The organism is Lysobacter helvus (genome assembly GCF_018406645.1).
Classification (GTDB): Bacteria; Pseudomonadota; Gammaproteobacteria; order Xanthomonadales; family Xanthomonadaceae; genus Noviluteimonas; species Noviluteimonas caseinilytica.
Genome location: NZ_AP024546.1, coordinates 1,955,707 through 2,013,377, shown reverse-complemented (window position 1 = coordinate 2,013,377; position 57,671 = coordinate 1,955,707). Strand labels below are relative to the sequence as shown.

42 protein-coding genes and 1 riboswitch (1 of these 43 running past the window's edge) are annotated in these 57,671 nt (G+C 68.5%); of the genes, 21 read left to right on the top strand and 21 right to left on the bottom strand.

What is annotated here, in order from left to right; all coding sequences use genetic code 11:
• The 3 genes from LYSHEL_RS09750 to LYSHEL_RS09740 form a co-directional block, all read left to right on the top strand.
• Positions 1 to 1,109 carry the 3' portion of a PAS domain-containing hybrid sensor histidine kinase/response regulator gene (locus LYSHEL_RS09750; protein WP_213433857.1) on the top strand. The gene continues 586 nt to the left of window position 1, outside the view, so only the last 1,109 of its 1,695 coding nucleotides appear in the window; its start codon lies beyond the left edge, outside the window; its stop codon occupies positions 1,107 to 1,109.
• Between the two features lie 216 nt (positions 1,110 to 1,325).
• Complete coding sequence (locus tag LYSHEL_RS09745; protein ID WP_213433856.1) at positions 1,326 to 1,637, top strand: hypothetical protein; 312 nt, start codon at positions 1,326 to 1,328, stop codon at positions 1,635 to 1,637.
• Between the two features lie 93 nt (positions 1,638 to 1,730).
• Entirely contained in the window at positions 1,731 to 3,368 is a 1,638-nt protein-coding gene (locus LYSHEL_RS09740) for a POT-type proton-dependent oligopeptide transporter (protein WP_213433855.1), read from the top strand.
• A gap of 43 nt (positions 3,369 to 3,411) precedes the next feature.
• Here the strand turns inward: LYSHEL_RS09740 and LYSHEL_RS09735 are convergent, their stop codons facing one another.
• From LYSHEL_RS09735 to gcvP, 11 genes are all read right to left on the bottom strand, one after another.
• Complete coding sequence (locus tag LYSHEL_RS09735) at positions 3,412 to 4,929, bottom strand: arylsulfatase (RefSeq protein ID WP_213433854.1); 1,518 nt, start codon at positions 4,927 to 4,929, stop codon at positions 3,412 to 3,414.
• 162 nt (positions 4,930 to 5,091) lie between these two features.
• Positions 5,092 to 13,941 (bottom strand): autotransporter-associated beta strand repeat-containing protein, encoded by an 8,850-nt coding sequence (locus tag LYSHEL_RS09730; RefSeq protein ID WP_213433853.1) that lies wholly within the window; start codon positions 13,939 to 13,941, stop codon positions 5,092 to 5,094.
• 134 nt (positions 13,942 to 14,075) lie between these two features.
• Positions 14,076 to 14,975 (bottom strand): dTDP-4-dehydrorhamnose reductase, encoded by a 900-nt coding sequence (rfbD, locus tag LYSHEL_RS09725; protein WP_213433852.1) that lies wholly within the window; start codon positions 14,973 to 14,975, stop codon positions 14,076 to 14,078.
• Positions 14,972 to 15,541, bottom strand: coding sequence for a dTDP-4-dehydrorhamnose 3,5-epimerase (rfbC, locus tag LYSHEL_RS09720; protein WP_213433851.1), 570 nt, complete (start codon positions 15,539 to 15,541; stop codon positions 14,972 to 14,974). The genes rfbD and rfbC overlap by 4 nt, the downstream gene beginning before the upstream one ends.
• 10 nt (positions 15,542 to 15,551) lie before the next feature.
• A complete protein-coding gene (gene rfbA, locus LYSHEL_RS09715; RefSeq protein ID WP_213433850.1) occupies positions 15,552 to 16,445 on the bottom strand; it encodes a glucose-1-phosphate thymidylyltransferase RfbA in 894 nt (297 codons plus the stop codon).
• Positions 16,442 to 17,497 (bottom strand): dTDP-glucose 4,6-dehydratase, encoded by a 1,056-nt coding sequence (gene rfbB, locus LYSHEL_RS09710; protein WP_213433849.1) that lies wholly within the window; start codon positions 17,495 to 17,497, stop codon positions 16,442 to 16,444. Before rfbB ends, rfbA begins: the two co-directional genes overlap by 4 nt.
• Before the next feature lie 114 nt (positions 17,498 to 17,611).
• Positions 17,612 to 18,121, bottom strand: a complete 510-nt coding sequence (ssb, locus tag LYSHEL_RS09705) for a single-stranded DNA-binding protein (protein ID WP_213433848.1) — start codon at positions 18,119 to 18,121, stop codon at positions 17,612 to 17,614.
• A 141-nt stretch (positions 18,122 to 18,262) separates the two neighbouring features.
• Positions 18,263 to 23,818, bottom strand: coding sequence for an autotransporter-associated beta strand repeat-containing protein (locus tag LYSHEL_RS09700; protein ID WP_213433847.1), 5,556 nt, complete (start codon positions 23,816 to 23,818; stop codon positions 18,263 to 18,265).
• A 183-nt stretch (positions 23,819 to 24,001) separates the two neighbouring features.
• Complete coding sequence (locus LYSHEL_RS09695) at positions 24,002 to 24,622, bottom strand: response regulator transcription factor (protein WP_213433846.1); 621 nt, start codon at positions 24,620 to 24,622, stop codon at positions 24,002 to 24,004.
• 290 nt (positions 24,623 to 24,912) lie between these two features.
• The gene (locus LYSHEL_RS09690) at positions 24,913 to 25,233 is read right to left on the bottom strand and encodes a PilZ domain-containing protein (protein ID WP_213433845.1); all 321 of its coding nucleotides are present in this window, start codon (positions 25,231 to 25,233) and stop codon (positions 24,913 to 24,915) included.
• A gap of 144 nt (positions 25,234 to 25,377) precedes the next feature.
• Positions 25,378 to 28,266 (bottom strand): aminomethyl-transferring glycine dehydrogenase, encoded by a 2,889-nt coding sequence (gene gcvP / locus LYSHEL_RS09685; protein ID WP_407075140.1) that lies wholly within the window; start codon positions 28,264 to 28,266, stop codon positions 25,378 to 25,380.
• Positions 28,267 to 28,397: 131 nt separating this feature from the next.
• Positions 28,398 to 28,483: riboswitch (glycine riboswitch) on the bottom strand.
• A 186-nt stretch (positions 28,484 to 28,669) separates the two neighbouring features.
• On the opposite strand from gcvP, the gene LYSHEL_RS09680 reads away from it, so the two are divergent.
• Positions 28,670 to 29,599, top strand: coding sequence for a polyprenyl synthetase family protein (locus LYSHEL_RS09680; RefSeq protein ID WP_213437758.1), 930 nt, complete (start codon positions 28,670 to 28,672; stop codon positions 29,597 to 29,599).
• 92 nt (positions 29,600 to 29,691) lie between these two features.
• Here LYSHEL_RS09680 and LYSHEL_RS09675 read toward each other — a convergent pair whose 3' ends face one another.
• The 4 genes from LYSHEL_RS09675 to LYSHEL_RS09660 all read right to left on the bottom strand — a co-directional run bounded on the left by LYSHEL_RS09675 (position 29,692) and on the right by LYSHEL_RS09660 (position 35,877).
• Positions 29,692 to 30,474, bottom strand: coding sequence for a dienelactone hydrolase family protein (locus LYSHEL_RS09675; RefSeq protein ID WP_213433843.1), 783 nt, complete (start codon positions 30,472 to 30,474; stop codon positions 29,692 to 29,694).
• A gap of 72 nt (positions 30,475 to 30,546) precedes the next feature.
• Entirely contained in the window at positions 30,547 to 31,953 is a 1,407-nt protein-coding gene (murD, locus tag LYSHEL_RS09670) for a UDP-N-acetylmuramoyl-L-alanine--D-glutamate ligase (protein ID WP_213433842.1), read from the bottom strand.
• Positions 31,934 to 33,295 (bottom strand): UDP-N-acetyl-alpha-D-muramoyl-L-alanyl-L-glutamate epimerase, encoded by a 1,362-nt coding sequence (gene murL, locus LYSHEL_RS09665; protein WP_213433841.1) that lies wholly within the window; start codon positions 33,293 to 33,295, stop codon positions 31,934 to 31,936. Before murL ends, murD begins: the two co-directional genes overlap by 20 nt.
• Positions 33,292 to 35,877, bottom strand: coding sequence for a bifunctional aspartate kinase/diaminopimelate decarboxylase (locus tag LYSHEL_RS09660; RefSeq protein WP_213433840.1), 2,586 nt, complete (start codon positions 35,875 to 35,877; stop codon positions 33,292 to 33,294). The genes murL and LYSHEL_RS09660 overlap by 4 nt, the downstream gene beginning before the upstream one ends.
• 137 nt (positions 35,878 to 36,014) lie before the next feature.
• Between LYSHEL_RS09660 and LYSHEL_RS09655 the strand changes: the two genes are divergently transcribed.
• Complete coding sequence (locus LYSHEL_RS09655) at positions 36,015 to 36,902, top strand: PhzF family phenazine biosynthesis protein (RefSeq protein ID WP_213433839.1); 888 nt, start codon at positions 36,015 to 36,017, stop codon at positions 36,900 to 36,902.
• 118 nt (positions 36,903 to 37,020) lie between these two features.
• Here LYSHEL_RS09655 and LYSHEL_RS09650 read toward each other — a convergent pair whose 3' ends face one another.
• Positions 37,021 to 37,911 (bottom strand): glycine zipper 2TM domain-containing protein, encoded by an 891-nt coding sequence (locus tag LYSHEL_RS09650; protein WP_213433838.1) that lies wholly within the window; start codon positions 37,909 to 37,911, stop codon positions 37,021 to 37,023.
• Between the two features lie 145 nt (positions 37,912 to 38,056).
• Positions 38,057 to 38,491 carry an OsmC family protein gene (locus LYSHEL_RS09645; protein ID WP_213433837.1) on the bottom strand — a complete coding sequence of 145 codons (435 nt, stop codon included), beginning with the start codon at positions 38,489 to 38,491 and terminating at the stop codon, positions 38,057 to 38,059.
• Positions 38,492 to 38,744: 253 nt separating this feature from the next.
• Between LYSHEL_RS09645 and fusA the strand changes: the two genes are divergently transcribed.
• The 6 genes from fusA (at position 38,745) to LYSHEL_RS09615 (ending at position 43,875) form a co-directional block, all read left to right on the top strand.
• Positions 38,745 to 40,826: an elongation factor G gene (gene fusA, locus LYSHEL_RS09640; RefSeq protein ID WP_213433836.1), complete on the top strand. Its 2,082-nt coding sequence runs from the start codon at positions 38,745 to 38,747 to the stop codon at positions 40,824 to 40,826.
• Positions 40,827 to 40,979: 153 nt separating this feature from the next.
• Positions 40,980 to 41,360 carry an HU family DNA-binding protein gene (locus tag LYSHEL_RS09635; RefSeq protein WP_213437756.1) on the top strand — a complete coding sequence of 127 codons (381 nt, stop codon included), beginning with the start codon at positions 40,980 to 40,982 and terminating at the stop codon, positions 41,358 to 41,360.
• A gap of 84 nt (positions 41,361 to 41,444) precedes the next feature.
• Positions 41,445 to 41,822 carry a thioredoxin family protein gene (locus LYSHEL_RS09630; protein WP_213433835.1) on the top strand — a complete coding sequence of 126 codons (378 nt, stop codon included), beginning with the start codon at positions 41,445 to 41,447 and terminating at the stop codon, positions 41,820 to 41,822.
• Between the two features lie 55 nt (positions 41,823 to 41,877).
• Positions 41,878 to 42,441, top strand: a complete 564-nt coding sequence (locus tag LYSHEL_RS09625; RefSeq protein ID WP_213433834.1) for a DUF1439 domain-containing protein — start codon at positions 41,878 to 41,880, stop codon at positions 42,439 to 42,441.
• 19 nt (positions 42,442 to 42,460) lie between these two features.
• The gene (locus tag LYSHEL_RS09620) at positions 42,461 to 43,150 is read left to right on the top strand and encodes a nuclear transport factor 2 family protein (RefSeq protein WP_213433833.1); all 690 of its coding nucleotides are present in this window, start codon (positions 42,461 to 42,463) and stop codon (positions 43,148 to 43,150) included.
• Entirely contained in the window at positions 43,147 to 43,875 is a 729-nt protein-coding gene (locus tag LYSHEL_RS09615; RefSeq protein ID WP_213433832.1) for a hypothetical protein, read from the top strand. Before LYSHEL_RS09620 ends, LYSHEL_RS09615 begins: the two co-directional genes overlap by 4 nt.
• Here the strand turns inward: LYSHEL_RS09615 and LYSHEL_RS09610 are convergent.
• Positions 43,872 to 46,133, bottom strand: a complete 2,262-nt coding sequence (locus LYSHEL_RS09610) for a DUF5916 domain-containing protein (RefSeq protein ID WP_213433831.1) — start codon at positions 46,131 to 46,133, stop codon at positions 43,872 to 43,874. The genes LYSHEL_RS09615 and LYSHEL_RS09610 overlap by 4 nt on opposite strands.
• Before the next feature lie 184 nt (positions 46,134 to 46,317).
• On the bottom strand, positions 46,318 to 46,788 hold the full coding sequence (locus LYSHEL_RS09605; protein ID WP_213433830.1) for an SET domain-containing protein: 471 nt from the start codon (positions 46,786 to 46,788) through the stop codon (positions 46,318 to 46,320).
• Between the two features lie 125 nt (positions 46,789 to 46,913).
• Here LYSHEL_RS09605 and LYSHEL_RS09600 point away from each other — a divergent pair, with 125 nt between their 5' ends.
• The 10 genes from LYSHEL_RS09600 to LYSHEL_RS09555 all read left to right on the top strand — a co-directional run bounded on the left by LYSHEL_RS09600 (position 46,914) and on the right by LYSHEL_RS09555 (position 56,524).
• On the top strand, positions 46,914 to 47,489 hold the full coding sequence (locus LYSHEL_RS09600; RefSeq protein ID WP_213433829.1) for a cytochrome C: 576 nt from the start codon (positions 46,914 to 46,916) through the stop codon (positions 47,487 to 47,489).
• A gap of 114 nt (positions 47,490 to 47,603) precedes the next feature.
• Positions 47,604 to 48,053 (top strand): SUF system Fe-S cluster assembly regulator, encoded by a 450-nt coding sequence (locus LYSHEL_RS09595; RefSeq protein ID WP_213433828.1) that lies wholly within the window; start codon positions 47,604 to 47,606, stop codon positions 48,051 to 48,053.
• Positions 48,054 to 48,063: 10 nt separating this feature from the next.
• The gene (gene sufB, locus LYSHEL_RS09590; protein ID WP_213433827.1) at positions 48,064 to 49,509 is read left to right on the top strand and encodes a Fe-S cluster assembly protein SufB; all 1,446 of its coding nucleotides are present in this window, start codon (positions 48,064 to 48,066) and stop codon (positions 49,507 to 49,509) included.
• An 18-nt stretch (positions 49,510 to 49,527) separates the two neighbouring features.
• Positions 49,528 to 50,295 carry a Fe-S cluster assembly ATPase SufC gene (sufC, locus tag LYSHEL_RS09585; protein WP_213433826.1) on the top strand — a complete coding sequence of 256 codons (768 nt, stop codon included), beginning with the start codon at positions 49,528 to 49,530 and terminating at the stop codon, positions 50,293 to 50,295.
• Positions 50,292 to 51,521 (top strand): Fe-S cluster assembly protein SufD, encoded by a 1,230-nt coding sequence (gene sufD, locus LYSHEL_RS09580; RefSeq protein WP_213433825.1) that lies wholly within the window; start codon positions 50,292 to 50,294, stop codon positions 51,519 to 51,521. Before sufC ends, sufD begins: the two co-directional genes overlap by 4 nt.
• A complete protein-coding gene (locus tag LYSHEL_RS09575) occupies positions 51,521 to 52,759 on the top strand; it encodes a cysteine desulfurase (RefSeq protein WP_213433824.1) in 1,239 nt (412 codons plus the stop codon). Before sufD ends, LYSHEL_RS09575 begins: the two co-directional genes overlap by 1 nt.
• Positions 52,760 to 52,793: 34 nt before the next feature.
• Positions 52,794 to 53,318 carry a GNAT family N-acetyltransferase gene (locus LYSHEL_RS09570; RefSeq protein ID WP_213433823.1) on the top strand — a complete coding sequence of 175 codons (525 nt, stop codon included), beginning with the start codon at positions 52,794 to 52,796 and terminating at the stop codon, positions 53,316 to 53,318.
• Positions 53,315 to 53,638 (top strand): Rieske (2Fe-2S) protein, encoded by a 324-nt coding sequence (locus LYSHEL_RS09565; protein WP_213433822.1) that lies wholly within the window; start codon positions 53,315 to 53,317, stop codon positions 53,636 to 53,638. Before LYSHEL_RS09570 ends, LYSHEL_RS09565 begins: the two co-directional genes overlap by 4 nt.
• A gap of 99 nt (positions 53,639 to 53,737) precedes the next feature.
• Positions 53,738 to 55,870 carry a TonB-dependent receptor gene (locus LYSHEL_RS09560; protein WP_213433821.1) on the top strand — a complete coding sequence of 711 codons (2,133 nt, stop codon included), beginning with the start codon at positions 53,738 to 53,740 and terminating at the stop codon, positions 55,868 to 55,870.
• 387 nt (positions 55,871 to 56,257) lie between these two features.
• Positions 56,258 to 56,524, top strand: a complete 267-nt coding sequence (locus tag LYSHEL_RS09555) for a PepSY-associated TM helix domain-containing protein (RefSeq protein ID WP_213433820.1) — start codon at positions 56,258 to 56,260, stop codon at positions 56,522 to 56,524.
• Positions 56,525 to 56,530: 6 nt separating this feature from the next.
• Here LYSHEL_RS09555 and LYSHEL_RS09550 read toward each other — a convergent pair whose 3' ends face one another.
• A complete protein-coding gene (locus LYSHEL_RS09550; protein ID WP_213433819.1) occupies positions 56,531 to 57,130 on the bottom strand; it encodes a HutD/Ves family protein in 600 nt (199 codons plus the stop codon).
• A 125-nt stretch (positions 57,131 to 57,255) separates the two neighbouring features.
• Entirely contained in the window at positions 57,256 to 57,588 is a 333-nt protein-coding gene (locus LYSHEL_RS09545) for a ComEA family DNA-binding protein (RefSeq protein ID WP_213433818.1), read from the bottom strand.
• Positions 57,589 to 57,671 lie beyond the last annotated feature (83 nt).

Below are 57,671 nucleotides of genomic sequence, written 5' to 3'. Positions count from 1 at the left end.
GCCACGAGATCCGCACGCCGATGAACGCGATCATCGGCATGTCGCACCTGCTGCGCGACGCAGGGCTGCCGGCGCGCGAACAAGGCTGGGCCGACCGCATCCACCAGTCGGGGCAATTCCTGCTGCGCGTGATCAACGACATCCTCGACGTGTCGAAGATGGACGCCGGCATGTTGCGCATCGAGCACGTGCCCTTCGCGCTCGGCGAAGTGCTCGACATGGTGAGTGCGATGACCACGCCGCGCGCGACCGCGAAAGGCCTGGCTGTGCGCGTGGACGTCGGCGACGACGTGCCGCCGCACCTGGTCGGCGATCCGGTGCGCGTCGGGCAGATCCTGATCAACTACGTCGGCAACGCGATCAAGTTCACCGACGCCGGGGAAGTCGCGCTCGCCGTGCAGGTGCTGGCGCGCGACGGCGATCGCGTGCGCTTGCGATTGCGCGTGCGCGACACCGGCATCGGCATCGCGGCGAAGGAACAGCAGGTGTTGTTCCAGGCGTTCCGGCAAGCCGATGCATCGACGACGCGGCGCTTCGGCGGCACGGGCCTGGGATTGGCGATCGCGCAGCGCCTCGCGGCGTTGATGGGCGGCGACGTCGGCGTGGAGAGTGCCCCGGGGAAAGGTGCGACGTTCTGGGTGGACCTCGGCTTCGGCGTCACCGATGCCGCGGCCGTGCACCGCACGCACGACGCACCGGGCGCTGCGACGCCCGCGGAACTCGCCGCCCTCCGCGGCCGCCGCGTGCTGCTGGCGGAAGACAACGCGTTCAACCAGGACGTCGCGCGCGTGCAACTGGAAATGCTGGGCGTGGACGTGGACATCGTCGACGACGGCGAACAGGCGGTCGCGCGCGCCCTCGCCGGCGATTACGCGCTGGTGCTGATGGACATGCAGATGCCCGTGCTCGACGGCTTGCAGGCGACCGAAGCGATCCGGCGGCGCATCGATGCGCGCCGGCTGCCGATCATCGCGATGACCGCGAACGTGCTGGAGCACGATCGCAAGCGCTGCGAAGTCGCGGGAATGGATGACTTCATCGGCAAGCCGTTCGAGCCGGTGGCGTTGCGCACCATGCTGTTGAAATGGTTGCCACCCGTCGTTGCCTGAAGCGATGTTGCAACGCGCAAGAACGCAACCAACCTGCGTACGCGGACACCGCATCGCAGGTGCCAATGGGGGAGACACCCGAGGTTTGCACCGCCCGTCGGCATTCCATTAGTTGGGTCACCAACGTCACTGTCAATGCGGCGTTGGCACGCGCATGGTCAGGCTTCGGTCCCAGGCGACTCCCCCGCGTCGCTGCCGAGCTTCAGGAGACACGTCATGCGATTTGCACAAATTGCCGTACTGTCCCTCGCAGTCCTGGCGGTCGGATCGACCGTCGCGCAGGAGTTGAGCACCATCGAAGTCCGCGCCGAGGAATCGGACCGCACGCTCACGATGGCGTGCGTCAATCCCGAGAAGCCGAGCCTCAAGGACGTGGAGCAGGTGCTGGCCATCGCCGACCCGGCCCAGACGCCCGCGCTGCGCACCAAGCTGATGGCAGCGGCCGCCGAAGCGTGCGCGCAGAAGCAGCCGAAGATCCTCGTGCAGCGTGGCGCCAACGGCGCGCTGGTCTGGAAGCCCCTGAGCTGAGCGACACCGCGTGGCGGCCCCGCGCTGCGGGGCCGTCGATGCGAGGGCTGCGCCTGAATTAAGATCGCCGGGACTTCCCGCAGGAACTTCCGGATGAACCCGACGCCGACGGACACCACCGCCGACACCGTGATCGCGCCTGCGCGCTTGCCGCGCCAGGTGCCCTACATCATCGGCAACGAAGCCTGCGAGCGCTTCTCGTTCTACGGGATGCGCAACATCCTGGTGCAGTTCCTCGTGTCGAGCGTGATCCTGGCCTACGTGCCGGCCGGCGATCGCGAGGGCGCCGCGAAGGACATCTTCCACAGCTTCGTCATCGGTGTGTACTTCTTCCCGCTGCTGGGCGGTTGGCTGTCGGATCGCTTCTTCGGCAAGTACAACACCGTCTTCTGGTTCTCGCTGGTGTACTGCGCCGGGCATGCGTGCCTGGCGCTGTTCGAATCCGATCGCACGGGTTTCTACACGGGCTTGTTCCTGATCGCGTTGGGGTCCGGCGGCATCAAGCCGCTGGTGGTGTCGTTCGTGGGCGATCAGTTCACCACGTCCAACAAGCACCTGGCGAAGGTCGTCTTCGACGCGTTCTACTGGACGATCAACTTCGGGTCGTTCTTCGCGTCGCTGCTGATGCCCTTGTTCCTGCGCAGTTACGGGCCGGCGGTGGCGTTCGGCATCCCGGGCGTGCTGATGCTGGTCGCGACGGTCATTTTCTGGTCGGGCCGCAGGCAATACGTGCGCGTGCCGCCTGCGACGAACGATCCGCATTCCTTCCTCAACGTGGCGCGCACGGCGTTGACGTCCACGCAGGGCGAAGGGCGGCCCGGCCTGTACGTCGCGGCGTTCGGCGGCGCGCTCGCGGTGGCGATGTTGATGTGCTGGGCGATCGGGCCCGCGTTCTGGCCGGAGGATTTCGGCTTCGTCATCACCGCGTGCCTGGCGCTGGGCGTGCTGATCGCGTGCGGCGGGTTTGGCACGTCGCTGCAGCTGGAACGCGCACGCGGCCGCCATCCCGACGCCACCGTGGACAGCGTGCGCGCCGTGCTGCGCATCCTGATCGTGTTCGCGCTCACCACGCCGTTCTGGTCGCTGTTCGACCAGAAGGCCTCCACCTGGGTGCTGCAGGGCAAGGACATGGTCGTGCCGCACGACCAGTGGTGGTGGCCGAGCTTCCTGGTGAAGGAAGCCTCGCAGATGCAGGCGCTCAATCCCGCGCTCGTGATGCTGATCATCCCGTTCAACAACCTCGTGCTGTATCCCGCGCTGCGGCGCATGGGCTTCGAACCCACGGCGCTGCGCCGCATGGGCACGGGCATCGTGTTCGCAGGCGTGGCGTGGATCGCCGCCGGCGTGCTGCAGCTGTGGATGGATGGCGGGCAGCAGGTGTCGCTGGCGTGGCAGATCGCGCCGTACCTGCTGCTGACGTTCGGCGAAGTGCTGGTGTCGGCGACCGCGCTGGAGTTCGCCTACAGCCAGGCCACGCAGTCGATGAAGGGCGTGATCATGGCGTTCTGGTACCTCACCAGCACGTTTGGCAGCCTGTGGGTGCTGCTGACCAATGCCGGCGTGCGCAACGACACGGTGACGGCGCACATCGCCACGACCGGGTTGAGCGAGAACGCGTTCCTGATGTTCTTCTTCGCCGCGTTCGCGTTCGCGGCGGCGATCGGGTTCGCGTGGTACGCGCGCAGGTATCCGATGCAGGACAACTACCTGCGGGAAGGGGCTGCGGCCTGAGCAGAAGCCCCGCATCGCGGGGCTCCCGAGGACCGGGATCGGATCACGCCCCGCCGGACGAGGCCTGCGTCATCTTCTCGATCACCTGGTCGAGGCTGAAGCTGGCCGCCTTCTGCCGCGGCGGGAACTCCTTGAACGTCGCCAGGAACTCCCCGACGATCGACTGCGCCGGCACCAGCAGGTAGATGTGCCGGAACATCCAGTCGTAGAACGTGTTCGACGTGATCTGCGCGCGTTCGTACGGATCCATCCGCATGTTGAAGATGTACGGCGTGCGCAGCACCACGAACGGCTCCTGCCAGATCTTCAGCGTGCCGGTGACCCGCTGTTCCATGAAGAGCATCTTCCAGTTGTCGTAGCGCACCGCGGCGACGTCGCCTTCGTCCGTGAAATAGATGAAACCGGGGCGCGGGCTCTTCTTTACCTTGCCCGTCAGGTACGGCAGCAGGTTGTAGCCATCCAGGTGCACCTTGAAGGTCTTGCTGCCGATCTTCAGGCCCTTCTTGAGCTTGTCCTTGATGTCGGCGTCGCCCGCCATCGCCACGATGGTGGGGAACCAATCCAGGTGGCTGACGATTTCATTGGATTCGCTGCCGGCCGCGATCTTGCCGGGATAACGCACCATCAGCGGGACGCGATACGCGCCTTCCCAGCTCGAGTTCTTCTCGTTGCGGAAGGGCGTGGTGCCGGCATCCGGCCACGTGTTCATGTGCGGCCCGTTGTCGGTGCTGTACTGCACGAACGTGTTGTCCGCGATGCCGAGCTCGTCGAGCAAATCGAGCATCGCGCCGATGCACTTGTCGTGGTCGATCATCACGTCGTGGTACTCGGACTGCCATTGGCCGGACTGCCCGCGGCTCTCCGGCTTCACGTGCGTCCAAGCGTGCATGTGCGACGTGTTGAACCACACGAAGAACGGCTCGCCCGCGTCGTGCGCGGCCTGGATGAACGTCTTGGCCGCGGCCATGAAGTCGTCGTCGATCGTTTCCATCCGCTTCTTCGTGAGCGGGCCGGTGTTCTCGATCTTCTGCCCGCCCTTGCCGTCGGCCCAGCAATGCAGCACGCCGCGCGGTCCGTACTTCTTCTTGAATTCGGGGTAGTTCTTTTCGCTCGGATAGTCGACTTCCTCGGGCTCTTCCTCTGCGTTCAAGTGGTAGAGGTTTCCGAAGAATTCGTCGAACCCGTGCATGGTCGGCAGGTGTTCGTCGCGATCCCCCAAGTGGTTCTTGCCGAACTGGCCGGTGCGATAGCCCATCGGCTTGAGTGCTTCGGCGACGGTGATGTCGTCGGCCTTGAGCCCCAGCTCCGCCCCCGGCAACCCCACCTTCGTCAGGCCGGTGCGCAGGCCGCATTGGCCCGTGAGAAAAGACGCGCGACCGGCCGTGCAGCTCTGCTCGGCGTACGCATCGGTGAAGATCATGCCTTCCCTGGCGATGCGGTCGATGTTGGGGGTGCGGTACCCCATCATCCCCTTCGTGTAGCAACTCAGGTTCGACTGACCGATATCGTCGCCCCACATCACGAGGATGTTCGGCTGCTTCGTCTTGGTGGCCACGTGCATGCTCCTCGAAGATCGACCGCGGAATGCAGGGATCGAGCGGCGAAGCATGTCGTGGCGCGCACGTGGCGGGAAGCCGAGAACTACTGGAACGCGATTACGTAAATCTACTGCGGCGCGCGACGTACGGACGCTGGTGGCAAGCTCATCCGCGCGCGCGCGGATTCACCATTGCACGCGCGCCCCGAGCGTTGCCTGGCCGCGATCCATGTCGGTGCCTTGCAAGGCGTGGCCCCACGCGACGCTGCCGAACCACGAGAGCTTCGCGCTCGTGCGCACTTCCACGCCGAGGTCGAGCGTGGCCGCAAGGCCGCTTGCGTGGTTCGGGAACTGGCGGGCCGAACCGCCCTGCGCCATCACCGACAACGCATCGGCATTCTCGCCGAAGGTGTCTTCCAGCCCTGCGACCACCCACGGCTGCCAGTGCGTGCCGCCGGTGGTGTCGAAGCCGCGCTCGACGCGCATTTCGGCGCGCGCGGTGCCGACGACGTCGTCGGCGATCACCAGGACCTTGTCGCTTGCATCCACCAGGTCGCGCCAGTGCAGCCCGATCGCGCCCAGCGTCAGTTGCGGATCGAAGCGCCAGCCCGACGCCGTCGTGAAGGCGCGTCCCGTGCGCACGTGCAGGCCGACGCTCTCGCCGACGACATCCTGCGAGAACCCATCGGGCGCGTGCACCGTGCCTTCGTTGAGCTGGCCGATCGCGGTGGCATCGACATGCCAGCCGCCGTTGGGGTCGTACGACCCATAGGCACCGAAGGCGTGCGTTTCGGTGCGCACGTTCGCGCCGGCGACGGCGGGGATCGGTGAAGAGTTCTCGCCGGTCGTCCAGTAGTCGCCGCGTTGCAGGCCGATGAACACGCCACCGCGGAAATCGTCGTTCGCCGATTCGTGCCCGAAGATGTCGGCGCCCATGAACAGGGACAGGCTGTCGCCGCTGAAGGCCGCGCCGGGATTCGCGCCCAGTTCCACTTCGTCGGCGGACACCGCGGCCCATGCACCGTGGCAGTCGTCGAACTGCAGGGTCCCCTGCGCCGGCTGCTTGTCCTTGTCGTGGCCGCAACGATCCTCGCGCGTCGCTCCCATGTGCCCGAACGCGAGTTGTCCTGCGCTGCGCGCGGCGAGCAACGTCGTCGCAGGCAGCACCGCATAGCCCGGCACTTCCGGCAGCAGGCCGAGGTCTTCTTCCCCGAACGCTTCCGTGCGCAGGTACCAGTCGCCATCCGCCGCGTCCTGCGCGAAGCCCCAGTTCAACACGCTGCCCGGCAGGCGCACGAATCCGCCCCCGGTGCGCGCGGTGGTGAACGTGCCCTCGCCCGCCACGTCGTGCGGACTGTCGATCACCTTGATCGTGGTGGGCTGCGTGACGCTGGTGCCGTCGCTGTCGAAGGCGATGCGCGTCGTGCCGTGCACGTCGCCGCTGACATCCAGGCCGCCCGCGGTGCCGTTGCCGGGCGACACGACGAGTTGCAGCAACGCATCGCCGCTGCCGGTGTAGTCGCCGGCGATGGCGAGTCGTCCGCCTTCGACGCGCACGATGCCCGCGTTGTCCACGTCGCCGTCGACCTGCGCGCCGGGCAGGCCGCGCAGCATCGACGTTGCATCGATCGCGAGCACGCCGCCCGACAGCGGCAGCGCTTGCGCCAGCGAGAGGACGGAACCGGATTGCAGCGAGACGCGCTCGAACGCCGTCATCGGCGCGAGCGCGGCGCCGTCGACGTCCATCGCGTCGAAGGCCAGGACGTCGTCGCCCGCGCCGCCGTCGAGCGCGGTGATGCCGCCGAGATTGCCGCCGCGGAACGTCACCGCATCGTTGCCGTCGCCGAACGCCAGCGCGCCGAGCACGGTGCCTGCGGAATCGAAGGTGTCGTCGCCCGCAGTCCCGAGGAACGTGCCGTCGATGCGCAGCGTGTCGTTTGTCGCCAGCAGCGTGTGGTGGCTGACGAGCGTGCTGCCTGCGTCCACGGCGAGCGTGCCGCCGAGGATCTGCGTGTCGTCGAAGCCTTCGTCGCTGGACAGGCGCAGTTCGCCATCGCCGTGTTTCACCAGCGACTCGAAGTGCACCGTGGGGCCCAGCACATCGGTGCCCGCGGCGACCTGCGCTTCGATCGTGTCGGTGCCATCGCCGCCGTCGATCGCCTGCGCCAGTGCTTGCGTGTCGGCGCTGTCGTGCAGCAGCAGGCGATCGTCACCGGCGCCGAGGTCGACCAGGCCGTCGCCTTCCACGTGCCCGCCGACATCCATGACGTCGGCACCCGCGGTGCCGGCGACCTGCCCATCCACGCGCAGCGTCGTGCCTTGCGCGATCGTGAGCTGCGCAACGTCCACCAATGCGGCCGGTGCAGCGACATGCAGTGTGCCGCCCTGCACGTTCACGACGGCGAACGCGGACGGCACGGCGCCATCGATGTCGAGCTGGCCGGCGCCGGTTTTCAGCAAAGCGTCGAAGTTTTCCGCACTGCCGAGCGTTGCGCTCGTCGCGATGTCCGTCTGCAACGTATCGGCGCCCGCGCCGCCATCGACGAGGCCCGTGACGACCGAGGCATCTTCGACGACGAACAGGTCGTCGCCATCGCCCAGCGACAACGTGCCGCCGCCGGTATCGAGGCGGCCGGCGACGTCGAGCAGGTCGTCGCCATCGCCGAGGTCGCCGCTGACGAACGCCTGTCCACCGGCGCCGACGAACACCTGGTTGCGCCCCGTGCCCGTCAACAGCGCGGGCGTGACGTCGCCGTCGGAGAGCAGGCCGTCCACGCGCAGCGTCGTGCCGTCGCCGAGCGCCATCGTCGGTGTATCGAGCGCGCCGTCGATGTCCAGCGTGCCGCCCTGCACGACGGTGCCGTTGTCGAACGCGCCGGTCCCGCTGAGCGTCGCCACGCCTGCGCCGTCCTTGCGCAGGCGTTCGAAGTTGATGGTGTCGCCGGCATCGAAGGCGAGCGCCGTCGCCGAGTCCAGCACCACGGTATCCCCGCTGCCGTGCGATCCACCGCTGACGATCGCGTGCAATGCGGCGCCGTCGTGCAGCGTCAGCGTGTCCTCGCCGGCACAGAGGTCGATCGTGCCCGCGCCTTCGACGGTGCCCGCGACGTCCATCGCATCGTCGCCATCGCTGCACCCGTACGCGCCATCGACATGGAGCGTGGCGCCCGCCCCGACATGCGTCGCGAGCGCACCACCGGGCGTGCCGACGATCTGCCCGGCCGGCCCGATCGCGAGCGTGCCGCCGAGGACATCGACGTCGGTGAAATCCGACATCGCCGGTCCATCGACGTGCAGCGTGCCGACGTTGGTCTTCGACAGCGACTGGAAGCGCGCCACGCCACCGAGCGTCGCGCTGGTGGCGATGTCGGTGACGAGCGTGTTGCTGCCCGTCCCACCATCGACGGCGGTCGTCAAGCCGCTGAAGTCCGCGCCATCCTGGATCGTCAGCGTGTCGTTGCCCGCGCCAAGGTTGAACGCGCCGCTGCCGGAGACGATGCCGGCGATCGTGGCCGTGTCGTCGCCCGCGGTGCCGGTGATGTTGCCGCCCGCATGCAAGGTGGCGCCGCTGGCGACGACGAGATCCTGCATCTGCAGGCTGGCGGTGCCGGCGATATCGAGCACGCCGCCGTTGACCGCGACGGAGTCGAACGTGGCCGGGCCGGCGATCTGCATGGTGCCTGCGCCGGATTTCCCGAGCGACTCGAAGCCGGCGACGCCGCCGAACGGCACGAGGTTGCCCGTCGACACATCCACATCGAGCATGTCGTTGCCGGCGCCCGCGTCGAGGTTGCCGATCACTTGCGTCGTGTCGTGCGTGCGGAACACGTCGTCGCCCGCGCCCAGCGCAAACGTGCCGGCGCCGGTGTTCAACGTGCCTGCGAGGTCGAAGACATCGTCGCCGTCGCCGAGATCGCCCGACGCAGCCAGGGTTGCGCCCGCACCGACGAGGATCGTGTTCGTGCCCGACGAGCCGGTGATCGTGGTGGGCGACACGCTGCCATTCACCTGCAACGTCGTGTCGTCCGCCAGCGACAGCGACGGCGTCGCGAGCGTGCCGTCGACGACCAGCGCGCCGCCGAGGACGCGCGTGCCGCCGGTGAAGGCGAGGTTGTTCGTGAGCGTCGCCGCGCCGGCGCCCTGCTTGTCGAGGAATTCGAAGTTCGTGGTATGCGCGCCATCGAACGCCATCGCGGCATTCGCGTCGAGCACGATCCGGTCGCCGACGGCGTGCGGGCCGCCATCGATCGAGTCGGTGAGGACGGAGCCATCGGAGAGCGTGAGCACGTCGTCGCCTGCGCCGAGCGCGATGGGGCCGGTGCCGCTGACCGTGCCTGAAACGCGGAACGTATCGTTGCCGGCCGTGCCGTTGTACGCGCCCGCGACGTCGAGCGTCGCGCCTGCGGCGACGGTCGTGTCGCGCGCGGCGATGCTGCCGCCCGAGGTGACGGCGAGCAGGCCGCCGTTGACCTGCACGGTGTTGAAGCTCGCAGGCCCGTTCACCTGCATCGTGCCGGCCCCGGATTTGCCCAGCGATTCGAAACCGGCGAGACCACCGAACGGCACGACGAACCCGGTGTCCACCGTCACGTCGAGCAGATCGTTGCCCGCGCCCGCGTCGATGTTGCCGTTGACCGCCGTGGTGTCGTACGTGCGGAAGATGTCGTCGCCCGCGCCGAGCGAGAACACGCCGGCATCGACATTGAGCGTGCCCGCCAGGTCCAGCGTGTCCGCGCCATCGCCGAGGTCGCCGGTGGCGTGCAGCGTCGAACCGGCGGCGACGACGATCGTGTTGGCCCCCGCGCTGCCGGTGATCGCCGTCGCCAGGCCACCGCTTGCGCCCACGCTGCCCTGCACATCGAGCACCGTGCCGTCGCCCAGGCCAAGCGTCTGCGTCGTCAGCGCGCCCTGCACGGCGAGCGTGCCGCCGTTGACCTGCGTGGACGCGAACGTGTTGGCGCCCTGCAACGTGGCGACGCCGGTGTTGTCCTTCAGCAGCGTTTCGAAATTGATCGCGCGCCCGGGCGTGAGCGTTAGGGCGCCGCTGTTCGCCAGGTGCAGCGTGTCGGCGCCGGTCTGCGGTCCGCCATCGAACACGCCGGTGTAACCCGACAGGTCCACGTCGCCGAGCGTCAGCGCATCGTTGCCGTTGCCGAAGGTCATGTTGCCGGCGCCGCTGATGACGCCGGACAGCGTCGCGACGTCCGCGCCGTCGCCGAGATCCAGGCCACCCGCGCCCACGTCGAGCGTGCCAGACGACAGCACGGTGTCGTTGCCGTCGCCGAGCGATCCGCTGGTGCGCAACGTGCCGGTGCTGCCGACGCGCAACGTGCTGTTCGTGCCGGCCACGTTCGACAACAGCGCGGTGGTTCCTGCATTCGACTGGAACGTGCCATCCACGTCGAGCGTCGCGTTGCCCATCAGCAACGTGTCGCCGCGCAGGCCGCCATCCACGTCGAGCGTCCCGCCCGTCACGGCAACGCTGCCGACGGCGTTCGTCGCCGCCGACAGCGTCGTCGTGCCCACCCCGACCTGCGCCAGCGTGCCCGCACCGGTGATCGGCTGCGTCACGCTGTAAGCGTTGTTGCGCGCGAAAGCGAGCGTGGCGCCGCCCGCAACGGTGACGGCGCCGTTGCCGAGCGTGCCCGTCGCGCCATTCATGCCGACTTGCAACGTGCCCGCATCGATCTGCGTCGCGCCTGCGTAGGTGTTGTTGGCCGTCAACGCGAGCGTGCCGGTGCCGAGTTTCTGCAAGCCGCTCGCGCCTGCGCCGGACAGCGTGCCGCGCAGTTCCGCATCGATCGCCGCGCTGCCATCCGCCACATCGACCGCGCGCAACGCCCCCGCGAACGCGATCGGATTGAGGAACGCCACGGTGCTGTCCGACGTCGCGTGGCCGAACAGCAGGCTCTGCCCGCCGGGGACGAAGCCCCCGGTATTCCACGTCACGCCCGCGCCGGCGCCGCCCAGGTTCACGCTGCGATTGCCGCCGAACGCTGCGAAACCGCCCGCGCCCGTCCAGCGCACGCCGTGCACGAATACATCGTCGCCGCGCAGCGCGACGCCGACCGTGCCGTTGTCGCTGAAGGATTTCGCGACCGTGGTGAGCCCGCGACTGAAGTCGCCGCTCGCCGCGGTGAGGCCGAGCACGCCGCCGTTGAACATCAGCAGGCTGCTCATCGGCGTCGACACGACATACGTCGGGTGCGAACCGGCCGTGGACGTCACGCCGAACCCGCCGGTGATCGCACCGGCGCTGCCGGCGACGAGCAGGCCGCCGCCGAGCGTCGTGTTGCCGGTGTATGCAGGCGCCGCCGCGTTGATGGTCCACGTGCCGAGACTCGACTTCGTCAGGCCGGTCGCGTTGCGGTTCTCGTTGTTGGCGCCGGAGAAATCCGCGAGCGCGGCGGAGAACACGTTCGCGCCGGTGTTCGTACCACCCAGCGTCCACGTCGCGCTGCCGCTGCCCGATGCACCGGTCGGCGCCATCGCGGCGGTCGAGGTGAACGCGACCGCGCCGGTGCCGCTGGATTCCAGGCCGGACGTGTTGTTCAACTGGATCGCGCGGTTGGTGCTGCCGCCGGTGCCGATGTAACGAAGCGTGCCCCCGCCCGCGAGCAGGTTGGCCGCCGCATTGGTGCTGCTGCCGATGCTCGATGCGATGCCACCGTTCTGCAGGCTCGTCACTTCCAGCACGCCGGCGTTGAACGCGGTGACGCCCGTGTACGTGCTGGCGCCGTTGGCCAGGCGCCAGGTGTTGGTGTCGAGCTTGGTGATGCCCAGCACGCCGCCGCCGGTATTCGTGACGACGCCGGTGAGCTGGTTCGACAACGCGGCGCTGCTCGTGCCGCGCAAGGTGAGCGTGTGCGCGCCGGCGGCGGCCGTCGCGCCGTTGAGCGACCACGCACCGGTGCCGTTGGCGGACAACGTGGCGTTCGACGTGCCCAGCGTGAAGCTGCGGTCGCTGGATTCACCCGCGCCGGTGTAGGTCAGTGCGCCGGAGTTGAAGACGAGGTTGCCCGCCGCGTTGCTCGCCGCACCCAGGTTGCCGGCGACGCCACCGTTGCCGATGCTTGCGACCACGACCGTGTCGCCCGTGATCGTGGTGACGCCGGTGTACGTGTTGGCGCCGGAGACCGTCACTTGTCCGCCGCCCTGGTAGAGCACGCCGCCGCCGCTGCTCAGCACGCCGCTCAGGCGCGCGGTGCCGCCCGCGCCGATGTTGATCGTGCGCACGGCGCCGTTGAGGTTGATCGGATTGCGGACATCGATCTCGGCATCGCCTGCATTGGTGGCGGCGAGGTTCAACCAGCTGCCGGTCGGCACGAAGTTGCCCGCGCCCCACGTCACGGTCGCGCCCGCGCCGCCGAGGTTGACGAAGCGATTGCTGCCCGCGGCGGAGAAGCCCCCGTTGCCCGTCCATTGCACCTGGTTGGCGCCGGTACCGAGGGCGCGCGTGAAGTCGCCGCTCGTGGCGGTGAGCGCAAGCGTGTCGCCCGTGGCGTTCGCGGGCCCTGCGATGTTGATGCCACCCGCGGCCGATGCGGCGTTGGCGTTGTTGAGCAGCACGTTCGCGTAGTTGCCGGCGCCCTGCAGCACCAGGCTGCCGGTGTACGTATTCGCCGCGGACAACTCGAGCAATCCGCTCGTCGCACCGCTCACGCTGCCGCCGATGCGGAGGTTGCCGGCGCCGGAGACCACGCCGGAGATCTTCGCGCGCGCGTTCGTGCCGCCGACGATGCCGTTGTAGACCGCGAGGTCGTAGTTGGTCCCCGCCGTCGGCAGGACGAGCGCGTTCTGGAAATCCAGCGTGCCGCCGCCGAGCGTGCTGTTGCCGGTGCCCAGCATCAACTGGTTGCCGGTGGCGACGAAATTCGGCGTCACGCCCCAGGTCAACGCGGCACCGGCCCCGCCGAGGTTCACGACCTGCGTGCCCGCGTTGACCGAGGCAAAGCCGCCGCTGCCGAGCCACTGCACCTGGTTGGCGCCGGTGCCGGGCGCGCGCGCGAAGTTCGACGTCGACGACGTGAGACCCGCGACCGCGCTCCACGCGCCCGATGCCGTGCCGTTGAACTGCAGGTTGCTGTTGGGCGAAAGCGCGCTGGCGTTGTTGAGCGCGAGCGCGCCGCTGGTCACCTGCGTCGCGCCGGTATACGTGTTCGCGCCGCTGAAAATGGTGCCGCCGGTGACGGTCGCGGACAGGACGTTGGCGCCCGTGTTCGACCATGCGCCGGTCTGCGTGATGCCGGCGATGGACACCGTGGTGTTCGCGGTCAGCGTCGGCGTGCCGCTCCACGTGCCGTTGCCGCCGAGGAAGATCGTGCCGCCGTTGGCCGTCAGGTTGTTGGCGTAGGTCGTCGAAAGGAAGTTGATGCCCGCGTTCGGCGACACGACGAGGTTGGCCGCGGCGGTGCCTGCCAGGCCGAGCGCCTGCGCGTTGTTCAACGCCAGCGTGCCCTGCTGCACCTGCGTCACGCCGGTGTACGTGTTCGCGGCGTTGAGCTGCAAGGTGCCCGTGCCGCTTTTCGCCATGCCGGCCGTGCCGGCGATGACGGACGTGATGTTCGACGTGGTGGCGGTGCTGATCGTGGGCGTCGTGCCGCCCAGCGTCAGCACGCCGCCGGTGATCGTGTAGACCGTGGTGTTGAACGTGAGGTTGCGTGCCGTGACGCCGCCCGCCGCGATCGTGACCGTGCCCGCCGCGCCGCCGAACACGGCGTCATTCGGGATCGCGTTGTTCCAGCCGATGTTCGCGCCGGCGGTGGCCGCGGTGTCCCAATTAGTCGTGCCGTTTTGCCACGTGCCGTTACCGCCGTCCGCATTCGCGGTGGAATCGGTGCCGTCCCAGAAGATGCTTTGCGCCTGCGCACTCGCGAACGGGCCGAGGCACAACGCACTCGCGAGGAGCCAGCGCTGCAACGTCGGCGTGGTCGCCTTGCGTGCGCTGCCGCCGCGCCGTTTGCGCGACGCCAGTTCCGACACGACCACCCACGCACCGACTTCGTCGGACCACACGACCTGGAAGACACGATTCATGCACCGCCCCTGTTCCGCACGACGAACGACGTGCGCGAGGCGAATCTACGCGGCGGAATCTTCTTGCGGTGGGTGGGATATCCACGCGTGGACGAGGCGCGTTTTTGTCACGCAGGCATCGGGGCAACGCACGTTCAGTCGCGCAGCAGGTCCAGCGTGGTGGCGAGCGCGTCTTCCCATTCGGGCAATGCGATGCCGAAGTCGCGGCGGATCGCGGTGGTGTCGAGCACGGAGTACGCGGGGCGCGCGGCCGGCGTCGGGTATTCGCTGCTCGGGATCGCCACGACGCGCGGCGCTTTCGGCAGCACGCCACGCGCGACCGCGCCGGCGAAGATCGCTTCGGCGAATCCGTGCCAGCTCGTCTGCCCCGTGGTGGTGAGGTGCCAGAGGCCGGAACGCGTCACCGGGCGGCGCAGGATTTCCACCGTCACTTCGGCCAGCAACCACGCGGGCGTCGGCGAACCGACCTGGTCGGCCACCACGCGCAACTCGTCGCGCTCGGCGCCCACGCGCAGCATCGTGCGCAGGAAGTTGTGGCCATGCACGTCGTACACCCACGCCGTGCGGAAGATCATGTGGCGCGCGCCGCTGCGCTCCACCGCTTCTTCGCCCGCACGCTTGCTGCGGCCGTAGACGCCGAGCGGCGCGGTGGGATCGTCTTCGCGCAACGGCTGCGTGGCCGTGCCGTCGAACACGTAGTCCGTGGAGTAATGCACCAGCAACGCGTCGCGCGCGGCGCAGGCCGCCGCGATCCGTGCAGGGGCTTCGGCGTTGATGCGCTGCGCGAGGTCGGGTTCGCTCTCGGCCTTGTCGACCGCGGTGTGCGCGGTGGCATTGACGACGATGTCGGGCGCGTGGCGCTCGATCATCGGCGCGATCGCGTCGAGGTCGGTGAGGTCGAGCGGATCGCACGTGCCGCCGTCGGGCAGCGTGCCCGTGAGCGTGGTGCATTTCACGTCGCCGATGGGCGACAGCATCGCGCGCAGGCGCGTGCCCAGTTGTCCGTCGCCGCCAAGCAGCAGGACTTTCTTCATGGCACCGCGTTCGGCGCGAAGACCGGCAGGCGTTCGGCCGGCACGTCGGCGAGGAACGGCGCGGCGGCGTCCTTCTCCGACAGCGCGGGATGGCCGATCGGCCAATCGATCGCGAGTGCCGCATCGTTCCAGCGGATGCCGGCATCGGCGGCCTTGTCGTAGCCGGCGGTGCACAGGTAACTGAAGAGCGCCGTGTCGGACAGCACCGCGAAGCCGTGCGCGAAGCCTTCCGGCACCCAGAAGTGGCGCTTGTTCTCCGCGCTCAGCACTACCGCGGTGGATTGGCCGAACGTGGGCGAGCCGCGGCGGATGTCGACCGCCACGTCGTACACCTCGCCCTGCAGCACGCTGACCAGCTTGCCCTGCGGATTGGGCCACTGGTAATGCAGGCCGCGCAGCACGCCGCGCGTGGACGAGGAGACGTTGCTCTGCACGAACTTGGCCGGCAGGCCGAGCGCGCCGAATCGATCGGCGTTCCAGGCTTCATAGAAGAAGCCGCGCGCATCGCCCCACACCGCGGGTTCGATGATCACGCACCCCGGCAACCCCGTCTCGATCACTTTCATGCGACCGCCTTCATTCGACGCGTCCGTGGTCCAGCAGGCTCAGCAGGTATTGGCCATAGCCGTTCTTCGCCAGCGGGCGCGCCAGCGCTTCGAGCTGCGCGCGGTCGATCCACTGGTTGAAGAACGCGATCTCTTCCGGGCAGCACACGCGCAGGCCCTGGCGCTTCTCGATGGTCTCGATGTACGTGGAGGCCTCGACGAGCGATTCGTGCGTGCCGGTGTCGAGCCAGGCGTAACCGCGACCCAGTTTTTCGAGGTGCAGGTCGCCCTGCTCGAGGTAGCAGCGATTGAGGTCGGTGATCTCGAGTTCGCCGCGCGGCGACGGCTTGAGTTGCGCGGCGTAGTCGCTGGCCTTGCCGTCGTAGAAGTACAGACCGGTGACCGCGTAGTTGGAACGCGGCTGCGCCGGTTTTTCCTCCAGGCCCACGACGCGGCCGCTGGCGTCGAATTCCGCGACGCCGTAGCGCTCCGGATCGCGCACCCAGTACCCGAACACCGTGGCGCCGCTGTCGCGCGCATCGGCGCGCTGCAGCAGATCGGTGAGGCCGTGGCCGTAGAAGATGTTGTCGCCGAGCACGAGGCAGCTGGGCGCGCCCGCGAGGAACTCGCGGCCGATCAGGTAAGCCTGCGCGAGGCCATCGGGGCTCGGCTGCACGGCGTATTCGATCTTCATGCCCCACTGCGAGCCATCGCCCAGCAGGTTCTTGAACAACGCCTGCTCGTGCGGCGTGTTGATGATCAGCACTTCGCGGATCCCGGCGAGCATCAGCACGCTCAGCGGGTAATAGATCATCGGCTTGTCGTAGACGGGCAGCAGCTGCTTGCTGATCGCCTTGGTGATCGGATACAGGCGCGTGCCCGATCCGCCGGCGAGGACGATGCCCTTGCGGCCGACCTGGCTCATGCCGCCGTCCCGATGCGCTCGAGGCGATAGCTGCCGTCGGTCACGCGCTGCACCCAGTCCTGGTGCGCGAGGTACCAGTCGACGGTGTCGGCGATGCCTTGTTCGAACGTGTGCGCGGGCGCCCAGCCGAGTTCGGACTTGAGCTTGCTCGCATCGATCGCGTAACGGCGATCGTGGCCCGGGCGGTCGGCGACGTAGGTGATCTGCGATTCGCGCTTGCCGCCATCCGCGCGTGGGCGGCGTTCGTCGAGCAACGCGCAGATGGTGCGCACGACTTCGATGTTCTGGCGTTCGGCGTCGCCGCCGACGTTGTAGGTTTCGCCCACGCGGCCGCGTTCGAGCACGGCGCGGATCGCGCTGCAGTGGTCGCCCACGTACAGCCAGTCGCGCACGTTCTTGCCGTCGCCGTAGATCGGCAGCGGTTCGCCGGCCAGCGCGCGCGCGATGATCAGCGGGATCAGCTTTTCGGGGAACTGGTAGGGGCCGTAGTTGTTGGAGCAGTTGGTCGTGAGGACCGGCAGGCCGTAGGTGTGGTGGAACGCGCGCACGAGGTGGTCGGACGCGGCCTTGGACGCCGAGTACGGCGAGTTGGGCGCGTACGCGGTGGTCTCGGTGAACTTGCCGGTGTCGCCGAGCGAGCCGTAGACCTCGTCGGTGGACACGTGCAGGAAGCGGAACGCATCGCGCGCCGGGCCTTCCAGCGATTTCCAGTAGTCGCGCGCGGATTCGAGCAATGCCAGCGTACCGACCACGTTGGTCTGCACGAACGTGCCCGGGCCGTCGATGGAGCGGTCGACGTGGCTTTCGGCCGCGAAGTTCACCACTGCGTCGACGTTGTGTTCGCGCAGCAGGCGATCGACCAGCGTGCGGTCGCCGATGTCGCCGGCGACGAACACGTGGTTCGGGTTGCCGTCGAGCGAGGCGAGCGTGTCGCGGTTGCCGGCGTAGGTGAGCGCATCGAGGTTGACCACCTTGATGCCGCGCTGCACCGCGTCCAGTACGAAGTTGCCGCCGATGAATCCGGCGCCGCCGGTCACCAACCAGGTCGTCACATCAGCCTCCAGTGCCATTCGTGATCGCCGCCCCTGATCGGCGATGGAAAACCGCGCGTCCGCGCGGCAATGCGTGTTGCCGGACTCGCGCGGCGCCCGGGGGCGCCGCGAAAATCAGAACGGGATGTCGTCGTCCGCGAAGTCGTCGCCGAAGTCGCGCGAAGCCGGGGCGGCCGATTCGCGGCGCGGTGCGCCGGCGTCCTGGCGCTGCGGGGGGGCCTGGCGCGCGGGGCGATCGCCGCCGCCGCTGCGTTCGGCGCGCGCACCGCCACCGCCGCCGCCTTCACCGCGGCCGCCGAGCATCTGCATTTCGTCGGCGATGATGTCCGTGAAGAATTTCTTGACGCCGTCCTGGCCGGTGAACTCGTCGTAGCTGATGCGGCCTTCGACGTACACCTGCGAACCCTTGCGCAGGTATTCGCCGGCGATCTCGCCGAGCTTCCCGAAGAACTTCACGCGGTGCCACTCGGTCTTTTCCGTCGCCTCGCCGCCGTCGCGACCCTTGCGGACCGTCGTGGTGGCCAGGCTGACCGACGTGATGGCCATGCCGCCCTGGGTGTACTTGGTCTCGGGATCGTTGCCGAGATTGCCGACCAGGATCACCTTGTTGATGCCACGTGCCATGGGATGCGAATCCTCGAATGCGGGTGGGGCGCGACCGTCGCGGGACGGGCGGGCCAGGCGGCACATGTTACCAGCGGCCCACCGTTCCGCCTGCCGACGGGTTCGGCGAAACGGCACATCCGTTGCACCCCGCCCCGCCCCTCACCAGCGCCAGCGCACCCCGGCCGTGGCCTGTCGCTGCGCGGCGTCCGTGCCCGCGAGCGCTTCGACGAACGACAGCGAGGCGAAGCCCTGCAGGCCGGGGGCGAAGGTCGCCTCGAGGCCGATGTCGAAGGCCGCGCGCAGGCCCGCCGCGGGGCCCGGCAGCGCGAAGTCGCCATCGGGCGCGCGCACCTGCAGCGGTTCGCGCGATTCGCCCGCGGTGTCGGCCAGCGCGAGGCTGGCCCACGGGCGCACCGGCCGGCCGCCGCGCGCTTCGAACGGCCGCTCGGTCCGCAGGGCGATGCGCATGGCGCCGAGGACGTCGTCGGTCATCAGCACGTCGCGGCCGCCGGCGTCGTAGCGATCGCGCCAATGCTGCGCGGACAGGCCGAGTTCGACCTGCGGTTCGAACACCCACGCGCCCGCGTGCCGGCGCTGGCCGCCCTGCACGCGCAGCGCGAGCCCGTTGCCGAGGACGGTGTCGGCGTGGCCGTCGTCGGTGTGCACGTGCGTGCGCGGCCGGTGCGCCGCGAGCGTGGCGTCGAGGAAGCGGCCGTCGGACCAGGCGCGGCTGGCGTAGGCGCCGAGCAGCGGCGTCGTGGTGCGCAGGCGCGCGGTGCCGGCGATGGCGCGTTCGGTCGAGGCTTCGCCCGTGGTGTGGTGGTGGCCGCGCAGCACGCCGCCGACGAACCCCGCGCGGAACACGGTGCCCGGGCGCGCCGGGAAGTCGCGGTCCACTCCGGCGAGCAGGCCGTGCCCGGTGCCGGCGTGCGCGATGCCGGGGTTGGCGCCGACGGTGCGCTCGTTCGTGTATGCGGCCATCCATGCGCCGCGGCAGGCGCCGCGCAAGGCGTCCCGAGCGGATGGCGCGTCCTCCGATCGTTCGCAGGCAGGGGCTTCGCCGCGGACGGCGGCGAGGCGGTCGAAGACCAGGCGCTGGGCGTCGTCGAGGGCGGCGGTGGCCACGCTCGGTGCGATCGCGAAGGCCGGGAGCTCCGGTAGCACGCGCGCGTCTTCGCGGGATTCGAGGAACCATGCGTGGGCGTCGGGGGCATGGGCGAGCGTCCAGGCGAAAGGGCTGCCCTGCAGGCGCACGATGTCGTCGGCGACGAACGCAGCCGCGTCCGTCGCGCGCGCTGCGTCGATCACGCGGATCGATTGCGGCGCGTTGCCGGGCGTGCCGTCGGAGGTGAAGCGCACGTGCGTCGTGCCGGTGACGTCGCCTGCGATCGCGAGGCCGCCGGACGTTCCGTCGCCGGGCGCAACCGCGACTTCGAGCGTGGCGCCCTCGCGTGCGCGCCACTGGCCCTCGATGGTGAGGCGTGAAGCGTCGGTGCGGACGAGGCCGGCGATGTCGACGTCGCCTGTGATGCGCGCGTTGGAGGTCGCGATGAGCGTCGACGTGCGGTCGATATCGAGCGTGGTGGAATCGAGCGCGGAGGACAGCGTCAATTGCGTGGCGTCTTCCAGGTGCAAGCGTTCGAAGCCCGGGGTGCGCATGAGGTCGGTGTCCGCAAACGTCACGCCCGCGAACGCGAGGCGATCGTCGCCGGCGCCGCCGTCGATCGCACCGGCGAGTGTCGCGGCGCCTGCGATGTGCAACGTGTCGTCGCCGTCGCCCAGGTGGCCGTCCACGCGGAATGTTGCGCGTTCGCCGAGGACGACGCGACTCGCGGTGCCCGCATCGGCGACGAGCGTGGTGAGGCCGCCGTCCACGGCTTCGACGAGGCCGGCGATGTGCAATGCGCCGTCGCCCATCGCGATGCGCGGCGTCGCGAGCGACGCAGCGACGTGCAACGTGCCGCGTTCGATCCGCACATCGCGCGCTTGCGATCCCGCGCCCTGCAGCACGCTGGTCCCGTTGCCGCGCTGCACGAGCGCGCCGTCGCCTTCGACGCGCCCGACATGCAACACGTCGCTGCGATCGAAAACCAGCGTGCCCGCGTTGCGGATCGTGGCGTTGCCGACGGAACCCGTCGCGCCTCCGTTTCCGAGTTGCAGCACGCCGTCTTCGAGATGGACGCGCGCGAGCAGGCTGTCGCCGGCGAGCGTCCAGTGGCCTGCGCCGGATTTCACGAGCGACAACGTGCCCGTGGTGTCGAGCGTGCCGCCAACGCGATTGGCGTCGGTGTTGCTGCCGGTGAGCGTCAGCGTGGACGGGAGACCGGTGGAATTGGTCGCGCCGTCCAGGATGAATGCACCGCTGCCCGACGCATCGAGCGTCGCGCCGCGCGCGCCGATCGTGAAGCCGCGATCGGAGGTGTCGCCCGATCCGAGATAGCGCAACGTCGCGCCATCGATCAGCAGCGCGTCCGCTTCGGAAGCACCGAGGCCGAGGTTGCCTGCCTGGCCGGCGGCGGCGAGCGACGCGATTTCGACCGTTCCGCCGAGCAGCTCGGTGCGCCCCGCGTAGTCATTGGTCCCGGTGAGGCGCAGCGTGCCGTCGCCCGTCTTGCGCAGCCCACCGGCGCCGCTGCCCGAGAGCACGCCGGACACGATCGCATCCAGCGCATGCGTGCCATCGGCGACGTCGATCGTGCGGACGGCGCCGTTGAGGTCGATCGCGTTTCGGAAGTCGAGCGTGGCGTCGGACGTGGCGTGCGAGAGGCGCAACCGTCGGTCGTTCCCGACGAAGCCCCCCGTCGCCCATCGCAACGCAACGCCACCGCCGAGATCGACGATGCGCGTATCGTCGTACGCCGCGAACCCGCCGTCCCCGCTCGCCAGCCACGCGAGGTTGTTGCGGCCCGCCGTCGTGCCGAGCCCGCGGAACAGATCGCCCGACGCCGCGGTGAGCCCCAGCACGCCGCCATCGAAGCGAATGCCGGTGCCTGCGGCGTCGACCTCTCCCAAGCCACCTGCGAGCGCCGCTGCATGATCGAGCCGCAGCACGCCGCCGGCCAGTTCGGTGTCGCCCGTGTACGTGTTCGCCGCACCCAGTCCCCAGACCCCCGCGCCGTCCTTCGCGAGCGCGATGTTGCGCGACGTGTTGGCGATCGCGCTGCCGAACACGTTGTGGTCCATGTTGGTCCCGCCGAGGCGGAAGTACGGATTCACCGATGCGTTGAGGTTGACGCTCCCCATCCACCGCAACGCACCCGTGCCACTGGATTCGAGCGCGATGCCTTCCGATCGCCCGGTGCCCGGCGTGTCGCCGGTGGCGGAACTGAAGTTGCGGTTCGTCGTTTCGCCCGCGCCCACGTAACGCAGCACGCCGCGGCTGAAGATCTGCAGTTGCGATGCGTTGTTGGACGCGTTGATGCCGAGGCTTCCGGCTTCGTTGGCCTGCCCCAGTCGCATGACTTCGAGCACGCCGGTGCCGACGACATTGGCCGCGCTGCTGCCGCCGATGCTCGTGCGCCCCGTGTACGTGTTGGCGGTGCCCGACAGGCGCCACGTGCCGTTGCCGTGCTTGACGATCGACAGGAGGCCACCGCCGTCGGCCAGCGTGCCGGCGAATTCGTTGATCGCCTGGCTCGTGCCGCCCAGGCGCAGCGTGCGCGATCCGGACGTCACGCTGGGCGCACCGTTCCACACCAGCGCGCCGCTGCCGTTGGCGACGAGTTCGCCATTCCCGGCGAGCGTGAAGTCGCGATCGGTCGCATCGCCCGCGCCGAGGTACACCAGCGCGGGAAAAGACGTTCCGCCGCCGCCGAACACGAGGTTGGCTGCATCGCGACTCGATGCACCCAGCGCGCTCGCGATCCCGCCATCGTTGATGCGATCCACCGCGACGCGCGTGGCATCGGCCGCGCCGGTGCCGATGTGCGTGCGGCCGGTGTAGGTGTTCGCCGCACCCAGGAACGCCTCGCCGAAGCCCGAGAACGCGACGCTCCCGTTTTCGATCACGGCGCGCAGTTGCACCGCGCGACCCGGCACGCCGCCGCCCAGCGAGGGCGCGGAGAGCGTGATGCGGCGTTCGCCGCCGGCGAGGTCCAGGCCGTTGCGGAAGTCGACGCTGGCGTTGTTCGTCGTGGCGATGAAGCCGAGCGTCTCGCCATCGGGCACGAAACCGCCGCTGTTCCAGCGCAGCGTGTCGCCTGCACCGCCGATGTCCACCGTGCGCACGCCGCCCGCCGCGCCGAACGCCCCGCTGCCGTTGAAACGCACCTGGTGCGCGCCACTGCCGAGTCCGCGGCGGAAATCGCCGCTTGCGCCCGTCAGCACCAACGTCCCGCCGTCGAACACCAGTGCGCTCGTGCCACCCGTCACGCCGATGCCGCCGGGCAATGCGTGCGCGTGCCCAAGTTGCACGGACGCGCCGAACACGTTGTCGTTGCGCGCGTCGATGACCGTGTCGCCGAGGTAGTGGTTCGCCGTCGACAGCGTCAACGTGTCTTCGCGCACGCGCAGTCCGCCGTTGCCGGTGAGCGCGCCCGCCAACGTGCCACCGCCGAAGATCGTGCGTTGCGCATCGCCCAGGTCGATCGCGTTGGTGAAGGTGACGCCCGGACCGATCAGCAGCGACGCGCCGTCCTGCACGAAGCCGTCGCGCCCCCACGCCAGCGGCGCGTTGCCCTGCAGCGTCACGGTGATGGTGCTGCCGAATGCGCGGAACCCGCCGCTCCCGGTCCAGTGCACCTGCCCTGCCCCGGTGCCGAGGTCGCGCGCGAACGTGCCGCCGTGTCGGAAGGCGAGCGCCGGCAGGCTGTCGGGATTCGCACCATTGAAGACCAGCGCGCTGTTCGACGACAGCGCGCCAGCGTTCGCGATCCCGAGGGTGCCCGACGTCAGCGTCGTAGCGCCGCTGTAGGTGTTGGCGCCGGACAACGTGGGCCCGAAACCTTCGTTCGCGCGCACGTCGAGCGACAACGCGTGCGCGCCGGTGTCGGCGAGCGCGCCGGACCAGGTTTGCGAACCGAAGATCCATTCGATCGTCGTCGCTGCGGTGAGGACCGGCGATCCGGTGAACGTGCCGGCGCTGTTCGCACCGAAGCGCACCCTGCCGCCGGTCAGCGTGTAGTGGTTCGCGTAGATTGCGTTGGTGCCGAAGCGCAGGTCCGCGCCGTCGTCGAGGACCAGGTTGGCGGCGCCGCGATCACTGCCGAGTGCGTTGACGTGCGAGAGCACGAGCCGCGCGCCATCGCCCACGCGGACGACGCCTGCGCCGATGCCCGCGTTGTTGCCCGAGACGGTAAAGCTGATGGTCGCATTCGCTGATGCACCGCGGAGGTGGAACCCGCCGGTGAGCGGACCGCTCGCGGTGACGTGCGCGCCATCGGACAGCACGACGTCGCGACTCCCCGCCATCGTGAGCAACCCGGTGCCGCCGAGCGTGTAGTTGCCGGTGCCCGTGAAGCGCAATCCGCCTGCAACGACGTCGGATCCGAGCGTGATCGTGCCTGGCACGGCGAATACGGCGGTGTCGAACGCGCCGTTGTCCCACGCGCGCAACGCGCCGCCGTCATGCCAGTGGGCGAGCGTCGTATTCCACGTACCGGTGCCGGGCGTGCCGGCGGCGGCGCCATTGCCGTCGAAATCGAGATCGACCGCGTGCGCGGTGCCGGCGAGTGCGAGGAGCGGCGCGCTCCAGGCGATGCGGGTGCAAGGGTCCATGGCGTGGGTTCCGGGGGAGGAACCACACAGCTTGGGAATCGCGCCGCGCCACGCCATGCGATCGGCGCTTGCCGGGAGGCGTCATTCGAAGGAAGGGGGAAATGCAGCGATTGCACGCGCCTTGGCACGTGCATGCATCGGTGGGCGGCGTCCCGCCCGGGCTGCGCGCTTTCGCGCGCGTCGTCAGATCGTTTGCGTTTCGCGGGCGAGTTCGATGAGATCGCGGATGTTGCGCGCGCCCAGCTTGCGCAGGATCTTCATCTTGTACGCGCTGACCGTCTTGTTGCTCAGGCGCATGTGGTCGCCGATCTCGCGGTTGGACTGCCCGGCCACCAGGCACCGGAACACTTCGAACTCGCGTTCGGTCAGGCGGCTCACCGGCTTGCCGTCGGAATTGCTGTCGCCCGCAAGCGCCAGCAGTTCCTGGTTGAAGTAGGACTTGCCGCGCGCGACCACCAGCGCTGCCATCACCACTTCGTTGAGCGCGTCGGTCTTGTGCACGAAGCCGTTGGCGCCGGCACGCAGTGCGCGCAGGCCGCTTTCGTGCGCCTCGCCGCCGGAGATCACCAGGATCCCGAATTGCGCACCGCCGGCGCGCAGGCGCGAGATGACTTCCACGCCGCCCAGCACGGGCACGCCAAGGTCGATCACCAGCAGGTCGGGGGAGAGGTTGCGTGCGGCGGCCAGGGCGGCGCCGCCGTTGTCGTGGACCGCGACGACTTCGAACTGGTCATGCGAGTCGAGCAGGCTGCGCAGCGACGCGGCGACCATCGGGTGGTCGTCGACGATGATCACTTTGTACATGGAAGGTCCTTGTCGGGAGGATGCATGCGAACCGATCGACGCGCGTCGGTCCATTGCACCAGGGGGCAAATGTCGTGTGGTTTCCGGCGACGCGTCGCGCACCAGGACTGCGACGACGCCGGTTGCGGCGAACGCGAACGTTCGCCGGTGCGGAATTAGATGGGAACGCGCGTGCGGTCGGAACCGTCCGAAGCCGCGTTTTTCCACGGCAAGAACATTCGTGCCGCGATCAACGCAGATTCGTCAGGGCGACACGGGGAAAAACGCAGGGCCGCGCATGCGGCCGGCGATCAGTGCACGGCGCCCGCGGCATCGAGCAGGCGGGCGATCGCATCGTCCTGCTGCGGGGCGAAACGCAAACCGATGTGGTTGGTGGCGAACCACGCCACTTGCGTATCGAGCGCGATCGCTTCGCTGTCGGGGACGTCGAAGCACATGCGCAGCATCGCGCCGCGCACCGGGGTCCAGCCGCCGTCGAGATCCACGCGCGCGCCGCCCACGGACAGGTCAAGGATGTAGCCTTCATGGGCCTGTCCGTCCCGCGCGACGGTCACCGCGCAGAGCACGTTGTGGCGTTCATGGCGGCGCACTTCGAGGGCAGCGGTCTCCATGCCCCGGATCGTACAGACGGCCCCGTAAGGGCCGTGTACGTTCGTGCAATCCCGGCCCGGAGCGGACCGGCGGTTGGGTTCGGCCGAGCAACGGTGCTGTAACGGGCCTTGCGTTGCGCAGTGCAGCAACGCCAGGCCGGATCGTCACTCCGCGTAGGCTTCCATCGGCGGGCAGGCGCACACCAGGTTGCGGTCGCCGTAGACGTTGTCCACGCGCGCCACCGGCGGCCAGTACTTGCCCGCGACCAGCGACTTGAGCGGATACACGGCCATCTCGCGCGAGTACGGATGCGTCCACTCGCCCACCACTTCGTGCGCGGTGTGCGGCGCGTTGCGCAGCGGGTTGTCCTCGCGGTCCAGCGTGCCCGCTTCCACCGCGCGGATTTCGTCGCGGATCGCGATCATCGCGTCGCAGAAGCGATCGAGTTCTTCCTTCGATTCGCTTTCGGTCGGCTCGATCATCAGCGTGCCGGCCACCGGGAACGACATGGTCGGCGCATGGAAGCCGAAGTCGATCAGGCGCTTGGCCACGTCTTCCACGCCGAGGCCGCTGCCGTCCTTGAGGGGGCGCAGGTCGAGGATGCATTCGTGCGCGACCAGGCCTTCGTGGCCCGCGTACAGCACCGGGTAATGCGTCTCGAGGCGGCGCGCGATGTAGTTGGCGTTGAGGATCGCCATCTGCGACGCGCGGCGCAGGCCGTCGCCGCCCATCATGCGGATGTACATCCACGTGATCGGCAGGATGCTCGCGCTGCCGTACGGCGCGGCGCTCACGGCGCCTTCGTTGCGTGCCAGGCCGCCGGTGCGGTGGCCCGGCAGGAACGGCGCGAGGTGCGACTTGACGCCGATCGGGCCCACGCCCGGGCCGCCGCCGCCGTGCGGAATGCAGAACGTCTTGTGCAGGTTGAGGTGCGAGACGTCGCCGCCGAACTGTCCCGGCGCGCACAGGCCCACCATCGCGTTCATGTTGGCGCCGTCGATGTACACCTGGCCCCCGTGCGAATGCACGATGTCGCAGATCTCGCGCACGCCTTCCTCGAACACGCCATGCGTGGACGGGTACGTGATCATGATCGCGGCGAGCTTGTCGGCGTGCTGCGCGGCCTTGGCGCGCAGGTCGCCGAGGTCGACGTTGCCGCGCGCATCGCACGCGGTGACGACCACGCGCATGCCGGCCATGTTGGCCGTCGCGGGATTGGTGCCGTGCGCCGACGACGGGATGAGGCAGACGTCGCGATGGCCTTCGCCGCGGCTGGCGTGGTACGCGCGGATCGCGAGCAGGCCCGCGTATTCGCCCTGCGAGCCGGCATTGGGCTGCAGCGACACGGCGTCGTAACCGGTGGCTTCGCACAGCATCGCTTCGAGCTCGCGCGTCATCTGCGCGTAGCCCTGCGACTGCGCGACCGGCGCGAAGGGATGCAGCGCGCCGAACTCCGGCCACGTCACCGGGATCATCTCGCTGGCGGCGTTGAGCTTCATCGTGCACGAGCCCAGCGGGATCATCGTACGGTCCAGCGCCAGGTCGTAATCGGCGAGCTTGCGCAGGTAGCGCATCAGCTCGGTTTCGGAGCGGTAGCGGTTGAACACCGCGTGCTGCAGGAACTTGCTGGTGCGGCGCAGCGCCTTGGGCAGCGTGGCGTCGGTGCTCGACAGTGCATCGAAGTCCGGCACTTGCTTGCCATCGGCGAACACCGACCACAGCGCTTCCACGTCCGCGCGCGTGGCGGTTTCGTCGAGCGACACGCCCAGGTGCGTCGCATCGATCTCGCGCAGGTTGATGCCGGCCTCGCGCGCCTTCGCGTGGAGGGTGGCGGTGCGATCGCCGGTGGCGAAGCTCAGTGTGTCGAAGAACGCGGCCTGTTCGGCCTTGACGCCCAGCTGCGCCAGGCCCGCGGCGAGGATCGCGGTGAGCGCGTGCGTGCGCTCGGCGATTGCCTGCAGGCCTTCGGGGCCGTGGTAGACGGCATACATGCTGGCGATGTTGGCCAGCAGCACCTGCGCGGTGCAGATGTTGGACGTGGCCTTCTCGCGACGGATGTGCTGCTCGCGCGTCTGCATCGCGAGGCGATACGCCGGCTGGCCGTGGCGGTCGATCGAGATGCCGACGACGCGGCCGGGCATGTCGCGCTTGAACGCATCCTTCGTCGCGAAGTACGCCGCGTGCGGGCCGCCGAAACCGAGCGGCACGCCGAAGCGCTGCGCGCTGCCGATGGCCAGGTCCGCGCCGAATTCGCCCGGCGGCGTGAGCAGCGTGAGCGCGAGCAGGTCGGCCGAGACGGCGACGAGCGCGTTCACTGCGTGGAATTTTTCGACCAGCGCGCGCAGGTCGACGACGTCGCCGTTGGTCGCCGGGTACTGGAACACCGCGCCGAAGAACTTCGACACGTCCGCCAGGTCGCCTTCGTCGCCGACGACGACCTCGATGCCCAGCGGTTCGGCGCGCGTGCGCACGACGTCGATGGTCTGCGGATGGCAGTGGTTGGACACGAAGAACGCGTTGGCGGCCTTGTTCTTCGACAGGCGCTTGCAGAACGTCATCGCCTCGGCGACGGCGGTGCCTTCGTCGAGCAGCGACGCGTTGGCGATTTCCATGCCGGTGAGGTCGCTGACCAGCGTCTGGAAGTTGAGCAGCGCTTCCAGGCGGCCCTGCGAGATCTCCGGCTGGTACGGCGTGTAGGCCGTGTACCACGCGGGGTTCTCGAGCAGGTTGCGCAGGATCGGCGCCGGGGTGTGCGTGTTGTAGTAGCCCTGGCCGATGAAGCTGCGCAGGACGCTGTTCCGGTCGGCGATGCCGCGCAGCATCGCGAGCGCTTCGGCTTCGCCCAGGCCTTCGCCGGCCGGCAGCACGCTGCTGCCACGGATGCTGCCGGGGACGACGCTGTCGGTCAGCGCATCGAGCGAGGCATAACCCAGCGTCTCGAGCATGGCGCGCGTGTCGGCGTCGCGCGGGCCGATGTGGCGCGCGATGAATTCATTGCGGGTATCGAAGGGGGTTTTCATGCAGGCGCGCCCGGAGTGAGAGGAGCGCCCCATCTGTCGATTCGCCTGAGAGCGTTACTCCTTCGGCGGGCCGAAACGGATTCGCGTACAGGGGTGTCAGGCACCGGAGGGGGAGGATCCCGGGGCGCGACGCGCGAAGAACCGACGGTCACTTTTCAGATTGTGTTTGCCGCGAGGTCCTTTTGCCTGAGAGTTTCCGGGGCGGTTGCTCCTTCGGCGCCGGCGAACCGGTCTCTCCCACGCGGCAATGCTGCGGAAGCGCGCGCATGGTCGCATGGGCCGCCCCGGCGGGCAAACGCGGAACGACGGCCCCCTATAATTGCCGCCTCATCAGTCCCGACCGGTCGTTCCCTTGTCCGTCCCTGACCCCGCAAGTCCCCAGTCCGCGCGCGCCCTGCCCGACCTCCCGGCCATCCAGGCGCTCGCGCGCGAGGACATGGCGGCGGTGGATGCGCTGATCCGGCGCCGGCTGGCGTCCGACGTGGTGCTGATCAACCAGGTCGGCGAATACATCGTGGGCGCGGGCGGCAAGCGGCTGCGGCCGATGTTGCTGCTGCTGGCGGCGCGCGCGCTGGGGCATCGCGGACCGGACGCGCACCAGCTGGCGGCCGTGGTGGAGTTCATCCACACCGCGACGCTGCTGCACGACGACGTGGTGGACGAATCCGACCTGCGCCGCGGCCGCCGCACCGCCAACGCGGTGTGGGGCAACGCGGCCAGCGTGCTGGTCGGCGACTTTCTGTACTCGCGCAGCTTCCAGCTGATGGTGGAACTGGATCGCATGCCGGTGATGCAACTGCTCGCCGACACGACCAACCAGATCGCCGAAGGCGAAGTGCTGCAGCTGCTGCACGTGCGCAATCCCGACACCGACGAAGCGGCGTACCTGCGCGTGATCGAACGCAAGACCGCGGTGTTGTTCGCCGCCGCGACGCGCCTGGGTGCGATGCTGGCCGGTGCGGATGCCGCAACGTGCGATGCGATGCACGCGTACGGCATGCAGCTGGGCTATGCGTTCCAGATCGCGGACGACGTGCTGGACTACGCGTCCGATGCCGACACGCTGGGCAAGAACCTCGGCGACGACCTGGCCGAAGGCAAGGCGACGCTGCCGCTGATCCACGCGATCGCGCACAGCGATGCGGCCACGCAAGCTGTGCTGCGCAATGCGATCGAACATGGGGACGTGGACGCGATGCCGGCGGTGATGGCGGCGATCCATGCGACCGGCGGGCTGGAATACAGCCGGAAGCGGGCGATGGAATTCGCGGATGCGGCGGAGGCGGCGCTCGACGGGATTGCGGGGAATGCGGCTACGGATGCGTTGCGGGGGTTGGCCAAGTATTCGGTGTCTCGGGATCACTGACGCGGTTTCGGGGCGTCCCCTCCCCTGCCCTCCCCGCGTGGCGGGGAGGGGGAATTGGAGTCCCTGCGGGACTGCGTTACTGGGTCACCGGTCTATTTGGTGGCGAAGCGTTCTGCGAGGAAGACGCGCATCATTCTTTCTGCGCGGTGCATTGCGAGTTCGTTGTACATGCAGCCCGGCGGCTTGTTCGCATCCGGCAGCGCGAAGCAGTGCACGGCGCCGCTGAAGTTCACGAACTGCCAATCCACCTTCGCGGCATTCATCTCGTTCTCGAACGCGGGGATGTCGCCCTTCGTGCCCTGGTCGTCGGCGCCGTTGAGCACCAGCAGGCTCGCTTTCACGGTGCCGGGCTTGGCGGGCATGTCGGTGTTCAAACCGCCATGGAAGGTCACGACGGCGTCGACGTCGGCGCCCATGCGCGCGAGTTCCAGCACCGTGGCGCCGCCGAAGCAGTAGCCGACCGCGCCGAGGTGCGTCGTGTCGAGCGGCACGTCCTTCGAAGCCTTCAGCACCTCGAGCGCCTTGGCGACGCGCGCGCGCAGCACGCTGCGATCGGCGTAGAGCTTCTTGACCTGCGCCATCGACTCTTCGTCGTTCTTCGGGCGCACGCCCTTGCCGTACACGTCGGCGAGCAGCACCACGTAGTCGTCGCCGGCGACATGCTTGGCCTTTTCGATCGCACTGTCGGACACGCCCTTCCAGTCCGGCACCATCACCAGGCCGGGGCGCTTGATGCCATTCGTATCGTCGTAGACGAGGTAACCGCTGAAGGTGTCCTTGCCGACCTTCCATTCGACGGGCCTGGCCTGCATCGCCGCGTGCGCGGTGGACAGGCCGGTGAGGAGCAACGCAACGACTGCAAGTGCGCGACGCATGACGACTCTCCTTGTGTGGCGTTCCGAAGCGGTGCCGAGCCTACCCCGCCGGTGTTGGACCGGCGTGAATCCCTACGCGATGCCGAGGCCCGGGATGGCGCTGATGGCGTCGGGATCGAAGCCCGCGAGCGCGGCGAAATGCCGGCCGCGCGCAACGTAGTCCTGGTACATGCCGAAGCTGGGCGCACCCGGCGACAGCAACACGACGCCCTCCCCGCCCAATGCGGTGCGCGCCTGTGCGACGGCATGGGCAAGATCGGCGGCGGCGGACAAGGCGAAGCCCGCCTCGCGCGCGACCGGTGCAAGCAGGTCGTGGATCTTCGGCCCGTTCTGCCCGAGCGTGACGATGGCGGCCGGCGCACGCGTGCGCATCGCCTCGGCGAAGTTCGACCAGTCGATGCCGCGATCGTGGCCGCCGGCGAGCAACGCCACGCGCTGGTCCGCGTAGCACGCGAGCGCGGCGAGCGTCGCGTGCGGCGTGGTGCTGATCGAATCGTTGACGTAGGTGATGCCCTCGCGCGTGCCGATCGGCTGCAGGCGGTGCGGCAGCGGGCGGAACGTGGCCGCGTGCGGCGCGAGCGCGGGGGCATCCAGGCCCAGGGCTTCGATCGCGGCGAGCACTGCGCACAAATTGCCGCGGTTGTGGCGGCCCGGCAGCGGCAGGTGCGTCGTGTCCATCACCAAGGCATCGCCGCGATACAGCGCGTCGCCCTGCAGGTGCCAACCGTCGCGATCGCCGAAGCGGCGCACATCGCTGTGCGGCAGCGGCACCGCGGTGATCGCGGGATCGTGCGCGTTGACCACCGCGATGCGCGGATGCGCGTCGCTGAGCAGGCGCAGCTTGTCGGTGACATAGCGGGTTTCGCCGCCGTGCCAGTCGAGGTGCTCCGGGAAGATGTTGAGCACGATGGCGAGGTCGGGATGCGCGCCGCTGTCGGCGACGTCACCGGTCTGGTAGCTCGACAGCTCGATCACCCAGAATTCCGGCGCGTCCTGCGCCGTGTCCTGGTCCAGCAGTTCGAGCATCGGCAGGCCGATGTTGCCCGCGAGCGCGGTGCGATGGCCGCCGGCGCGCAGCAGGTGCGCGAGCAAGGCGGTGGTGGTGCTCTTGCCCTTCGTGCCGGTGACGCAGAGCGTCCTGCCGCGGCCGCTCGCCGCGTGTTCGGCGAACCACAGCGCGGTGCCGCCGATGAATCGCGTGCCGCGCTCGGCGGCGGCGCGTGCGTCGTCGCGATACGGGCTGATGCCGGGCGATTTGACGACGATTTCGAAGTCCGCCAGCGCATCCGCATCGACGGACGTACGCACCTCCAGCATCGCATCGCCCAACTGGCGCGCCAGGTGGCCTTCGTCCGGCGAACAGAACAGCGTCAGCGGCAGCGACGGCAACCGCGACCGGATCGCGCGATATGCTGCGCGACCTTCGCGGCCCCAGCCCCAGAGCGCAACGCGCTTGCCGTCAAGCCGCGAAATGCGCACGCAGGCGCTCCCAAAGCGCAGCCGGGACGCGATGCGCGTCGTCGAGCACCATCAACGCCGCGACATCGAGTTCATGCGGATCCAGCTGCGGGCGGATTTCGCGCGCAAAGCGTTCGACCAGCGCGTCTTCGCGCCACTCGGGACGCCCGGCGAGCGCGGCCATCGCGGCGCGCGATTCGCGGCCTTCGCCGACGCATTCGAACGGCTTGTGGTCCTGGTACTCCAGCAGCGCGTCGTAGCCGCCCACCTGCTGCGGGTCATCGAGCAGGTTGCGCCCGAAGATGCCGACCAGGCGCGGCTTCGGCATGAACGGCGCGAGCGCGAGGAACACGAAGTGGCACTTCGGGCACACGCCGCACCAGCGCATCGCCGGGCGTTCGCCCAGCAAATGGAAGTTGCGGTTGCAGCTGGAGAAGTGCGCATCGTAGCGGTCGCTCTTCGCGAACTGGCGCGCGACGGCGAGTTCGCTGAGCGGACGCAGCAACGAGTAGTAGCGCAGGTCCGCGGCCACATGCGACTGCACGTGGTCGCCGAGCGCCTGTTCCCAGGCCCAACCCTTCGACCACTGGTGGTTCACCTCGCCCGTGCCTTCGATGAGGCTGCCGTAGCTGGCCGAGCGTTCGTTCGAGAACACCACCTGGTCCGCATCGAGCACGATGGCCGCGAACAGCATGATCGCGGAGTTCACGCCGGTGACCGGGATGTGCCCGTTCAACGCGCCCTGGCGGTTGAACTCGAACAACTGCGGTGCCAGCGAACGCCCGAGGTTGAGCGTGGGCAGGCCCGTGCGTTCGGCGCAGGCCTTGATCAGCTGCGATCCGCCGATCCACGTGACGGTCTGTTCGACGCCGGCGGTGCGCAGCGCTTCGATCGAAACGAGCGAATCCTTGCCGCCGCCGATGGCAACGAGCGCGTGCTCGCGCAGCCCGAGCTGCGGCGCAGCCGGCGTCGCACCCGCGGCGTGCGGGAACTTGATGCGGTCGTGCAGGTGCAGGCCGTTGCGATACGCGAACTCGCCGAGGCCGTTGACGTAGAACGACTCCAGCAACAGCGCCGTGTCGACGTCGATCGGGTCGCCTTCGATCACGATCTCGCGCGGCACGGCGGCCTTGTAGTAGCTCACGCCGGCCAGCAGGTGCAGCAGGCGCAGCGCGCGTTGCGCGGCTGCGGCGCGTTCGCCCTGCAGCGCGAACGGCGCACCGGGCACCGTGATCGTTTCGATCAGCTCGGGGCCGTCGTCGAACGCATACACGAGTTGCGCGACGCCGGTGGCGGCATCGAACGTGTTGCGCACGAAACGGAAGGCGCGGATCGATTCGCGCGAGAAGGTCCAGCCGGTCATTCGATGGTGTCCTCTGCCGGCAGGGCCCGCAGGTTGTAGGTGCTGGCCATGGCCATGCCGTAGGCGCCGGCGTCGGCGACGAGGATCACGTCGCCTTCGACCGTCGCGCGCGGCAGGGGGCGGGCGTGGCCGAGCACGTCGCCGCTCTCGCAGATGGGGCCGACGACGTCGCAATTCATCGTGTCGGCATCGGCGAGGCGCGTGAGGTTGTGGATGCCGTGGTAGGCCTCGTACATCGCGGGGCGCGCGAGGGCGTTCATGCCCGCATCGCACCCGACGCGGCGCACGCCGTCCTTCTCGACGACCTGCGTGGCGTGCAGCAGCAGCACGCCGCATTCGGCGACGAGGAAGCGGCCGGGTTCGATGGCCAGGGCGAAGCGCGGATACGCAGCGCGGATTTCGTCGAGGCCCGCGCGCCAGGCGGCGAGGTCGAAGTCTTCGGCGTCCGGCGTGTAGGCGATCGGCAGGCCGCCGCCGATGTCGATGGTCTCCACGGTGCCGACGCTGTCGGCCAGGCCCGCGAGTTCGGCGTACACGCCGCGCCAGTGCTGCGGATCGTCGATGCCGCTGCCCAGGTGCGCGTGCAGCGCGCTGATGCGCACGTCGAGCGTGCGCGCGAGCGCGACGAATTCGTCGAAGCGCTGCAGCGACAGGCCGAACTTCGCCGCGACGCCGCCCGTCTTCACCTTCGCGTGGTGGCCCTCGCCGTGGCCCAGGTCCAGGCGCAGCCACACGGTGCGGTTGCGGAAGACGTCGGGCCAGCGCTGCAAGGCTTCGACGTTGTCGATCGTGACGGTGACGCCACGCGCGAACGCGGCTTCGTATTCGTGGCGAGGCGCGAAGCTCGGCGTGAACAGCACGCGCTCCGGCGACAGCGACGGCACCTGCTTGAAGACGTGGTCGAGTTCGCCCTGCGACACGCATTCCAGGCCGAACCCCTCTTCCACCAGCGTGCGCAGGATCGCGGGATGCGCGTTGGCCTTGATCGCGTAGTAGCGGCGGTCGATCGCGTCGATGCCGGACAGGTCGCGCGCACGGGCGCGCACGGTCGCCAGATCGTAGATGTAACGCGGGGTGCCCTGCGCCTTCGCCAGCAGCGTGTCGCGCTTGTCCACCCACCACGGCGTGCGCTTCGCGGGCTTGCCGTGCGCGATCTCGCGCCAGCTCGGCCCGAACACGCTGGCTTCCTGCACCGGCATCGCGCCGCCGCGGATCAGTTCGGCGTGCACCTGCGGGAGCATGCCGTCGGCGTCGGCTTCGTCGATGACGAAGGTGAGGTTGAGGTCGTTGGACGACTGCGAGATCAGGTGCACGCGCTCCTGACCGAACGCGGCCCACACGTCCGACAGCTTGTGCAGCAGCGAACGCATGCCGCGGCCGACGAGCGTGATCGCCGCGCACGGCGCGATGACTTTCACGCGGCACGCTTCGGCGAGGTCGGCCGACAGCGCTTCGAGCACATTCGTCGTCACCAGGTTCTCGCTCGGATCGAGCGACACGGTGACGTTGGTTTCCGACGAACCGATCAGGTCGACCGACAGCCCGTTGCGCTTGAAGCGTTCGAACACGTCGGCGAGGAAGCCGACCTGCTGCCACATGCCGATGCTTTCCATCGACACCAGCACGATGCCGTTGCGGCGGCTGATCGCCTTGACGCCGGGCACCGTGGCGGCGCTGGCATCGATGCGCGTGCCGGGAAGATCGGGGCGTTCGGTATCGAGGATGGCCATCGGCACGTTGGCGTCGCGGCACGGTGCGATCGAACGCGGATGCAGCACCTTGGCGCCGGTGGTCGCGATTTCCTGCGCTTCGGCGTAGTCCAGGCGCGTGAGCAGGCGCGCGTCGGGCACGTCGCGCGGGTTGGCGCTGAACATGCCGGGGACGTCGGTCCAGATTTCGACACGCTTCGCGTTGAGCAGCGCGCCGAAGTACGCAGCGGAGGTATCGGAACCACCACGGCCCAGGATCGCCGTGCCGCCATCGGCATGCCGCGCGATGAAACCTTGCGTCACCAGCAACGACGCGGGCTGCGCGGCGAAGCGCGCCTGCAGGCCGGCATCGGGCGCGCAACGGCAATTGACGGAGAGGCGTTGCGCCCACGGGCTGGCGTTCGGCAGCGAAACGCCGTCGAGCCATTCGCGCGCATCGCACCATCCGAACGGGACGCCGGTGGATTGCAGGTAGGCCGCGCCGAGTGTCGAGGACAGCAACTCGCCTTGCGCGAGGACTTCGGCCTGCCACGGCAGGTCGCGCGTGTTCGCACGCGGATCGGTCGACAGGGCGCGCAGGGCCGCAAGGCGCGCGCCGAGCACGGTGTCTGCATCGAGTTCGAGTTCCGCGCAGAACGCGCGATGCCGTTCGACCAGCGCATCGAAGCGCGCGTCCAGCGATTCGCCGGGCGCGGCGGCGGTGATCGCCTGCAACTCGTTGGTGACGCCGGACAGCGCCGACACGACGACCAGCACCCGCACGCCTTCTTCGCGTGCACGTTCGGCAGCGAGGCGGCCGATGGTGTCCCAGCGATGGCGACGCGACACGGACGTGCCGCCGAACTTCAAGACCACCCAACGATCGCCTGGCACCGCCGATTCCCGGTTTGCGAAAAGAGCCGCGATTCTAAGCAAAATCGCCGCGCCAAACCGCGCGGCGCGCGCAGGACGACACGGGACGCGCAACAATGCCGGCCCGCGCAGGCCCCCGCCCTGCCCCTGGATCCCCGATGCGCCTGCGCCGCTACCAGCAAGTCGATGTGTTCGCCGACCGTCCCGGCGCCGGCAATCCCCTCGCGGTGGTGCTGGATGCCGAAGGCCTGGGCGATGCGGCGATGCAGGCGATCGCGCGCTGGACGCGGCTGCCGGAAACCACCTTCCTGCTCGCGCCCGTGGCGCCGGGCACCAGTTACCGCCTGCGGATCTTCAGCCCGCGCCGCGAAGTGCCCTTCGCCGGGCATCCGAGCGTGGGCAGCGCCCATGTCGCGCTCGCGGCCGGGCTGGCCACGCCGGTCGACGGCTTGCTCGTCCAGGACGGATTGGCGGGGCAGCTGCCGTTGCGCGTGACCGGCACGGGGCCCGCGCGCACGATCGCGGTGCGCACGCCGCGGTCGCGGGTGGTGGAAACCGCATCGCCGGAGGATCCGCCCCTGCGTGCCGCGCTCGCGGGCCTGCCGCTGGGGCGCTTGCCGCCGGCGCTGGTCGAAGGCGGCCGCCGCTGGTGGCTGGTGGAACTGGCGGACGAGGCGCAACTGCGCGCGGCCGCGCCGGACTGGGCCGCGATCGGCGCCCTGGCGCAGGCCACCGACACGATGGGCGTGTGCGTCTTCGCGCGCAGCGACGATCCGGTCTATTACCTGGCGGTGCGCGCGTGGGTGGGCGCGCCGGCGCAGTTCGAGGATGCCGCGTCGGGCGCAGCCAACGCGACGCTCGCCGCGTACCTGGCGTCGCAGGATGCGTTACCCGGCGACAGCGGGTTCTATCGCATCAGCCAGGGCCGCGAGGTCGGGCACGACGCGATCATCGAACTGCAGGTGGACGGCAACGGCGATGTCTGGTCGGGTGGGCGCGTGTGCACGGTGGTCGACGGGCATATCGATTGGCCTGTCGCGACATAAAAAAAGGGGGGCCAACGAAGCGGCCCCCCTCTCCCTGAAACGCACGCGTGCAGCTTTCGCTGCCCGGCTCCCCGATGCACGTCCTGCCGATAGGGCAGGACGTGAGCGCATCGGCTCGCTACTCCGGACGCACGTCTACCCTGACTCGAATCTTGTCGCCGGGGTGATAGTCGGTGCGCGTTACGAACTGCCGACCCATGTACTCGTAAGTCACGTCGTAACCGATCACACGACCATCGTTGCTGGCGACGTTATTGCCGTAATAGCCGTTGTTGCTGTTGTTGTAGCCGTTGTTGTTGTAGCCGTTGTTGTTGTAGCCGTTGTTGTAGCTGTTGTTGTTGCCGTAGTACGAGTCATCCGACGGATCGCACACCTCCACCGCGTTGCCTTCGTACTTGCGGCGCTGCGTGCTCTCGTACACCTGGCGGCCGGCGAGGCCACCGACCATCGAACCGATCGCGGTCGCCGCATACGTGCCGGTGCCGCCGCCGACCTTGCTGCCCAGCACCGCGCCGGCGATGCCGCCGATCACGGTCGCCACCGTGCGCCCGGTGTCCGTGCCGTAATGGCCCTGCTGCGGGTAGTACGGATCGTTGGACGCCACGCGATTGCCGTAGCGATCGGTCGTGTAGCCGCCGCGCGAGGCGGAGTTGTAGCAATTCTGGCCGGACTGGTTGGCGTAGCCGTTGTTCGAATACGTGTTGTTGTTGTTGTTGCCGTACCCGTTGCTCGAATACGTGTTGTTGCCGTACCCGTTGCTCGAATACGTGTTGTTGCCCGTGCGGTACGTGTTGCTGCCGCCGTAGCGCGAATCGATCACCGGATCGACGCGCAGCACGCGCGCGTAGTCGTAGATCGCGTTGCTGGTGTTGCCGTAACGATCGGGCACCACGGTGCGCGTGGCGGTGTTGCTGCCGTACGTGTTGTACCCACCGTAGGTCTGCGCGGAGGCAGTGCCGACGGCGGCCAGCATGCCTGCGGCGAGAAGGGTGGCGGACAAGCGCTTCATGGTCGACTCCACGCGCCGGGATGGCGCGGTGGGCAATGTGGGCGCCGTGCTGGCAATGCACCCTGAATGTCCCGGGCGTGGAAACGCTTGCACCACAACGGTTTAGCGCGCCGACAGCGATGCGACGACGCGCATGCACCGCGCGTCAGGTGAGCAGCTGCGCGTCCAGCGAGATCGGCACCGCGCTCAGCGCCTTGGAGACCGGGCAGTTCTGCTTCGCATCGTCGGCGATCGCGCGGAACTTCGTGGCATCCAGGCCGTCCACGCGCGCCGTCGTCGTCAGGCGGATCTGGCTGATGGTCGGGCCGCCTTCCATCGACAGTTCGACGGCGGCCTTCGTGTCGAGCGCCTGCGGCGGATGGCCGGCTTCGGACAACTTGGCCGACAACGCCATCGTGAAGCAGGCCGCGTGCGCGGCGGCGATCAGTTCTTCGGGATTGGTGCCCTTCTCGTCGCCGAAGCGCGAGTTGAAGCCGTAGCGCGTGCCGGTCATCAGGCCGCTCTGCGGCGTGTCCAGCTTGCCCTGGCCGGTCTTGAGGTCGCCTTCCCAATGTGCGCTGGCGTGACGGGTGATCGCCATGGTGGTGCTCCGAGGGGTCGAAAGGGGGAGCGGGCAGCCTACTCCGGGCGGGATTGCGGGACGTTGACGCGGCAGCGCTTGACCGCCCCCCGGCTCTGCGGGAGATTTGCGTCCCGGCGGTGACGCCGGGCGTTCCAAGCCAGGTTTCACCCGCCATGACCGCCCGCCGAGCCCGCGCTGCTCGGACGGCAAGGCTTCCGATGCGGACAGCCATGACGGCCCTCTTGCAACCCATCACGGGAGAGACGGCCTCATGTCCTACACCACCGAAACCATCCGCAACGTGGCCCTTGCGGGCCACCCCGGCGCCGGCAAAACAATGCTCTTCGAAGCCCTGCTGCATGCCGGCGGCGCACTCCAGACGGCAGGCAGCATCGAACGCGGCACGACGGTTTCCGATTTCGATCCGATCGAGAAGGAACGCGGGCACAGCGTCGATGCGGCGATCGCGAGCGTCGACTACAGCACCACAGGCACCGACAACGCCCCGGTGCACGCCAACTTCATCGACACGCCCGGGTATCCCGATTTCCGCGGCCCCACGCTCTCCGCGCTCGCCGCGGTGGAAACCGTGGCGATCGTCGTCGACGCCGACACCGGCGTGGAATACGGCACGCGCCGCATGATGGAGTACGCCAGGTCCCGCAACCTGTGCCGCGTGGTGGTCGTCAACAAGATCGACCACGCCGATGCGGACTGCGCGCGCGTGCTCGGCGAACTGCGCGAGAGCTTCGGCGCCGAAGTGCTGCCGCTCAACCTGCCCGCCGATGGCGGCAAGCGCATCGTCGACTGCTTCGGCTACAGCGGCACCGTGGCCGAGGGCGACAGCGATTTGGGCCCGGTCGCCGACTGGCACCAGAAGATCCTCGACCAGGTCGTCGAGGTGAACGAAACGGTGATGGACCATTACCTCGACCTCGGCGAAGGCGGGCTGTCCGGCCAGGAACTGCACGATGCGTTCGAACAATGCCTGCGCGAAGGCCACCTGGTGCCGGTGTGCTTCGTCTCCGCGCGCAGCGGCCTGGGCGTGCGCGAACTGCTCGAGATCGCCGGCCGCCTGTTCCCGCATCCGGGCGAAGGCAATCCGCCGCCGTTCGTGAAAGGCGCGGGCGACGACGCCGAACACATCGACGCGAAGCCCGATCCGAAGGCGCACGTGATCGCCGACGTCTTCAAGATCATCAACGATCCGTTCGTCGGCAAGCTCGGCATCTTCCGCGTCTACCAGGGCACGGTGAAGAAGGACACCTCGTTGTTCATCGACGACGGGCGCAAGCCGTTCAAGGTGGCCCACCTGTTCAAGCTCAAGGGCAAGGACCACGTCGAGATCGCCGAAGCGATCCCCGGCGACATCGCGGCGGTCGCGAAGATCGACGACCTGCACTTCGATGCGGTGCTGCACGACACGCACGACGAAGACCAGATCCACCTGGCGCCGATGGATTTCCCGCGGCCGATGTTCGGCCTGGCGGTGGAAGCGGCGCACAAGGGCCAGGAGCAGAAGCTCGGCACGGCGCTTCACAAGTTGTCGGAGGAAGACCCGGCGTTCGCGGTCGAACACCACGGCGAACTCAACGAAACCGTCGTGCGCGGCCTGTCCGACCTGCACCTGCGCGTGATGCTGCAGCGCCTGAAGGACAAGTACGGCGTGGAAGTGAAAACGCGCCCGCCGCGCATCGCCTATCGCGAAACCGTGAGCGCGCCGGCCGAAGGCCATCATCGCCACAAGAAGCAGACGGGCGGCGCGGGCCAGTTCGGTGAGGTGTTCCTGCGCATCGAACCGTTGCCGCGCGGCAAGGGCTTCGAGTTCGTCGACGAGGTCAAGGGCGGCACCATCCCCGGCCAGTTCATGCCCGCGGTGGAGAAAGGCGTGCGCCAGGTGTTGAACACCGGCGCGGTGGCCGGCTATCCGCTGCAGGACGTGCGCGTGGTGGTCTACGACGGCAAGCACCACAGCGTGGACAGCAAGGAAGTGGCGTTCGTGGCGGCGGGCAAGAAAGCCTTCCTGGACGCCATCGCCAAGGCGCGCCCGCAGGTGCTCGAGCCCATCGTGGAATTGCAGGTCAACGCGCCCGAACAGCACATGGGCGACGTCAGCGGCGGCCTGTCCTCCAAGCGTGCGCGCATCAGCGGCACCGATGCCGCGCGCGGGGGCGAGATCGTGATCAAGGCGCAAGTCCCGCTGTCGGAGCTGGAAGGCTATGCGGCGGAATTGAAGTCCGTGACCGCCGGGCGCGGCCGGTATGCGCTGGATTTCAGCCACTACGAACCCGTGCCGGCGCAAGTGCAATCGCGGCTGGTGGAGGCCTACAAGCCCCGCCTGGAGGACGATTGACAACAGGCGCGCGGGCGTCCGTTGGTCCGCGCGTTGAAAAAAACCCGAAAAAACCCGCCTGCGGGGCTTGGCGGCCACCTGCGCATGCCCTACATTCCGCCTGCCGAGGGGGACAACCAGGCATTCCATCAACTCACATCGAGTAAGACACACATGGCGAAGAAGAAAGCCGCATCGAAGAAGGCCGCTCCGAAGTCCGCAGCCAAGTCGGCCGCGCCGAAGCCGATCAAGGAAGCGCTGGGCAAGTCGGGCCTGGTCGCGCACATTTCCGAAACCTCCGGCGTTGCGCCGCGCGACGTGCGCGCCGTGATGTCGGCGCTGGAAGGTGCGGTGCACGGTTCGGTCAACAAGAAGGGCGCGGGCGCTTTCACCCTGCCGGGCCTGCTGAAGATCACCGTGGTCAACGTTCCGGCGAAGCCGAAGCGCAAGGGCATCAACCCGTTCACCAAGGAAGAGCAGTGGTTCGCAGCCAAGCCGGCGACCGTCAAGGTCAAGGTGCGTCCGCTGAAGAAGCTCAAGGACGCGGCCGCCTGAGGCGCCGATCCAACTGCTTCATGAAAAGCGCCCTCCGGGGCGCTTTTTTTATGCCCGCGCGGCAAGCGGCGTACTCTTTCGCGCATGAGCGACACGATCGTCCCGCACTTCTTCGACGCCTTCCCGATGCGCCTGGTGCGCGACGCCGAGCTCGACGGTGCGCTCCCCGACGACGCTCGCCTGCGCATCCTGTTCCTGTGGGGACGCGACTGCCCCAACTGCGACATCGCCAAGCAGCAGATGCTGCACGCGCCCGATGCATTCGCCTGGCCCGACGTCGAGTGGCTGCACGACAACGTCTACGACGATCCGCGCATGGGCACGCGCTTCGGCCTGCATGGCATCCCGACGTTCCTGGTCTTCCGTGGCAAGCGACGGCTCGGGAAGATCAGCCCGTGGCCCGGGCGCGCGCCGTTCGTCGCGGCGATCGAACGCCTGCGCGCCGACGCGCCCGCCGGCTGATCGCCGGTTCACGCACGGCGGCGCAGGCTCGCCGCCACGTCCAATGGAGGCCGCCATGCGCCGCACCGCCCCGATCCTGCTGCTCCTGTTGTTCCTGTTGCTCGGCGCCGTCCTCGCGGGCTGCACCACGCTGTCCGCGCTGGTCGGCAACCAGGTCACCTTCACCGCGCCGCAGTTGCAGTCGCAGCTCGACCGCCGGTTCCCGCGCGACTACGACAAGGCCGGCGGCCTGGTGACGCTGACGCTCATGCATCCGCGCCTGACGATCCCGCAGGGCAGCGGTCGCCTGCAGCTGGACTTCGACATCGGCGTGGGCGGCATGGGCATGGACTCGCATTCGCCCGCCGGGCACTTCGCGCTGCAGAGCGGCCTGCGCTTCGATCCGCAGACGCGCGGCCTGCACCTGGCCGATCCCGCGCTCGTCGGCGTGGACGTGCCGATGCTGGGCGGTCGCATTAACGACGCGACCCGCAGCCTGCTCAACCAGTGGCTCGGCGAATACGCGCGCGAGGAGCCGGTGTACCGTCTCGACGATACTGTGTGGGGACGCATGGCCGGCCGTCGCATCGGTGAGACGACGATCGGCGATGGCGTCGTCACCCTCCACCTCGACCAATGATCCGCGAAGGGAATCCCGCATGCGCTTCCGCCCTGCCCTGTCCACCACGATTGCCTGCGCGCTGATCGCGTGCGTCCTGCTGCTCGCCGCGTGCGGCGACAAGGGCGGCCCGGGCGCGCGCAATCCCGATGGTTCCACCGCCGATGCGTTGCCGGCGCCCGCAGGCGCGAAGGGATCGGTCACCGGCATGCCCGACGCGCCGGGCCCGGGCGACGTGGCGATCGAAGGCAGCGTGGCGCAGGCGGACGACGTGGCGACCGACGACAACCCGGAAGCGGGCCTGGACGAAGACGGCGACGGCCAGATCGATGCCGATGCACCCAACCCGTCCGGCGAACCCACCGCGCAGGATGCGGTGGCGGTGATCGACCAGTACTACTCGGCGATCGAGGAACGCGATTTCGCGACGGCCTACGGCCTGTGGAGCGACGGCGGGCGCGCGAGCGGGCAATCGGCGGACCAGTTCGCCGCGGGCTTCGCGAACACGCAGAAGGTGGAAGCCACGCTCGATTCCCCGGCACGCGTGGAAGGCGCGGTGGGTTCGCGCTTCATCGAGATCCCGGTGTCGCTGGAATCCACGGACAAGGACGGGAAGACGCATCGCTACGTCGGCGCATACACGCTGCGGCGTTCGGTGGTGGATGGCGCGACCGAGGAACAGAAGCAATGGCGCATCGCGTCGGCCGACCTGCGGGAGCTCGCGCAGTGAAGCGGCGTGTTGCGCTTGCCATCGTGCTGGGGTGCGCGGTGTTCGGCGCGGCGTGCAATCGCGACGCGGGCAAGCACGATGTGGCCGCCACGCCTGCGACGATCGCGCACGCCGCCACCGTCGCACCGGTCGCCACCACGCCGCCGCCGGGCCCGCCGCCACCGGTTGCACCGCCTGCACCGGTCGCGGGCGACGACGTGTTGCCGGCGAAGCTGGGCAGCGACGATTCGATCGATTCCCTGCGCAAGCGCTTCGGCGCGGTGAACATCGAAGTGGGCCAGGTGCCGGGCGCGGAAGACCTGGTGCCCGGCGCGATCCTGTATCCGCACGATCCGACGCGTCGCCTGTACCTGTACTTCCACGACGACCAGATGCACGCTTTGTCGCTGGTGCGCGTGCTGGACGGGGAATCGCACTGGAAGTTGCCCAGCGGCGTGCACATGGGCATGCCGCTGTCGGAGATCGTGGCGCGCAACGGCAAGCGCATCCAGTTCTCGGGCTTCGGCTGGGATTACGGCGGCACGGTATCGAACTGGAACAACGGCCACCTGCAACCGATGCCCGGCCAGGGCCGCTTCTCGCTGCGCGAGCGTCCGGACCTGCCGGACACGATCGCCCTGCCGGAAGGCGAGGGCGAGGTGTGGAGCGATGATCCGAAGTACCCGACGATGGACCGCGACGTCGTCGTCGGCGAAATCGTCTACGGCTTCCCGGCGCGCCCTTAAAGCTCGAAGCGGTAGCTCAGCTTCACGAGGAACTGTTCCGAATCGCGCAGATCGAAGCTGTCGCGCAGCGCGTCGTTGGCATCCTCGGAGAACTCGTTGAACAGGTCGCCGCCGCGGCCGTACACGACATAGAGGTACGACAACGGCTTGAACTCCCACCGGTAGCGCACCTGGAAGCCCAGGTTGCTCAGGCTGAAGTCGTTGATCGGATCGTTGGTCGGGATCGGCGTGCCGTCCGGTGCGGCGCGCCATGCCTGGCGCACCTTCGCGTCCAGGCCCAGCGACTGCATCTTGACGCGCAGTTCGTGCTGGCTGCCGATGTTCCAGTTCAGGCCCGCATCCACTTGCGTGGCGTGTTCGTCGAACGTGCCCAGCAGGTTGTCGCCCTCCCACAGCATCCACTGCGGCGTGCTCTCGAAGTAGAGCGTGGTGTAGATGCTGAAGGCGTCGCTGATGAAGTACGTCGGCTGGAACTGCGTATTCCAGCCCACGTGGCGGTCGTTCTGGTCGTTGCCGATGCCGGAGTTGTTGGCCCCGAAGTTGGCGTAGAACGCCCAGTTGCCCTGGCGCGCCCAGTTGCGTTCGGCGAAGGCGTTGAAGTTGGAGGGCGTGCGCACGATGCCGTTGCCGCGCAGCAGGCGGTCGTCGTAGCCCGACGTGTTGAGGTTGATCTGCGCGTAGGAGTTGTCGCCGTCGCGCATCTGGTTGGACACGCTGGTGCGGAACTGGCGCTGCAAATCCAGCCCGTGGTCGTTGTTGCTGCCGCTGATGCGCCAGCGCCAGTCGTGCGAGGAATACTTCGAGGTCTGCGGCATGCCGGTGATGCGCTTCATCACCTGCCAGTGCGCGTAGTTCATGTTGTTGCGCGACAGGTAGCCGAAGTCGTTGATCTGCAGGCTGTCGCTGAAATGCATGCCCAGCCACTGCTGGCGCCAGCCGTGGTCCATCTCGTAATCGATGATGGTGGTGAAGCCGTCGCCCTTCTCGGTCTTGCCGATCGAGGGCGAGGTGATGTCGCCTTCGTCGATGTCGCTGAAGATCAGGCGGTTCTGGATGCTCAGCTTTTCGTTCGGGCGCCAGTTCTGGTCGAAGCCCAGGACGGTTGCCTTGCGATCGAAGTACGGACGGTCCACTTCCGTGACCATCATGCCGATGCTCTGCTTGGAGAAGTCGTGGCTCAGGCGGAACGCGCTGAAGTTGCGCCCCACCTCGTCCGCTTCCTGCGCCAGCATCACGCCGTAGTGCGTGGCGCCGAACGATCCGTTGGCCTTGACCGCCGCGGTGATGTCGCCCGCGCCGGTGCCGTCGTCCGTCGGGCCGCCCACGCGGCGCGTGTAGACGAGCTGGCTGAAGTCGGACGGCGTGGTGAATTCGAACGGGCCCTGGTTCTCGGTGAAGAACGGGCGCTTGTCGCTGAAGAAGGTTTCGTTGGCGCTGAAGTTGACGACGATGTCGTCGCTTTCGACCTGGCCGAAGTCCGGGTTGATCGTGGCCGTCAGCTGGAACTGGCCATTGGGCTTCCACAGGATGTCGGCGCCGGCGTCCAGCGTGCCATCGAGGTTGACGTTGTCGTACACGCCCGACACGTACGGCGTGATCGCGATCAGCGCCTTGTTGTACTCGGGCACTTCGATGGCGATGAAGTCCGACAAGAAGCGCGGGCGCTCGAAGCTCGCCGCCGGCCACGCCGCGCGTTCGCCGGTGCTGCCGATCACGCGGTCGAGGTAGATGTGGAAGGTGCGCTTGCCGTTGGCGCCCTTGTCCATCGGCGCGATGTACCAGGGGATGAGCATTTCGCTCGACCAGCCGTCCGCGTCCTGCGTGGCGGCGTGCTGCCAGTTGCCGTCCCAGTCGGTGCTGAAGCTGTTCTCGTTGGTGATGATCGCGTCGTTGATGCCGTCGGTGGACGACACCATGAAGTTGTAACCGGTGCGCCCCCCGTCGAAGTTGATCATCAAATTGTTGCGATCCACCTGCGCCTGTTCGTCGCGGCGGATCTTCTGGTTGTTGCGCGGGATCGACGAGGGCTGCGTGTTGCGGAAGCCGATGGCCAGGCCTTCGGGCGTGGCGAGGATCCAGGCTTCGGTGGGCTGCGAACCGGGCGCGCCGGTCAGCGGCTGGGTGATGCGGAAATCGGTGACGTGCTGGGCGCCCTGCCATTCGGCGGGATCGATCTTGCCGTCGACGGTGATCGCGTGTGCGTTGGCGGAGAGGACGGACAGGATGGCAAGGGTAAGCGTCGCGGGGAGCAGGCGCATGGAGTCGTCCAAGGGGGGCGGCGGAATGGGGACAGCGTATTCATGGCAAGCGTCGCCGCCGACTCCCGTCAGTCATGCAAACCTTTTGCCTATGCGGGGCATCGTGCCCATCGGTGGGCCGTCCCGCGGTGCAGCATCGCGTGCCGCCGGGCTGCCCGATCGGGCAACCCGTGCGACGTGCTGCTTACTTCTTCTTGGGCTTGAGCATCGTGCCCGTGCACTTGGGCGAGCCGCAGTGGCAGGCCCAGATCTTCTTCAGGCGCGCGGTGTGCGCCTCGTCCAGCGTGATGCCGTAGTCGTACGTGAGCTCTTCGCCCGGCTTGATCGCGCGCATGGCTTCGATGAAGACGCGATCCTTGCGACGGTCGTCGCCGTCGTCTTCTTCCAGCACGGCTTCGCAGTTGGGATCGCAGCTGTGGTTGATCCAGCGCGCCGTGTTGCCGCCGTGGTTGGCGTCGATCACGTACTCGTCGTTGAGCGTGAACAGGAACGTGTGACCGCTTTCGACATCGCCGGTGTCGTCGCCGTCCACTTCCTCGTGCGTGCGCCGCTTGCCCTTGTATTCGATCAGGCGTTCGCCTTTCTTGAGCGTGGCGGCTGCGAATACGCCGTTGCCATGGATCTGCGAGCGACGGGCGACGATCTTGCGGGCCATGCGGACTTCCGTTCGGGGGAAAGATGCGGATTGTGCGGGTTGCGCGGTGATCCCGCCATCGGCGTGGCCGGTCGAAGTCGCAAGGTGCGTATTCACGGATTCCATCCGGAACGTCACCAAGGCCCATGCGCGCTTCGATCCTGCTCGTCCCCTCCGTCCTGGTCCTGGCCCTGTCCGCGTGCAAGCCCGCGGCAACGGACGCCACCGCCGCCGATGCACCCGCCGCCGTGGCGGTGGCCACCGCAGGCCCGAGCGATGCCGAATTGCTCGCGCAGGGCGAATACCTGGTGCGCATCGCCGGCTGCAACGATTGCCACACGCCGGGCTGGGCGCAGAACGGCGGCGATGCGCCGCGCGACCAGTGGCTCGTCGGATCGAAGGTCGGCTGGAACGGCCCGTGGGGCACGACCTATGCGGCCAACCTGCGCCTGAAGGCGGCCGACATGGACGACAAGAAGTGGCTCGAGTACACGGCCAACCTGCACACGCGACCGATCATGCCGGACTTCGCCCTCCGCGCCATGAAGGAGCAGGACCGCCTCGCGATCTTCCGTTTCATCAAGTCGCTCGGCCCCGGCGGCGAACCTGCGCCGGCCTACCTGCCGCCGGGCCAGACGCCCCCGGTGCCGTACTTCGAAGCGAACCTGCCCCCGCCGCCGGCCGCGGCGCAGGCCGACGCCAAGCCCGCCGCCGCGGGCTGATTCCAAGCGTAAAACCCGCAGCCGGATGAACCCGGCTGCGATCCGGCGCAACCGCCGGTTTCGGCCCGGACCCTAAAACCGTACAATTTCGGTCCGCATTGCCAGGCCGCCCCGATGCTCCGGGTCACCAAGCTCACCGATTACGCCACCGTCGTGCTGACGGCGCTCGCCGCCGCCGGCCCCGACACCGTGCTCAGCGCCGCCGAGCTCGCCGAACGCGCGGGCCTGGAAGCCACCACCGTCGCCAAGCTGCTCAAGCCGCTCGCGCAGGCGGGGCTGGTGGCGTCGTTCCGTGGCGCGCACGGCGGATATCGCCTGGCGCGCGAGGCCAACGCGATATCGCTGATCGAGATCGTGGAAGCGATGGAAGGCCCGCTCGCGATGACCGAATGCAGCCTGCACGCCGACGCGTGCGGCATCGAACACTCCTGCGGCGTCCGCGCGAACTGGCGCCGCATCAACGACGTGGTCGCCGATGCGCTGCGTGGCGTGACGCTGGCCGACCTCGTGTCGCCGGCGCCGCCCGCGCGCCGCGCGATCCCCGCCACGCTGGCGACGGCGTGAGGCACACGACATGACGCAACACGAAAGCAACGTTGAAATCCTCGAACAACTCGGCCGTCGCTACGAGGCCGGCTTCGTCACGGACATCGAATCCGATTCGCTCCCGCCGGGGCTGTCGGAAGACGTCGTGCGCTTCCTGTCCGCGAAGAAGGAAGAGCCCGAATGGATGACGCAGTGGCGCCTGGCCGCGTATCGCCACTGGCTGACGATGCCGATGCCCAACTGGGCGAAGCTCGACATCGCGCCGATCGATTTCCAGTCCATCAGCTATTACTCCGCGCCGAAGGCCAAGTACGCCTCGATCGATGAGGTGCCGCAGGAACTGCTGGACACGTACGAGAAGCTCGGCGTGCCGCTGCACGAACGCGCCAAGCTCGCGGGCGTCGCGGTGGATGCGGTGTTCGACTCGGTCTCCGTCGGCACCACGTTCCGCAAGGAACTGGCCGAGAAGGGCATCATCTTCTGCTCGATGTCCGAGGCGATCCGCGAGCATCCCGAGCTCGTGAAGCAATACCTCGGCAGCGTGGTGCCCACCGGCGACAACTACTTCGCCGCGCTCAACGCGGCCGTGTTCTCCGACGGCAGCTTCGCCTTCATCCCGAAGGGCGTGCGTTGCCCGATGGAGCTGAGCACGTATTTCCGCATCAACGCGATCAACACGGGGCAGTTCGAGCGCACGCTGATCATCGCGGAGGAGAAGAGCTACGTCTCCTACCTCGAAGGCTGCACGGCGCCGATGCGCGACGAGAACCAGCTGCATGCCGCGGTCGTCGAGCTCGTGGTGCTGGACGATGCGGAGATCAAATACAGCACCGTGCAGAACTGGTACCCCGGCGATGAAGAAGGTCGCGGCGGCATCTACAACTTCGTGACCAAGCGCGGCGAGTGCCGCGGGGCGCGTTCGAAGATTTCGTGGACGCAGGTCGAGACGGGCTCCGCCATCACCTGGAAGTACCCGAGCTGCGTGCTGCTGGGCGACGACTCGGTGGGCGAGTTCCATTCGGTCGCGCTCACGCACCATCGCCAGCAGGCCGACACCGGCACCAAGATGATCCATGTCGGCAAGCGCACGAAGTCGAAGATCGTGAGCAAGGGCATCAGCGCGGGCCGCGGCCAGAATGCGTATCGCGGCCTGGTGAAGGTGGAACGCAGCGCCGAGGGCGCGCGCAACCACACCCAATGCGATTCGCTGCTGATCGGCAAGCGTTGCGGCGCGCACACCTACCCCTACGTGGAAGTGAAGCACCCCACCGCCATCGTCGAGCACGAAGCGACGACCTCGAAGATCAGCGACGACCAATTGTTCTATTGCCGCAGCCGCGGGATTTCGGAAGAAGACGCGGTGTCGATGATCGTCGACGGGTTCTGCAAGTCCGTGTTCCGCGAATTGCCGATGGAGTTCGCGGTGGAAGCGAAGAAGCTGCTCGAGGTGTCGCTGGAAGGCGCGGTCGGGTAAACAGGAAAACAAACGCACATGTTGAAGATCGACAACCTCCACGTCCGCGTCGCCGGGCGCGACATCCTCAAGGGCCTCTCGCTCGAGGTCGCGCCGGGCCAGGTGCACGCCATCATGGGCCCGAACGGCGCGGGCAAGTCCACGCTGGGCAACGTGATCGCGGGCCGCGAGGGCTACGACATCGTGTCCGGTTCGGTGACGTTCGAAGGCCGCGACCTGCTGGCGCTCGAACCCGAACAGCGCGCGGCCGAAGGCGTGTTCCTCGCCTTCCAGTACCCGGTGGAAATCCCGGGCGTGAACAACACGTACTTCCTGCGGTCGGCGCTCAACGCGCAGCGCAAGGCGCGCGGCGAAGCGGAACTGGATTCGATGCAGTTCCTCAAGCTGGTGCGCGAGAAGCTGGCCGTGCTGCACATCAAGGACGACCTGCTGCACCGCGGCGTCAACGAAGGCTTCAGCGGCGGCGAAAAGAAGCGCAACGAGATCTTCCAGCTCGCGGTGCTGGAGCCGAAACTGGCGATCCTCGACGAGACCGACTCGGGCCTGGACATCGATGCGCTGCGCAACGTGGCCGATGGCGTGAACGCGCTGCGGTCGGCGTCGCGCGCGTTCCTGGTGATCACGCATTACCAGCGCCTGCTCGACTACATCAAGCCGGACGTTGTGCACGTGCTGTCCGATGGACGCATCGTCGAAACGGGCGGGCCGGAACTGGCGCTCGAACTCGAACAGCATGGTTACGCCTGGCTGTCGGGTCGCAAGGCGCCGGAGGCAGCGGCCGGATGAGCGCGTTGCTGGAATCGCTCGCGCAGGGCTTCGCAGGCGACGCGGCGGGACGCGCGACGCTGGAGGCGGTCCTGCGCGAAGGCTTGCCGAAGCCGCGCAGCGAGGCGTGGAAGTACACGTCGTTGCGGGCGCTGGAGCGGCGGGTGTTCGCGCCGGCTTCGGGCGCCGACGTCGATGCCGCATTGTTGGCGGGGATCGACGGGCCGCGCCTGGTGTTCGTCAATGGCGTGTATTCGGCCGCCCTTTCGCACATCGATGCGTTGCCTGCGGGCGTGACGTTTTCGGCATCGATGGCCGACGCGGTGGTCGTGCCTGCGCATCCGGATGCAGTGTTCGCCGGCATCAATGCGGCGATGGCGCGTTCGGGCGCGACGTTGCGGATCGCGGCGGGCACGCACGTGGCGGCGCCGCTGTACCTGATGTTCGTCGGCGCTTCCGCGGCGCAGGACCAGGCGTGGCACTTGCGACATGCGATCGCGGTCGGCGAAGGCGCGTCCGCGCGCGTCGTCGAGCATCACATCGCCTCGGGCGAATACGCGCATCTTTCGACATCGTCCGCGACGGTGACGCTGGCACGCGGCGCGCAGCTCGCACACCTGTGCGTGCAGGACGACGCGGCCGGCGCCACGCGCTTCGCGCGCACCGATGCGCGCGTGCACGACGACGCCCGGTATGCGCGCCTCGACCTGGAACTCGGCGGCGGCTTGTCGCGCCACGAATTCGGCTGTGCGTTGCTGGGCGCGGGTGCGTCGGTGCAGGGCGATGGCGTGCTGCTCGGCGCAGGCCGCCGGCATCTCGACACGCGCCTGAACATCGACCACGCGGTCGGCGACACGCGCTGCGACCTCACGTGGCGCGGCCTCGCGGCGGATCGCAGCCGCGCGGTGCTGCACGGCGGCATCCTGATCCGCGCCGGCGCCGATGGCAGCAACGCGGCGTTGTCGACGAAGAACCTGCTGCTCAGCGCGCAGGCGGAAATTGATGCGCAACCGGTGCTGGAAATCCACGCCGATGAGGTGCAGGCCGCGCATGGCGCGACGGTGGGCGGCCTGGATCCGACGGCGCTGTTCTACCTGCGCTCGCGCGGCCTGCCCGAAGAAGACGCACGCCGCCTGCTGACCACCGCGTTCTGCCGCGCCGTGTTGCCGCGCGCGGACGCGACGTTGCGCCCGATCGCGGAAGCGGCGCTCGATCGCGCCCTCGCCAGGACCCTCGGGGACGCCTGATGAAAACGGAAACACCGACGCTCGCGCCCGACTGGGACCGCATCCGCGCCGACTTCCCGCTGCTCGCGCGGGAAGTGCACGGCAAGCCGCTGGTGTATTTCGATTCGGCGAACACGGGGCAGAAGCCGGCCGTCGTGATCGAGGCGGTGGATGCGTTCTACCGCCGCCACAACGCAAACGTGAGCCGCGCGGTGCATGCGTTGGGTGCCGAAGCCACGGAAGCGTACGAAGGCACGCGCGCGCGCCTGGCGCAGCACCTCAACGTGGCGCGCGAGGATCTCGTGCTCACCAGCGGCACGACGTTCGCGCTCAACCTGGTCGCGTATTCGTGGGCACTGCCGCGGTTGCAGCCCGGGGATGTCGTGCTGCTGACGCGGATGGAGCACCACGCGAACATCGTGCCGTGGCAGCTCATCTGCGAGCGCACCGGTGCGACGATCCGCGTCGCCGACCTCGCGCCCGACGGCTCGCTCGACCTCGACGCGCTGTACGCGTTGATGGCGCCGGACGTGAAGCTGCTCGGCATCGCGCACGTGTCGAACGTGCTGGGCACGGTGAATCCGGTCGCCGAGATCTGCCGAGAAGCACGCAAACGCGGCATCGTCACCGTCGTCGATGGGTCGCAGGCGCTGCCGCACATGGCGGTGGACATCGCGTCGATCGGCTGCGACTTCTACGCCTTCACCGGCCACAAGATGTGCGGGCCCACGGGCACGGGCGCGCTGTGGGCGCGTCGCGAACACCTGCTGGCGATGCCGCCCTTCCTCGGCGGCGGCGAGATGATCAAGGAAGTGCGTTACGAAGGCACGGTGTTCGCCGAGCCGCCGCATCGCTTCGAAGCGGGCACGCCGAACATCGCGGGGCACGTGGGGCTGGGCACGGCAGTCGGCTATCTCGACGGCATCGGCATGGACGCGATCGCCGCGCGCGAAGGCGATTTGCTCGCGCACCTCACCGAAGAAATGGATCGCGTCGAAGGCCTGCGCATCCTGGGGCGCGCGCCGCGCAAGGCCGCGGTGGTGTCGTTCCTGGTCGAAGGCGCGCATGCGCACGACCTCGCCACGCTGCTCGACCTGGAAGGCGTCGCCGTGCGCTCGGGCCACCATTGCGCGCATCCGCTGATGGCCTTCCTCGGCGTGCCGGCCACGTGCCGCGCGTCGCTGGCCTTCTACAACACGCATGCCGAGATCGAGGCGTTCATCGCCGCGCTGCGCAAGGTGCGGCGCCTGCTCGGCTAGACTTCCCCGCCCTTCCCCCGACGCGATCCGATCCATGAGCGAACTGCATTTCCGCGCAGCGACCGTCGATGACCTCGACGCGCTCGTCGCGCTCGTCACCTCCGCCTACCGTGGCGATGTCAGCCGCAAGGGCTGGACCACCGAAGCGGATTTCCTCGATGGCAACCGCATCGACCGCGAAGTCCTGCAACGCGACATCGAACGTCCGCGCAGCCGCGTGCTGCTGGCCGAACGCGACGGGCAACTGCTCGCCTGCGCGCACGTCGCCGATGAAGACGGCGCCGGGTATTTCGGCATGTTCTCGGTGGTGCCGTCGCTGCAGGGCGCGGGCATCGGCAAGGCCGTGCTCGCGGAAGGCGAACGCATCGCGCGCGACGACTGGGGCCTGCCGACGATGCGCATGACCGTCATCGACATCCGCGACGAACTCATCAAGTTCTACGAGCGCCGCGGTTACGCATTGACCGGCATCAAGAAGCCCTTCCCCTACGGCGACGAACGCTTCGGCATCCCGACGCGCGATGACCTGCGCTTCGAAGTCATGGAGAAAGCGTTGTGAGCGAAGCCTGGGTGCGCGTCTGCGCGACGTCGGAATTGCTCCCGGGCGAGTCGAAGGTCGCGTGGGACGGCGACACCGCGATCGTGGTCTTCAACTACGACGGCGATTTCTACGCACTCGAAGACCGGTGCTCGCACGAGGACTTCGATCTGTCGTCGGGCCCGTTCGACGCGGAAGAAGCGACGATCGAGTGCGTCCTGCACGGCTCGAAGTTCGACGTGCGCGACGGCCGTGCGCTCAACGCGCCCGCCTATGCGCCGGTGCCCAAGTTCCCGACGAAGGTCGAAGACAACGCGGTCTGGACGCGGGACGACCGCTGATCGGCCGCGCCGATCGCTTCCATTGCGTTTGCGAATCGTTCTCATTAACATGCCCGGGCCGCGGCGGATGCCGCAACCCCCTTGCATACAGAGGACGTCATGCCCCACCCCGCCCTGCGCGCCACGCCCCTGGCGGTCGCGCTCGCCCTGGCCGTCGCCGCCCCCGCCCACGCCGCCGATGAGTCCGCACCGCGCAAGCCGCGCGAGCTGGACCACGTCGAGGTCGTTGGCAAGCAGGACGCCTACGTGGTCCCCGAATCCTCGACGGCCACGAAGACCCCCACCCCGCTCCGCGACACGCCGCAGTCCATCACCGTCATCCCGCAGCAGCTGATCCGCGACCAGGCGATGTCGGGCCTGGTCGACGTGTTCCGTTACGTGCCCGGCGTGGGCGTCGCCCAGGGCGAAGGCAACCGCGACACCCTCGTGTTGCGCGGCAGCAGCACCACCGGCGACCTGTTCGTCGACGGCATGCGCGACGACGTGCAGTACATCCGCGACCTGTACAACATCGATCGCGTCGAAGTACTCAAGGGGCCGAACGCGATGATCTTCGGCCGCGGTGGTTCCGGCGGCATCGTCAACCGCGCCACCAAGCAACCCGATGGCAAGACCGTGCGCGAGGTCAGCGCGCAATTCGGCAGCTGGAACAAGCGCCGCGTCGCCGCCGACGTGGGCCAGGCGATCAACGAACACGTCGACTTCCGCGTCAATGCGATGTTCGAGGATTCCGACAGCTACCGCGACGACTTCGACATCCGTCGCTGGGGCATCAACCCGACCGTGGGCTTCGACGTCGGCGAGTCCACGCGCGTCACGCTGGGGTACGAACACTTCGAGGACGAACGCGTCGCCGATCGCGGCGTGCCATCGGAACCCAATGCGTACAACGGCCGCCGCACGCCGCTCGACGTGGATCCCTCCACGTTCTTCGGCGACCCCTTCCGCAGCCCGGTGAGCGCGGACGTCGATGCCTTCGGCGCGCTGGTCGAACACGAATTCGCCGGCGGCGCGACCCTGCGCAACCGCACGCGCCTGGCCGACTACGACAAGTTCTACCAGAACATCTTCTCCGGCGCGGTCGACGCCACGCGCACGCAGGTTGCCATCAACGCGTACAACAACGGCACCCACCGAAGGAACCTGTTCAACCAGACCGACCTGGTGTGGAGCGCGGACACCGGCAACGTGCACCACACGTTGCTCGCCGGCGCCGAGTTCGGCCACCAGGACACCGACAACCTGCGCACCACCGGCTTCTTCGGCGCGCCGGGTTCGACGGCAACGTCGGCGAACGTCCCGCTGTCCAATCCGCGCTACTACGGCCCGATCACGTTCCGTCCTTCCGCCACCGACGCGGAGAACAACAGCGTCGCGAAGACCGCGGCCGTCTACATGCAGGACCAGCTCGAACTGGGCGAACACTGGCAGGCGATCGTGGGCCTGCGTTTCGACCGCTTCGATGTCGACTTCACCAACAAGCGCCTCGCGCCGGGCAATCCCGCGCGCAACATTTCCGCCACCGACAACCTGTGGTCGCCGCGCGCGGGCCTCGTGTACAAGCCGATGGAACCGGTCTCGATCTACGCCAGCTACAGCGTCGCCTACCAGCCGCGCTCGGGCGACCAGCTCGCATCGCTGTCGCCGACCAACCAGGCCTTCGATCCGGAAAAGTTCATCAACTACGAGCTCGGCGCGAAGTGGGATGTCATGGATCGCCTCGCGGTGACCGCCGCGATCTACCAGCTGGATCGCACGAACGTCATCGTGCCGCTAGACGCCACCACCTCGACGCTGGTGGACGGCCAGCGCGCGAAGGGCGTGGAAGTGGGCCTGGCGGGATCGTTGACGGATCGCTGGCACGTCATGGGCGCGTATGCCTGGCAGGACGGCGAAATCCTCGCCGGCGCGGACCGCGGCAAGCGCCTGGCGCAGTTGCCGGAAAACACGTTCTCGCTGTGGAACCGCTTCGACCTGACCGAGCGTTGGGGCCTGGGCTTCGGCGCGCAGTACCGCGACGAGATCTTCGCGCAGGTCACCAACCTGGTGACGCTGCGGAGTTACACGCGCTACGACGCGGCGGTGTTCTTCGACGCGAACGATCACCTGTCGCTGCAGCTCAACGTCGAGAACCTGTTCGACAAGGAATACGCCGTCAGCGCCAACAGCGACAACAACATCACGCCCGGCTCCCCGCGTGCCGCGACCGTGAGCCTGCGTTATAACTTCTGATCCCGAACCCGAGCCTCGCTCCATGCACGCGACCACCGCCACGCCCGCCCGACGTTCTGCCACCAGGCACCGCTGGATCCGCCAGTTGCACCTGTGGATCGGCGCCTGGGGCGCGCTGGCGGCGATCGTCTACGGGTGCACGGGCCTGGTGATGAACCATCGCTTCGGCGACAGCGCCTGGCCGCAGGGCGACAGCAACGAAGCCGGCCGCGCGACGCTCGCCGTGCCGGTGGAAGCGCGCGCCACACCGGAACAACTCTCGCTGTGGCTCAAGCAGGCTCAAGGCCTGGATGCCCAGGTAATCCGCAAGTCGCCGCCTCCGGGCGGCGACGCGAAGGGCCGCAGAAGTGGTCACTCAGCGGCGGCACGGCAAGCGATGCGTGGTCGGTGGACTACGTGCCGGGCGATGCGACCACCGAGGTCAAGCACACGCAACACACGCTGCTGGCCGCGTTCAATCGCCTGCACAAGGGCGTGGGAGGCGGCCTGGGGTGGCGCCTGCTCGCCGACAGCTTCGCGCTCTGCATGATGCTGCTGGGCCTGTCGGGCCTGTACATGTGGGCGCGTGGACGTTCGTTGCGCGAGATGGCCGTGAGCGTGCTCGGCGTGTCGGTCGCAGCGCTTGCGCTGGTGCTGGTGCCCGCGTTGCTCTGAATTCGCTCAGCGCGGCTGCAACCGCGCGAGCAACACCTCGCCGCCACCTTCCAGCACATGCCGCAGGCGCGCCTCGCCCGCCTGCAGGAGTGCGGTGTCGCCGGCATGCATCGACGGCAACCCGGAGTCGTCCGCGAAGCGCGCCTGCCCCGCGAGCAGGTGCACGGCCCACGTCGTGTGCGGATCGGCGAAGATCACCATCGGGCCCACGAGCGGGCGATGCCACAGCTGCGCATCGATCGCGTCGCGACGCCACATCAGGTTGAAGTCCTGCGTTGCGCCGTCGATCAGTTCGCCGTGCACGGCGCGTTCGCCGGAGAATCGCAAACGCCCGTGCGGTGGTTCGAGCGCATGCACGTCGCCATCGTCGAAGCGCAGGCGCACGCCGTTGCCGCTGATCAACACGATCTCGCGTTCGATCCCTTCGAAGCGCGAGAACGGCGCGTCCTGTTCGATCTCCGCGATCGACAACCGCCATTGCCAGGCGCCCTCGGCCGGCACCGCGATGATCTCGCGCGTCCAGCCCGCGCCGTTGCGCCAGCGTTCGCGCCGGTATTCGTTGGCCGGGATGACCCGGGAGCGCGCAGGGTGGGTGCGGACTTCCATGCGCGAAGACTACGTCGAAAAGGGCGGGGGCCGGGCGCAGTCCGTTGCGCCCGCCCCCGCACGGCGTTCCGCCCAACGACGCGCGTGCGCCGCCGGAACACCACCTGCTCCGAAGGAACCGCGCCTCAGGGCGCCGAGGCCGCCGCCGCGGCCGGTTTGCGCGCCGGCGCCGCGCCGCCGCCGATCTCGATGCGCTCGCGGTTCTTCTCCACCGTCTTCAGGCCGATGCCCTTGACGCTGGCCAGCTGTTCCAGGCTTTTGAAGGGCCCGTGTTCCGCGCGATGGGCCACGATGGCCTCGGCCTTGGCCGGACCGATGTTGACCAGCACTTTGTCGATGGTGGCCGCGTCGGCCGTGTTGACGTCGACCTTGTCTGCGGCTAAGGCCGCGCCGGCGCACAGCAGCGCCACCGCGAGCGAGGCGAACAACTTGCGCGGGGATGGAAGGATGGGGGCCATCGGGGTCTCTCCTTGACGAGGGCACCCGCGGGATGCGGATGCCTGGGTGTCCTGCAGCCCAGCGGCTGCGGGAGGCACAGTCT

Coding starts and splice junctions, on each gene's coding strand:
- LYSHEL_RS09745 (WP_213433856.1), top strand. CDS start 1,326: ATGCGATTTGCACAAATTGCCGTACTGTCCCTCGCAGTCCTGGCGGTC.
- LYSHEL_RS09740 (WP_213433855.1), top strand. CDS start 1,731: ATGAACCCGACGCCGACGGACACCACCGCCGACACCGTGATCGCGCCT.
- LYSHEL_RS09735 (WP_213433854.1), bottom strand. CDS start 4,929: ATGCACGTGGCCACCAAGACGAAGCAGCCGAACATCCTCGTGATGTGG.
- LYSHEL_RS09730 (WP_213433853.1), bottom strand. CDS start 13,941: ATGAATCGTGTCTTCCAGGTCGTGTGGTCCGACGAAGTCGGTGCGTGG.
- rfbD (WP_213433852.1), bottom strand. CDS start 14,975: ATGAAGAAAGTCCTGCTGCTTGGCGGCGACGGACAACTGGGCACGCGC.
- rfbC (WP_213433851.1), bottom strand. CDS start 15,541: ATGAAAGTGATCGAGACGGGGTTGCCGGGGTGCGTGATCATCGAACCC.
- rfbA (WP_213433850.1), bottom strand. CDS start 16,445: ATGAGCCAGGTCGGCCGCAAGGGCATCGTCCTCGCCGGCGGATCGGGC.
- ssb (WP_213433848.1), bottom strand. CDS start 18,121: ATGGCACGTGGCATCAACAAGGTGATCCTGGTCGGCAATCTCGGCAAC.
- LYSHEL_RS09700 (WP_213433847.1), bottom strand. CDS start 23,818: ATGGACCCTTGCACCCGCATCGCCTGGAGCGCGCCGCTCCTCGCACTC.
- LYSHEL_RS09695 (WP_213433846.1), bottom strand. CDS start 24,622: ATGTACAAAGTGATCATCGTCGACGACCACCCGATGGTCGCCGCGTCG.
- LYSHEL_RS09690 (WP_213433845.1), bottom strand. CDS start 25,233: ATGGAGACCGCTGCCCTCGAAGTGCGCCGCCATGAACGCCACAACGTG.
- gcvP (WP_407075140.1), bottom strand. CDS start 28,266: ATGGGGCGCTCCTCTCACTCCGGGCGCGCCTGCATGAAAACCCCCTTC.
- LYSHEL_RS09680 (WP_213437758.1), top strand. CDS start 28,670: ATGGCGGCGGTGGATGCGCTGATCCGGCGCCGGCTGGCGTCCGACGTG.
- LYSHEL_RS09675 (WP_213433843.1), bottom strand. CDS start 30,474: ATGCGTCGCGCACTTGCAGTCGTTGCGTTGCTCCTCACCGGCCTGTCC.
- murL (WP_213433841.1), bottom strand. CDS start 33,295: ATGACCGGCTGGACCTTCTCGCGCGAATCGATCCGCGCCTTCCGTTTC.
- LYSHEL_RS09655 (WP_213433839.1), top strand. CDS start 36,015: ATGCGCCTGCGCCGCTACCAGCAAGTCGATGTGTTCGCCGACCGTCCC.
- LYSHEL_RS09650 (WP_213433838.1), bottom strand. CDS start 37,911: ATGAAGCGCTTGTCCGCCACCCTTCTCGCCGCAGGCATGCTGGCCGCC.
- LYSHEL_RS09645 (WP_213433837.1), bottom strand. CDS start 38,491: ATGGCGATCACCCGTCACGCCAGCGCACATTGGGAAGGCGACCTCAAG.
- fusA (WP_213433836.1), top strand. CDS start 38,745: ATGTCCTACACCACCGAAACCATCCGCAACGTGGCCCTTGCGGGCCAC.
- LYSHEL_RS09635 (WP_213437756.1), top strand. CDS start 40,980: ATGGCGAAGAAGAAAGCCGCATCGAAGAAGGCCGCTCCGAAGTCCGCA.
- LYSHEL_RS09630 (WP_213433835.1), top strand. CDS start 41,445: ATGAGCGACACGATCGTCCCGCACTTCTTCGACGCCTTCCCGATGCGC.
- LYSHEL_RS09625 (WP_213433834.1), top strand. CDS start 41,878: ATGCGCCGCACCGCCCCGATCCTGCTGCTCCTGTTGTTCCTGTTGCTC.
- LYSHEL_RS09620 (WP_213433833.1), top strand. CDS start 42,461: ATGCGCTTCCGCCCTGCCCTGTCCACCACGATTGCCTGCGCGCTGATC.
- LYSHEL_RS09610 (WP_213433831.1), bottom strand. CDS start 46,133: ATGCGCCTGCTCCCCGCGACGCTTACCCTTGCCATCCTGTCCGTCCTC.
- LYSHEL_RS09605 (WP_213433830.1), bottom strand. CDS start 46,788: ATGGCCCGCAAGATCGTCGCCCGTCGCTCGCAGATCCATGGCAACGGC.
- LYSHEL_RS09600 (WP_213433829.1), top strand. CDS start 46,914: ATGCGCGCTTCGATCCTGCTCGTCCCCTCCGTCCTGGTCCTGGCCCTG.
- LYSHEL_RS09595 (WP_213433828.1), top strand. CDS start 47,604: ATGCTCCGGGTCACCAAGCTCACCGATTACGCCACCGTCGTGCTGACG.
- sufB (WP_213433827.1), top strand. CDS start 48,064: ATGACGCAACACGAAAGCAACGTTGAAATCCTCGAACAACTCGGCCGT.
- sufC (WP_213433826.1), top strand. CDS start 49,528: ATGTTGAAGATCGACAACCTCCACGTCCGCGTCGCCGGGCGCGACATC.
- sufD (WP_213433825.1), top strand. CDS start 50,292: ATGAGCGCGTTGCTGGAATCGCTCGCGCAGGGCTTCGCAGGCGACGCG.
- LYSHEL_RS09575 (WP_213433824.1), top strand. CDS start 51,521: ATGAAAACGGAAACACCGACGCTCGCGCCCGACTGGGACCGCATCCGC.
- LYSHEL_RS09570 (WP_213433823.1), top strand. CDS start 52,794: ATGAGCGAACTGCATTTCCGCGCAGCGACCGTCGATGACCTCGACGCG.
- LYSHEL_RS09560 (WP_213433821.1), top strand. CDS start 53,738: ATGCCCCACCCCGCCCTGCGCGCCACGCCCCTGGCGGTCGCGCTCGCC.
- LYSHEL_RS09550 (WP_213433819.1), bottom strand. CDS start 57,130: ATGGAAGTCCGCACCCACCCTGCGCGCTCCCGGGTCATCCCGGCCAAC.
- LYSHEL_RS09545 (WP_213433818.1), bottom strand. CDS start 57,588: ATGGCCCCCATCCTTCCATCCCCGCGCAAGTTGTTCGCCTCGCTCGCG.